Origin of the sequence: Pseudomonas sp. DSP3-2-3, assembly GCF_049898225.1 — a bacterium.
Taxonomy (GTDB): domain Bacteria; phylum Pseudomonadota; class Gammaproteobacteria; order Pseudomonadales; family Pseudomonadaceae; genus Aquipseudomonas.
Genome location: NZ_JAFCXH010000034.1, coordinates 1 through 50,251, shown reverse-complemented (window position 1 = coordinate 50,251; position 50,251 = coordinate 1). Strand labels below are relative to the sequence as shown.

General features: G+C 59.7%; 44 protein-coding genes. 27 read left to right on the top strand and 17 right to left on the bottom strand.

Annotated features, from left to right (window positions below):
• Window positions 1–133: 133 nt before the first annotated feature.
• Window positions 134–982, bottom strand: a complete 849-nt coding sequence (locus tag ACP7E4_RS26550; RefSeq protein WP_426118745.1) for an SDR family oxidoreductase — start codon at window positions 980–982, stop codon at window positions 134–136.
• Window positions 983–1,197: 215 nt separating this feature from the next.
• Between ACP7E4_RS26550 and exbB the strand changes: the two genes are divergently transcribed.
• From exbB to ACP7E4_RS26520, 6 genes are all read left to right on the top strand, one after another.
• Window positions 1,198–2,151, top strand: a complete 954-nt coding sequence (gene exbB, locus ACP7E4_RS26545; protein WP_426118743.1) for a tonB-system energizer ExbB — start codon at window positions 1,198–1,200, stop codon at window positions 2,149–2,151.
• A 3-nt stretch (window positions 2,152–2,154) separates the two neighbouring features.
• Complete coding sequence (gene exbD, locus ACP7E4_RS26540) at window positions 2,155–2,580, top strand: TonB system transport protein ExbD (RefSeq protein ID WP_426118741.1); 426 nt, start codon at window positions 2,155–2,157, stop codon at window positions 2,578–2,580.
• Window positions 2,577–3,329 (top strand): energy transducer TonB, encoded by a 753-nt coding sequence (locus ACP7E4_RS26535; RefSeq protein ID WP_426118740.1) that lies wholly within the window; start codon window positions 2,577–2,579, stop codon window positions 3,327–3,329. The genes exbD and ACP7E4_RS26535 overlap by 4 nt, the downstream gene beginning before the upstream one ends.
• 92 nt (window positions 3,330–3,421) lie before the next feature.
• On the top strand, window positions 3,422–4,345 hold the full coding sequence (locus ACP7E4_RS26530; RefSeq protein ID WP_426118738.1) for a hydrogen peroxide-inducible genes activator: 924 nt from the start codon (window positions 3,422–3,424) through the stop codon (window positions 4,343–4,345).
• 8 nt (window positions 4,346–4,353) lie between these two features.
• On the top strand, window positions 4,354–6,429 hold the full coding sequence (recG, locus tag ACP7E4_RS26525) for an ATP-dependent DNA helicase RecG (RefSeq protein WP_426118737.1): 2,076 nt from the start codon (window positions 4,354–4,356) through the stop codon (window positions 6,427–6,429).
• Window positions 6,430–6,515: 86 nt separating this feature from the next.
• On the top strand, window positions 6,516–7,916 hold the full coding sequence (locus tag ACP7E4_RS26520) for an HDOD domain-containing protein (RefSeq protein WP_426118735.1): 1,401 nt from the start codon (window positions 6,516–6,518) through the stop codon (window positions 7,914–7,916).
• A gap of 190 nt (window positions 7,917–8,106) precedes the next feature.
• Here ACP7E4_RS26520 and ACP7E4_RS26515 read toward each other — a convergent pair whose 3' ends face one another.
• On the bottom strand, window positions 8,107–8,508 hold the full coding sequence (locus ACP7E4_RS26515; protein WP_426118734.1) for a GFA family protein: 402 nt from the start codon (window positions 8,506–8,508) through the stop codon (window positions 8,107–8,109).
• Between the two features lie 332 nt (window positions 8,509–8,840).
• On the opposite strand from ACP7E4_RS26515, the gene ACP7E4_RS26510 reads away from it, so the two are divergent.
• The 9 genes from ACP7E4_RS26510 (at window position 8,841) to ACP7E4_RS26470 (ending at window position 19,386) form a co-directional block, all read left to right on the top strand.
• The gene (locus ACP7E4_RS26510) at window positions 8,841–10,148 is read left to right on the top strand and encodes a CitMHS family transporter (protein WP_426118733.1); all 1,308 of its coding nucleotides are present in this window, start codon (window positions 8,841–8,843) and stop codon (window positions 10,146–10,148) included.
• A 68-nt stretch (window positions 10,149–10,216) separates the two neighbouring features.
• Window positions 10,217–10,984: a TerC family protein gene (locus ACP7E4_RS26505; protein ID WP_426118730.1), complete on the top strand. Its 768-nt coding sequence runs from the start codon at window positions 10,217–10,219 to the stop codon at window positions 10,982–10,984.
• A gap of 221 nt (window positions 10,985–11,205) precedes the next feature.
• Window positions 11,206–12,858 carry a Na/Pi cotransporter family protein gene (locus ACP7E4_RS26500; protein ID WP_426118729.1) on the top strand — a complete coding sequence of 551 codons (1,653 nt, stop codon included), beginning with the start codon at window positions 11,206–11,208 and terminating at the stop codon, window positions 12,856–12,858.
• 72 nt (window positions 12,859–12,930) lie between these two features.
• On the top strand, window positions 12,931–14,313 hold the full coding sequence (locus ACP7E4_RS26495; RefSeq protein ID WP_426118727.1) for a M16 family metallopeptidase: 1,383 nt from the start codon (window positions 12,931–12,933) through the stop codon (window positions 14,311–14,313).
• A 199-nt stretch (window positions 14,314–14,512) separates the two neighbouring features.
• Entirely contained in the window at window positions 14,513–15,700 is a 1,188-nt protein-coding gene (locus ACP7E4_RS26490; protein ID WP_426118726.1) for a DUF5924 family protein, read from the top strand.
• Between the two features lie 11 nt (window positions 15,701–15,711).
• Window positions 15,712–16,899, top strand: coding sequence for an MlaE family ABC transporter permease (locus tag ACP7E4_RS26485; RefSeq protein ID WP_426118724.1), 1,188 nt, complete (start codon window positions 15,712–15,714; stop codon window positions 16,897–16,899).
• 5 nt (window positions 16,900–16,904) lie between these two features.
• Entirely contained in the window at window positions 16,905–17,693 is a 789-nt protein-coding gene (locus tag ACP7E4_RS26480) for an ABC transporter ATP-binding protein (protein ID WP_020293341.1), read from the top strand.
• 2 nt (window positions 17,694–17,695) lie between these two features.
• On the top strand, window positions 17,696–18,634 hold the full coding sequence (locus ACP7E4_RS26475) for an MlaD family protein (RefSeq protein ID WP_065832124.1): 939 nt from the start codon (window positions 17,696–17,698) through the stop codon (window positions 18,632–18,634).
• Window positions 18,635–18,714: 80 nt separating this feature from the next.
• Window positions 18,715–19,386: an ABC-type transport auxiliary lipoprotein family protein gene (locus ACP7E4_RS26470; protein ID WP_426118721.1), complete on the top strand. Its 672-nt coding sequence runs from the start codon at window positions 18,715–18,717 to the stop codon at window positions 19,384–19,386.
• Here the strand turns inward: ACP7E4_RS26470 and ACP7E4_RS26465 are convergent.
• The 6 genes from ACP7E4_RS26465 to ACP7E4_RS26440 all read right to left on the bottom strand — a co-directional run bounded on the left by ACP7E4_RS26465 (window position 19,356) and on the right by ACP7E4_RS26440 (window position 24,895).
• Window positions 19,356–20,597, bottom strand: a complete 1,242-nt coding sequence (locus ACP7E4_RS26465; protein WP_426118720.1) for a nucleoside recognition domain-containing protein — start codon at window positions 20,595–20,597, stop codon at window positions 19,356–19,358. The genes ACP7E4_RS26470 and ACP7E4_RS26465 overlap by 31 nt on opposite strands.
• A gap of 226 nt (window positions 20,598–20,823) precedes the next feature.
• Window positions 20,824–22,155, bottom strand: a complete 1,332-nt coding sequence (gene gltP, locus ACP7E4_RS26460) for a glutamate/aspartate:proton symporter GltP (protein ID WP_426118719.1) — start codon at window positions 22,153–22,155, stop codon at window positions 20,824–20,826.
• A 665-nt stretch (window positions 22,156–22,820) separates the two neighbouring features.
• A complete protein-coding gene (locus tag ACP7E4_RS26455) occupies window positions 22,821–23,288 on the bottom strand; it encodes an inhibitor of vertebrate lysozyme family protein (RefSeq protein WP_426118717.1) in 468 nt (155 codons plus the stop codon).
• Window positions 23,289–23,291: 3 nt separating this feature from the next.
• A complete protein-coding gene (locus ACP7E4_RS26450; RefSeq protein WP_002555679.1) occupies window positions 23,292–23,456 on the bottom strand; it encodes a DUF1328 domain-containing protein in 165 nt (54 codons plus the stop codon).
• Window positions 23,457–23,518: 62 nt separating this feature from the next.
• Window positions 23,519–23,800, bottom strand: a complete 282-nt coding sequence (locus ACP7E4_RS26445) for a hypothetical protein (RefSeq protein WP_426118715.1) — start codon at window positions 23,798–23,800, stop codon at window positions 23,519–23,521.
• Between the two features lie 246 nt (window positions 23,801–24,046).
• Complete coding sequence (locus tag ACP7E4_RS26440) at window positions 24,047–24,895, bottom strand: BON domain-containing protein (protein ID WP_426118714.1); 849 nt, start codon at window positions 24,893–24,895, stop codon at window positions 24,047–24,049.
• A 243-nt stretch (window positions 24,896–25,138) separates the two neighbouring features.
• On the opposite strand from ACP7E4_RS26440, the gene algB reads away from it, so the two are divergent.
• Both algB and ACP7E4_RS26430 read left to right on the top strand, forming a co-directional pair.
• Window positions 25,139–26,485: a sigma-54-dependent response regulator transcription factor AlgB gene (gene algB / locus ACP7E4_RS26435; RefSeq protein WP_426118713.1), complete on the top strand. Its 1,347-nt coding sequence runs from the start codon at window positions 25,139–25,141 to the stop codon at window positions 26,483–26,485.
• A gap of 10 nt (window positions 26,486–26,495) precedes the next feature.
• Window positions 26,496–28,283 carry a KinB sensor domain-containing domain gene (locus ACP7E4_RS26430; RefSeq protein WP_426118711.1) on the top strand — a complete coding sequence of 596 codons (1,788 nt, stop codon included), beginning with the start codon at window positions 26,496–26,498 and terminating at the stop codon, window positions 28,281–28,283.
• A 154-nt stretch (window positions 28,284–28,437) separates the two neighbouring features.
• Here ACP7E4_RS26430 and ACP7E4_RS26425 read toward each other — a convergent pair whose 3' ends face one another.
• The 6 genes from ACP7E4_RS26425 to ACP7E4_RS26400 form a co-directional block, all read right to left on the bottom strand.
• Window positions 28,438–30,057, bottom strand: coding sequence for an EAL domain-containing protein (locus ACP7E4_RS26425; protein ID WP_426118709.1), 1,620 nt, complete (start codon window positions 30,055–30,057; stop codon window positions 28,438–28,440).
• 83 nt (window positions 30,058–30,140) lie between these two features.
• Entirely contained in the window at window positions 30,141–30,917 is a 777-nt protein-coding gene (locus ACP7E4_RS26420) for an N-acetylmuramoyl-L-alanine amidase (protein ID WP_426118747.1), read from the bottom strand.
• A 77-nt stretch (window positions 30,918–30,994) separates the two neighbouring features.
• Complete coding sequence (locus tag ACP7E4_RS26415; RefSeq protein WP_426118707.1) at window positions 30,995–33,064, bottom strand: diguanylate cyclase; 2,070 nt, start codon at window positions 33,062–33,064, stop codon at window positions 30,995–30,997.
• Window positions 33,061–33,939, bottom strand: coding sequence for an endonuclease/exonuclease/phosphatase family protein (locus tag ACP7E4_RS26410; RefSeq protein ID WP_426118705.1), 879 nt, complete (start codon window positions 33,937–33,939; stop codon window positions 33,061–33,063). Before ACP7E4_RS26410 ends, ACP7E4_RS26415 begins: the two co-directional genes overlap by 4 nt.
• 12 nt (window positions 33,940–33,951) lie before the next feature.
• The gene (locus ACP7E4_RS26405) at window positions 33,952–34,584 is read right to left on the bottom strand and encodes a thiol:disulfide interchange protein DsbA/DsbL (protein WP_426118704.1); all 633 of its coding nucleotides are present in this window, start codon (window positions 34,582–34,584) and stop codon (window positions 33,952–33,954) included.
• Between the two features lie 377 nt (window positions 34,585–34,961).
• The gene (locus ACP7E4_RS26400; RefSeq protein ID WP_426118703.1) at window positions 34,962–35,576 is read right to left on the bottom strand and encodes a c-type cytochrome; all 615 of its coding nucleotides are present in this window, start codon (window positions 35,574–35,576) and stop codon (window positions 34,962–34,964) included.
• A 355-nt stretch (window positions 35,577–35,931) separates the two neighbouring features.
• On the opposite strand from ACP7E4_RS26400, the gene yihA reads away from it, so the two are divergent.
• Window positions 35,932–36,576 carry a ribosome biogenesis GTP-binding protein YihA/YsxC gene (gene yihA / locus ACP7E4_RS26395; protein WP_331149897.1) on the top strand — a complete coding sequence of 215 codons (645 nt, stop codon included), beginning with the start codon at window positions 35,932–35,934 and terminating at the stop codon, window positions 36,574–36,576.
• Window positions 36,577–36,831: 255 nt separating this feature from the next.
• Here yihA and polA read toward each other — a convergent pair whose 3' ends face one another.
• Entirely contained in the window at window positions 36,832–39,594 is a 2,763-nt protein-coding gene (gene polA / locus ACP7E4_RS26390) for a DNA polymerase I (RefSeq protein WP_426118702.1), read from the bottom strand.
• A gap of 74 nt (window positions 39,595–39,668) precedes the next feature.
• On the opposite strand from polA, the gene ACP7E4_RS26385 reads away from it, so the two are divergent.
• A complete protein-coding gene (locus tag ACP7E4_RS26385) occupies window positions 39,669–39,956 on the top strand; it encodes a DUF2782 domain-containing protein (RefSeq protein WP_020293359.1) in 288 nt (95 codons plus the stop codon).
• A 36-nt stretch (window positions 39,957–39,992) separates the two neighbouring features.
• A complete protein-coding gene (locus ACP7E4_RS26380; protein ID WP_426118701.1) occupies window positions 39,993–40,943 on the top strand; it encodes a homoserine kinase in 951 nt (316 codons plus the stop codon).
• 129 nt (window positions 40,944–41,072) lie between these two features.
• On the opposite strand, the gene ACP7E4_RS26375 is transcribed toward ACP7E4_RS26380, so the two are convergent.
• Window positions 41,073–41,996 carry a zinc ABC transporter substrate-binding protein gene (locus tag ACP7E4_RS26375; RefSeq protein WP_426118699.1) on the bottom strand — a complete coding sequence of 308 codons (924 nt, stop codon included), beginning with the start codon at window positions 41,994–41,996 and terminating at the stop codon, window positions 41,073–41,075.
• Window positions 41,997–42,063: 67 nt separating this feature from the next.
• Between ACP7E4_RS26375 and ACP7E4_RS26370 the strand changes: the two genes are divergently transcribed.
• The 4 genes from ACP7E4_RS26370 to ACP7E4_RS26355 are packed head-to-tail and all read left to right on the top strand — an operon-like array spanning window position 42,064 to window position 44,878.
• On the top strand, window positions 42,064–42,546 hold the full coding sequence (locus ACP7E4_RS26370; RefSeq protein WP_426118698.1) for a Fur family transcriptional regulator: 483 nt from the start codon (window positions 42,064–42,066) through the stop codon (window positions 42,544–42,546).
• A complete protein-coding gene (gene znuC, locus ACP7E4_RS26365; RefSeq protein WP_426118696.1) occupies window positions 42,546–43,343 on the top strand; it encodes a zinc ABC transporter ATP-binding protein ZnuC in 798 nt (265 codons plus the stop codon). Before ACP7E4_RS26370 ends, znuC begins: the two co-directional genes overlap by 1 nt.
• Window positions 43,336–44,124, top strand: coding sequence for a zinc ABC transporter permease subunit ZnuB (znuB, locus tag ACP7E4_RS26360; protein WP_426118695.1), 789 nt, complete (start codon window positions 43,336–43,338; stop codon window positions 44,122–44,124). The genes znuC and znuB overlap by 8 nt, the downstream gene beginning before the upstream one ends.
• 37 nt (window positions 44,125–44,161) lie before the next feature.
• Window positions 44,162–44,878: a PA5502 family lipoprotein gene (locus tag ACP7E4_RS26355; RefSeq protein ID WP_426118694.1), complete on the top strand. Its 717-nt coding sequence runs from the start codon at window positions 44,162–44,164 to the stop codon at window positions 44,876–44,878.
• Window positions 44,879–44,992: 114 nt separating this feature from the next.
• Here the strand turns inward: ACP7E4_RS26355 and katE are convergent, their stop codons facing one another.
• Window positions 44,993–47,140 carry a catalase HPII gene (katE, locus tag ACP7E4_RS26350; protein WP_426118693.1) on the bottom strand — a complete coding sequence of 716 codons (2,148 nt, stop codon included), beginning with the start codon at window positions 47,138–47,140 and terminating at the stop codon, window positions 44,993–44,995.
• Between the two features lie 372 nt (window positions 47,141–47,512).
• Here katE and ACP7E4_RS26345 point away from each other — a divergent pair, with 372 nt between their 5' ends.
• The 3 genes from ACP7E4_RS26345 (at window position 47,513) to ACP7E4_RS26335 (ending at window position 50,033) form a co-directional block, all read left to right on the top strand.
• Window positions 47,513–48,520 carry a methionine ABC transporter ATP-binding protein gene (locus ACP7E4_RS26345; RefSeq protein ID WP_426118692.1) on the top strand — a complete coding sequence of 336 codons (1,008 nt, stop codon included), beginning with the start codon at window positions 47,513–47,515 and terminating at the stop codon, window positions 48,518–48,520.
• The gene (locus ACP7E4_RS26340) at window positions 48,520–49,194 is read left to right on the top strand and encodes a methionine ABC transporter permease (RefSeq protein WP_426118691.1); all 675 of its coding nucleotides are present in this window, start codon (window positions 48,520–48,522) and stop codon (window positions 49,192–49,194) included. Before ACP7E4_RS26345 ends, ACP7E4_RS26340 begins: the two co-directional genes overlap by 1 nt.
• A gap of 65 nt (window positions 49,195–49,259) precedes the next feature.
• Window positions 49,260–50,033 (top strand): MetQ/NlpA family ABC transporter substrate-binding protein, encoded by a 774-nt coding sequence (locus tag ACP7E4_RS26335; RefSeq protein ID WP_331149907.1) that lies wholly within the window; start codon window positions 49,260–49,262, stop codon window positions 50,031–50,033.
• Window positions 50,034–50,251: the final 218 nt, after the last annotated feature.

Here is a 50,251-nt window from a genome sequence, read left to right as displayed (position 1 = left end):
AGGGAGTTACTTTTGGTCGTATGCTTTTTCATGGACTCGCCCTCGCTGTCGTTGGCTTCTTAAGAATGCCACCGTGGCGCTACAGACGCCTCGGCTTGGGCGAGTCCATCCAATTACAGTCCGATGTTGTCCTTTAACCAAGCATCGCCTTATACCCTTCCCGATACGTCGCATAACGCGGCACCCAGCCCAGCGCTTTGGCGCGGGCGTTGCTGCAGCGTTTGCTGCCGGAACGGCGCAGTGCCGAGTTTTCCGCCCATTCGGTGACGCCCAGGTAGTCGCGCATCCAGTCGACCACTTCCGCCAGCGGCGCGGGCGCGTCGTCGACGCCGATGTAGCACTCTTCCAGCGCAATTCCCCGGGAATCCGCCTCAAGCAGATACGCCAACAGCCCCGCTGCATCATCGGCGTGAATGCGGTTGGCATATAAAGGTGGCTCGACGGCCACGCTGTAACCCTGACGAACCCGGTTGGCCAAATCGCTGCGTCCCGGCCCATAAATCCCGGTCAAACGCACCACGCTGGCCGGGAAACCGCTCTGCAACGCGACTTGCTCAGCTTCCAGCATGACCTTGCCGGAAAAACCGCTGGCGTCGGTCGGCGAGGTTTCGTCGACCCATTCACCGTGCTGTTGACCATAAACGCTGCTGCTGGAGACGAAAATAATGCGTTTGGGTTGCTGGCCATGTTGCTTGAGCCAGGCCAGCACGTGCTGCAAGCCTTCTATATAAGCTGCGCGATAACCGGCTTCGTCGCGTTCGCTCGGGGTGGCGCAATACACCAGGTAATCGAGGTCAGCTGCCGGCCAGTCGGCGGGGGGCTGGGGTTGAAACAGATCGCCTGCAACCCCGATAACGCCGACGGGCAGATGAGCGATTGTGCGGCGCAGTCCGTAGACGGTCCATTGCTGCGGCAGCAGCTGGTTAGCCAGACGGCTGCCGATATCGCCACAGCCAGCGATCAAAACTGAGGGGGCGGACATGTCGAATCTCCACAACAAATGGCGTGTTAAAGCAGCTGGCACGGGGGTGAAAGCCGATCAACCAACTGCGATTGATAGAAAAAAAGATACTGTATTACTTTTGTTAACAAGAATTACTTGCAATAATGACGGCCCGTTTGTTCTCCTTCCTGCGTCGAACGCATCGCGCGACGTAGCAGAACGACCCACCTTTTCTTTTCTCAGGTCCGGCCAGCATGACACGTATCAACTCTTCCGCTTCGCCTACCAAACTCCCCAGCCTGCCGCGCGCATGGCGGGCAATCGCAGCGTTGCTGCTGAGCCTGATGATTGCCCCTGCTGTGTTCGCCGATCAAACCGCGCCAACGATACCCGGCACGCCAGCGACTTCCGCTGCTCCGGCCCCGGCCGCAACGCCGGTTTTGCAGGAGAACACCGCGCCAGTTGAAGGCCCGGCAGTTGTTGAAGAAGATAACAGCCTGGGCATGGCGCATGACCTGTCGCCGTGGGGCATGTACCAAAATGCCGACATTATCGTCAAAGCGGTGATGATCGGCCTGGCCATTGCCTCGATCATTACCTGGACCATCTGGATCGCCAAGGGTTTCGAATTGCTGGGCGCCAAACGCCGTCTGCGCACTGAAATCGTCAACCTGAAAAAGGCGCGCACCCTGACCGAAGCCAGCGAAACCGCCGCCAAACAAGGCACGCTGGCGAATCTGCTGGTCCACGACGCCCTGGAAGAAATGCGTCTGTCGGTCAACAGCCGTGAACGTGAAGGCATCAAGGAGCGCGTCAGCTTCCGTCTTGAGCGTCTGGTTGCAGCCTGTGGCCGCAACATGAGCATGGGCACCGGCGTGCTCGCGACCATCGGTTCCACGGCGCCGTTCGTAGGCTTGTTCGGTACCGTCTGGGGCATCATGAACAGCTTCATCGGCATTGCCAAAACCCAGACCACCAACCTCGCCGTGGTTGCGCCGGGTATCGCCGAAGCCCTGCTGGCGACCGCGTTGGGCCTGGTTGCCGCGATTCCTGCGGTGGTCATCTACAACGTCTTCGCCCGTTCCATTGCCGGTTACAAGGCACAAGTGTCCGACGCATCGGCTCAAGTCCTGCTGCTGGTCAGCCGTGACCTCGACCACCAGCCGAACGAACGCTCCCAGTCGCCGCACATGGTCAAGGTGGGCTAAACCTTGGGCATGCATCTGAAGGAAGGCGACGACGATCTCGCCGAAAACCACGAAATCAACGTAACGCCGTTCATCGACGTGATGTTGGTCCTGCTGATCATCTTCATGGTGGCCGCGCCATTGGCAACGGTCGATATCAAAGTCGACCTGCCGGCTTCGACCGCCAAGCCGCAACCAAGGCCCGAGAAGCCGATCTTCCTCAGCGTCAAGGCTGATCAGAGCCTGTTCCTGGGGGATGACAAGGTCTCCCGTGAACAGCTCGGCCAGATCCTCGATGCCAAGACCAAAGGCAAGAAGGACACGACGATCTTCTTCCAGGCCGATAAAGGCGTGGATTACGGCGATCTGATGGAAGTCATGAACGCCCTGCGCGGTGCGGGCTACCTGAAAGTCGGTCTGGTCGGTCTAGAGACGGTTGGTAAGAAATGATCAATTCGCGCCAAAAACTGACGCGCTATGGCGGTAGTCTGTTGTTGGTGCTTGCCGTGCATGCCATCGCAATCGTTGTTGCGCTGCGCTGGCCGGCATCCCAGGCAATCGAGCTACCACCGGCGGCAATGATGGTCGAGCTGGCTCCGGAACCTGTTCCGGCGCCGCCGCCTCCGCCTGCCGTGGTGCAGCCACCGCCGCCACCAGAGCCCGAGGAAGAGCTTCCCGAGCCGAAAGTGGCTGAAGCGCCAAAGCCGGAAATCGCCATACAGAAACCGGTGGAGAAGCCCAAGCCCAAGCCAAAACCGCAGCCGCCCAAGCCGATCAAGAAACCTGAGCCGCCTCAGGAAAAACCGGTCGAAGAAAAGCCGATGGACACGCCGCCGACGACCGCCAAGGTCGAGAAATCTGCTGCGCCGACCCCACCGAGCCCGCCTTCGCCGCCGAGTACGGCGTTGCCAAGCTGGCAAGGCGATTTGCTGCGCCACCTGGCCAAGTTCAAGAAGTATCCCGAGGACGCACGTCGTCGCGGCATGCAGGGCGTCAGTCGCCTGCGTTTTGTGGTCGATGCCGAAGGCAACGTCTTGTCTTATTCGATTGCCAGCAGCTCAGGCAGTCCGGCACTGGATCGGGCCACGATGGAAATGATCCGTCGCGCCCAGCCGTTGCCCAAGCCGCCAGCGGAAACCTTGAACAATGGCACTATCGAGATCCTGGCGCCGTTCGTTTATTCGCTGGATAAACGCTGAAGCGCAGTTTTGATACACAGGAGTGGCCTTGATAACGTGCGTCTATCGATTGCAGCCGCTATGCTGGGACCGCAACTTCATGGACGCACGCTATGACCCTCACAGAATTGCGCTACATCGTTACTCTTGCCCAGGAACAGCATTTCGGCCACGCCGCTGAGCGTTGCCACGTCAGCCAGCCGACATTGTCGGTGGGCGTCAAGAAGCTGGAAGACGAACTGGGTGTGCTGATCTTCGAACGCAGCAAGAGCGCCGTGCGCCTGACGCCGGTTGGCGAAGGCATCGTCGCTCAGGCGCAGAAGGTTCTTGAGCAGGCCCAAGGCATCCGCGAACTGGCGCAAGCCGGCAAGAATCAGCTGACTGCCCCGCTCAAGGTCGGCGCGATCTATACCGTCGGACCTTACCTGTTCCCGCATCTGATTCCGCAGCTGCATCGCGTTGCGCCGCAAATGCCGTTGTACATCGAAGAAAACTTCACCCATATCCTGCGCGACAAACTGCGCAACGGTGAACTGGACGCGATCATCATTGCGCTGCCGTTCAACGAAGCCGATGTACTGACGCTGCCGCTGTACGACGAACCGTTCTACGTCTTGATGCCCGCCGACCATCCGTGGACCAAGAAAGACTCCATCGATGCCTCGGCGCTCAACGACAAGAGCCTGCTGTTGCTTGGCGAGGGTCACTGCTTCCGGGATCAGGTGCTTGAAGCCTGCCCGACGCTGGCCAAAGGCAGCGAAGGCGCGAGGCACACCACGGTGGAATCCAGCTCGCTGGAAACCATCCGGCACATGGTCGCGTCGGGCCTGGGCATTTCCATCCTGCCAATGTCCGCTGTCGACAGCCATCACTATGCTCCCGGCGTGATAGAGGTTCGTCCGCTGACGCCACCAGTGCCGTTTCGTACCGTTGCCATCGCCTGGCGCGCAAGTTTTCCACGGCCCAAGGCGATTGAAATCCTCGCTGACTCCGTGCGCTTGTGTTCCGTCGCGCGTCCGAAAGCCGAAGCGAGCTAAGTCGGGCCATGGGCGAGCTTTCCACGGTTTCGGTCACGGCGCTTAAAGGCGTCGGCGCGGCCATGGCTGAAAAACTGGCCAAGGTCGGTCTGGAAAACCTGCAGGATGTGCTGTTTCACCTGCCCTTGCGTTATCAGGACCGCACCCGTGTCGTGCCCATCGGTCAATTGCGACCCGGACAGGACGCGGTGATCGAAGGTGTGGTCAGCGGCGCCGATGTGGTCATGGGCAAGCGGCGCAGCCTGCTGGTGCGTCTGGGCGATGGCACTGGCACCTTGAGCCTGCGCTTCTACCACTTCAGCAATGCGCAGAAGGAAGGCATGAAGCGCGGCACGCATTTGCGGTGTTTTGGTGAAGCCCGCCCCGGCGCGTCCGGACTGGAAATCTATCACCCGGAATACCGCGCCCTGACCGGCGATGAACCCGCCCCGGTCGAGCAAACACTGACACCGATCTATCCGACCACCGAAGGCCTGACCCAGCAACGTCTGCGTCAGTTGTCGCAGCAGACATTGGCGATGCTCGGTCCGAAAAGCCTGCCTGACTGGCTGCCTGAAGAGCTGGCGCGGGACTATCAACTGGCGCCGCTGGACGACGCGATTCGTTACCTGCATCACCCGCCGGCCGACGCCGATGTCGAAGAGTTGGCTATCGGACACCATTGGGCGCAACACCGCCTGGCCTTCGAAGAGCTGCTGACCCATCAACTCTCGCAGCAGCGCTTGCGTGAAAGTCTGCGTTCCCAGCGCGCCCCGGCGTTGCCGCTGGCGAAGAAGCTGCCGAAGCAATTCCTCGAAAACCTTGGATTTCCGCCCACGGGTGCTCAACAGCGCGTCGGTAATGAAGTTGCCTATGACCTGAGCCAGCCCGAACCGATGCTGCGCCTGATTCAGGGTGATGTCGGCGCCGGGAAAACCGTGGTTGCAGCGCTGGCGGCATTACAGGCGCTGGAAGCGGGTTACCAGGTGGCGCTGATGGCGCCGACGGAAATCCTCGCCGAACAGCACTTCATCAATTTCCAGCGCTGGCTTGAGCCGCTGGGCATCGAAGTCGCGTGGCTGGCGGGCAAGCTCAAGGGCAAGGCGCGGGTTGCGTCGCTGGCGCAGATCGCGGCCGGCACGCCGATGGTCGTGGGCACGCATGCGTTGTTTCAGGACGAAGTGCAGTTCAAGAATCTGGCGCTGGTGATCATCGACGAGCAACATCGCTTCGGCGTGCAGCAACGTCTGGCCCTGCGCAAAAAAGGCGTCGGCGGCCTGATGTGCCCGCATCAGTTGATCATGACCGCAACGCCCATCCCGCGAACCCTGGCCATGAGCGCTTACGCTGATCTCGATACCTCGATCCTCGACGAGCTGCCGCCGGGCCGGACTCCGGTCAATACAGTGCTGGTGGTCGACACGCGGCGCATCGAAGTGATCGAGCGGGTACGCGCGGCCTGCGCCGAAGGGCGGCAGGCTTATTGGGTCTGCACCTTGATTGAAGAATCCGAAGAACTGACCTGCCAGGCTGCCGAAACATCATTTGAAGACCTGACCAGCGCCCTGGGCGAACTGCGGGTTGGCTTGATCCACGGACGCATGAAGCCCGCCGAGAAAGCCGCGGTAATGGCTGAGTTTAAACAAGGCGCGCTGCAATTGCTGGTGGCGACCACCGTCATCGAGGTCGGTGTCGATGTGCCCAACGCAAGCCTGATGATTATCGAAAACCCCGAGCGTCTGGGGCTCGCGCAACTGCACCAATTGCGTGGCCGTGTCGGTCGCGGCAGCGCAGCCAGTCATTGCGTCCTGCTTTACCACCCGCCATTGTCACAGATCGGCCGTCAGCGCCTGGGCATCATGCGCGAGACCAACGACGGTTTTGTCATTGCGGAGAAAGACCTTGAACTGCGCGGGCCCGGCGAAATGCTTGGCACTCGGCAAACCGGTTTGCTGCAGTTCAAGGTGGCTGACCTCATGCGCGATGCAGACCTGCTGCCCGCCGTGCGCGACGCTGCTCAAGCGTTGCTCGAACGCTGGCCGCAACACGTCAGTCCGCTGCTGGAGCGCTGGCTGCGACACGGCCAGCAATACGGTCAGGTGTGATGCGGGTCAGGCTTTGATGAGTGCTTCATACTCTCAATAACGAAGCTGGTTATACTTCAGCCATTGTAGGAACTTGGATACAGACCATGACAGAAGTCGCCCACGTTGATGACGCTCCCCATGCGCCGACCGTTATTCGTCAATTGCTTGGCAAATTAGCGATCAGCTACAGCGAAGTTCTTGACGACACCCGCCTGCCTGCCGCGCGCAAAGTGCAGGCGGTGTTGGTCGAGGACGCTGTCGGTGCGCTTCTGATTCTGTTTCCGCAAAATCAGTTGCTGGATCTGAACCGAATTACCGAGCTGACCGGACGCAAGCTGACGGCGGTCCCTCATGATCGCTTGCTGCGCATGCTGGCCAAACACAGCCTGCACACGCTGCCGGGCATCCCGGCGCTGACCAGCTCACCGTGCCTGTATGAAGAACGCCTGCTGCAAGAGTCGACCGTGCTGGTCGGTTCCGGCGAGCCGGGCATTCTGTTGGAAATCAGCAGTGAAGACTTCAAGACCATGCTCAACAAAGCCAGCGCCGCGCATTTTGGCGAGCTGTTGAGCGCGATTCACCCCAACCTGGATCGTCCTGACGACGACCGCGAAGAAATCACCCAGGCCATGCAGGCCTTCACGGCGCGGCGTATCCAGCAGCGCCTGGAAGCGACCCTGGAAATCCCGCCTCTGGCCGAAACGGCGCAGCGCATCATCAAACTGCGCGTCGATCCTGATGCCACTATCGATGACATTACCGGCGTGGTCGAAACCGATCCGGCGCTGGCGGCTCAGGTGGTGAGTTGGGCGGCGTCGCCGTATTACGCGTCGACCGGCAAGATTCGCTCGGTGGAAGACGCGATTGTGCGAGTCCTGGGTTTCGATCTGGTGATCAATCTGGCGCTGGGCCTGGCGCTGGGCAAAACCCTCAGCTTGCCCAAGGATCATCCGCAACAGACCACGCCTTACTGGCAGCAGTCGATCTACACCGCTGCGGTCATCGAGGGCCTGACCCGCGCGATGCCTCGCGCCCAGCGGCCCGAAGCCGGCCTGACTTACCTGGGCGGTCTGCTGCACAATTTCGGTTATCTGCTGCTGGCCCACGTATTCCCGCCGCATTTCTCGCTGATCTGCCGCCAGCTTGAAGTCAATCCGCACCTGCATCACAGCTATGTCGAGCAGCATTTGCTGGGCATCAGCCGCGAACAGATCGGCTCCTGGCTGATGCGTTACTGGGACATGCCGGACGAACTGGCCACTGCGCTGCGCTTTCAGCACGACCCCACGTATGACGGCGTTCACTGTGAGTACGCCAATCTGGTGTATCTGTCCGTGCGTCTGCTGCGCCAGAACGGCATCGGTTCCGGCCCCAAAGAAGATATCCCCGAAGAGCTGTTCGGCCGCCTGGGCCTGAGCCGCGAAAAAGCCGAAGACTCGGTGCGCAAAGTCCTGGAAGCCGAAGTGTTGCTGCGTGAACTGGCTTCGCAGTTTGCGCCGCAGTAAAACCGGCGTTTGACGCTTTTGTGGGACCGGATTTATCCGGGAATGCGGTATTTCTGACGCCGAAATGCAGTGAATGAACCGGCCTTTTCCCGGATAAATCCGGTCCCACGGTTTCCTCGTCGGGCAGATGCTTATGCGGTGTTTGATGAGCGGGTTAAACGGGCGGGCGCCCGAAGGGATGAAGTCGCCCTTACAGCGTCTCCCCCGGCTCGCCCGGCAAATGCTCGTCCAGATGCAGCCACGGCAAGCGGTTGTCGGTCCAGATGTGGCGGTCGGCGGGTGCTTGTTCCGGGTGATCGAGGGTAGCGATGGTCACGTCCATCTCTTCGGGGCTGTTGCGGGAAAACAACGCCAGCTGCGCGCCACAGTTGCCACAGAAGTACCGCACGCACGTCGGTCCGGAGTCGTAGCTGACCGGGCTACCTTCCGTCCATTTGAATGACGACAACGGCACCGTTATCCAGGTCATGACAATGCCGCCCGAGGTCCGTCGGCAGATCGAACAATGGCAATGGGCGATGTCCTGCAAGGGCGCATCGAACTCATAACGCAGGCTGCCGCAATGGCAACTGCCGGAATGTATCTGGCTCATATCCCCTCCTCTTTGCTGTCAGCACCGACACAGTCTGTGACAGCCGCTGCCGGTAATTGTCTTAGCGCCAAATGATCAGTGGTTCGGGCGGCGAAAGCTGGATGAAAGCTTGGCCCATTAGGATCCTCTCACCGCCGGCAACAGACCGGTCAGCCAAACGAGTGTTTTTCTCGCACTCAACGGCCCAGTCAACAACAACAATGGTGAACCTGATGCCCTGCACTACCCTCCTGCACGCCCTGACTCCGTTCCGACTCCACGCGCCGCTCCTGTTGAGCTGATTCGTCGCCTTCGCCTTTTCCCAAGTCGCGTTACGCCTGGAGTAATTCCCTATGTTGACCTTCCTCGGCTTTGCCATGGTTGTCGCCTTCATGTACCTGATCATGAGCAAACGCCTGTCGGCGTTGATTGCCCTGATTCTGGTACCGATCGTGTTTGCCCTGTTCGGCGGCTTCGCGTCCGACATCGGCCCGATGATGCTGACCGGCATTACCAAACTTGCGCCAACCGGCGTGATGTTGATGTTCGCCATCCTCTATTTCGCGCTGATGATCGACTCGGGCCTGTTTGACCCGGCGGTGCGCAAGATCCTGCAGCTGGTCAAAGGCGACCCGGTGAAAGTCTCCGTGGGCACCGCCGTGCTTGCGCTGGTGGTTTCCCTGGACGGTGACGGCGCAACCACTTACATGATCTGCGTCGCGGCCATGCTGCCGCTGTACAGCCGCATCGGCATGAGCCCGCGAATCATGGCGGGCCTGATCATCCTGGCCGGCGGCGTGATGAACATGACGCCTTGGGGTGGCCCGACTGCACGCGCCGCCAGCGCCCTGCACGTGGACCCTTCCGACATTTTCGTCCCGATGATCCCGGCCATGGCCGCCGGGGTGATTGCGATTCTGGTGATTGCCTACTTCTACGGCAAACGCGAGCGTGCTCGTCTGGGCGAACTGCATCTGGTGGATGACGAAGTCGATCACAGCGAAATCAGTGTTTCCCAGTTCCCTGGCGCACGTCGTCCGAAACTGATCTGGTTCAACGGTCTGCTCACCCTGGCGCTAATGGTCGCGCTGATCATGGGTCTGCTGCCGTTGCCGGTGTTGTTCATGATCGCCTTCAGTGTCGCGATGATCGTCAACTACCCGAACCTGCAGGATCAGAAGGATCGCATCGCCGCCCACGCAGGCAGCGTGCTGGCAGTGGTCGGACTGATCTTCGCGGCCGGTATTTTCACCGGTATCCTGTCCGGCACCGGCATGGTCGACGCCATGTCCAAGAGCCTGCTGGCAGTGATTCCGGAGGCGCTCGGCCCTTATCTTGCAGTGATTACTGCGCTGGTCAGCATGCCGTTCACGTTCTTCATGTCCAATGACGCCTTCTACTATGGCGTGTTGCCAGTGTTGACCGAAGCCGCTGCTCACTACGGCATCAGCCCGGTGGAAATGGCCCGCGCCTCGATCGTCGGTCAGCCGGTTCACTTGCTCAGCCCGCTGGTTCCGTCGACTTACCTGCTGGTGGCATTGGCCGGTATCGAGTTCGGGGATCACCAGCGCTTCACCTTGAAGTGGGCAGTTCTGGTTTGCCTGTGCATAATGTTTGCCGCCTTGCTGATGGGGATTTTCCCTCTGTACAGCAGTCTGTAAAGTCGGATCACTTACCTCAAGGCCTGCCATTGCAGGCCATGAGAGTTTAACCGCTCAAAGGAATACCTATGGAATGGCTGACCAATCCTGAAATCTGGATTGCTTTCTTTACCCTGACTGCCCTGGAAATCGTCCTGGGCATCGACAACATCATCATGATTTCGATCCTGGTCAGCCGCATGCCCAAGCATATGCAGCCGCGCACCCGGATCTTCGGCCTGGCGCTGGCCATGGTCACGCGAATTCTGTTGCTGCTGTCGATCACCTGGGTCATGCGCCTTACGGACGAACTGTTCTCGATCATGGACAAGGGCTTCTCCGGCCGCGACCTGATCCTGTTCTTCGGTGGCCTGTTCCTGCTCTGGAAAAGCTCGCAAGAGATCTACCACGGCCTGGAAGGCGAAGAAGAAACCATCGACGAGCCCAAAGGCAAGGGTGGCCAGTTCATCTACACCATCATCCAGATCGCGATCATCGACATCGTGTTCTCGCTGGATTCGGTGATTACCGCAGTCGGCATGGTTTCCCACGTGCCGGTCATGATTGCCGCCATTGTCGTTGCCGTGCTGGTGATGATGGTTTGCGCGGGCGCCATCAGCAGCTTCATCGACAAACATCCATCGTTGAAGATGCTTGCCCTGTCGTTCCTGATTGTCGTCGGTACGGTGCTGATCGCCGATTCGTTCGGTGTGCATGTGCCAAAAGGCTATGTGTACTTCGCCATGGCGTTCTCGCTGGCGGTGGAAGCCATCAATATCAAGATGCGCATGGCCACGGCCAAAAAACGGGCCCAGAGCGACCCGGTGAAACTGCGTAAGGATGTGCCCGGCCAATAAGCCGTTACACTCTAGGAAGCGGGGCTCCATGCGAGCCCCGTTTTTCATTGTGCGAAGGCTAGAACACTGATTTATGACAGATTTGTTTCAATCGATCCGAAGCCTATGCGATGCTTGCAGGCCATTGGCCCTAGTCAAGCGCTGCCCATAAACGCTTCGCTCGCTACACGCTGCACCTTCACTCTTTTGCCCGGTTGGGCAAACCTCAGGGGGCTTTTTGTATGCTGACCCTGCTCGATTTGCTGTCAGCGGTCGCCCTGTTGATCTGGGGCACACACATCGTGCGGACCGGCATCCTTCGGGTGTACGGCTCGCAACTGCGCCAAGTCATTAGCCAGAACATGGCCAAGCGGCCGCTGGCATTCATTGCTGGCATTCTGGTCACTGCGCTGGTGCAAAGCAGCAACGCCACGGCCATGCTGGTCACCTCGTTCGTCGGTCAGGGCCTGATGGCGCTGACTCCGGCCCTGGCGATCATGCTCGGCGCCGACGTCGGCACCGCGCTGATGTCGCGAATCCTCACGTTCGACCTGTCATGGCTGTCGCCGCTGCTGATCTTCCTCGGGGTGATTTTCTTCCTGTCGCGCAAGCAGACGCGCGTCGGCCAGCTCGGGCGTGTCGGTATCGGCCTGGGGCTGATCGTGCTGGCGCTGCAATTGATCGTCACCGCTGCCGCGCCGATTACCCAGAACGCCGGGGTCAAGGTGCTGTTCGCCTCGTTAACCGGGGATTTGCTGCTCGATGCGCTTGTCGGTGCGATGTTCGCGCTGATTTCTTATTCCAGCCTGGCCGCCGTGCTGCTGACAGCGACCCTGGCTGGCGCTGAAATCATCAGCCTGCCGGTAGCCATCGGTCTGGTGATCGGCGCCAACATTGGCAGCGGCCTGCTGGCGTTCCTCAGCACCAGCATGCAGAACGTGGCCGGGCGGCAAGTTGCGCTGGGCAGCCTGCTGTACAAATTATTCGGCTTGCTGCTGATCATTCCGGTGCTCGATCCGCTGGTGCGCTGGATGGACACCCTGGGTTTCAGCCCGCAAGACATGGTCATCGGCTTCCACCTGACCTACAACACCGCGCGCTGCCTGCTGATGCTGCCCACGGTCGGTCCGATGGCGCGGCTATGCTCGGCGATTCTGCCGGAGCGGCCTGAAGTCAACGGCCTGGCCAAGCCGCGCCATCTGGACCTGACGGCGCTGTCGACACCCAGTCTGGCGTTGGCCAACGCGGTGCGCGAAACCCTGCGCATGGGCGACCTGATAGAAGGCATGCTCAGCTCGATGCTCGAAGTGCTGCGCGGCACGCAAACAGCGGTCACCCAGGAAATACGCCGCCTCAATGATGACGTCGAGGCGCTGTACAGCGCGATCAAACTGTATCTGGCGCAGATGCCTCGGGAAGATCTCAGTGAGCAGGACAACCGACGCTGGGCGGAAATCATCGAGCTGACGATCAATCTGGAGCTGGCGGCCGGGCTGATCGAGCGCATGTTGCGCAAGATCCAGCAGCAAAAAACCTCGCAGCGACGTTCCTTTTCCGAAGTCGGCCTCGAAGAACTGGCCGGGCTGCAGACACAGCTGTTGTCGAATCTGCGCCTGGGCTTATCGGTGTTTCTCAGCGGCGATCCGGAAAGCGCACGTCAGTTGCTGCGCGAAAAGCGTCGCTTCCGTGCGCAGGAGCGGCGCCTGGCCCACGCTCACGTCAGTCGTCTGCAACGTAAAGTGGTGCAGAGCCTCGAAACCAGCTCGCTGCACCTGGAGCTGATTGCCGACATGAAGCGCCTGAATTCGCTGTTCTGCAGCAGCGCCTACGCGGTGCTGGAAACGGCCGATACCGGCGCGTTGTCCAGTGAAAGCCAGCCGGACCCGTCGGCGTAAACCGACTTGGGGTGAACGTACCGGGCGCATCGAAGTCTGTTAAACATACTGGCCCGCAAGGAAGCACGTTTTATGCGTTGCCTGCTGTTCGCTTGTCTGTTTCTGCTTTCATCGGTGTCACATGCGCTCGACCGCTTTCAGGTCGAGGGTTATCTGCTGCCCAACGGTTTGCAATTGCTGCTCAAGCCCGGCTACGAAAAGGGCCATGTGGCGATTCGCCTGGTAGTCGGCATCGGTTTTGATGATTTCAGCTGCGCAGACAAGGAACTGCCGCATTTGCTCGAGCATTTGCTGTTCAGCGGCATTGATGACAGCGGCGAAGGCGGCCTGGAAGAACGCATGCAGGCGCTCGGCGGCGACTGGAACGCGTTCACCAGCAACACCGACACGACGTTCGTCATCGAGGCTCCGGCGCAGAATCAGCGCAAGGTGCTCGACCTATTGCTGGCTGTGCTGACCAAAACCCATCTGGATCAACCTGCGCTGGACACCGTTAAGCGCATCGTCGAGCGTGAAGACGGCGGTCATTATTCACACCTGCAACGCTGGCTGGATCGCAAGGATCTGGGCCACAGCGCCAGCAGTCAGCTGGCCGTCGAGCTGGGTTTGAAGTGTGCCGAGCGTCCGGAAGTGGACCATCTGACGCTGGAGCAGATCGAGGACGTCTACAAAAGCTGGTATGCGCCCAATAACATGACGCTGATCGTGGTCGGCGATCTGGATCGATTGCTGCCCAGCTATCTGGAGCGCACTTATGGCGAACTCGATGCTGTTGACCCCATCGATCATCCGCCGCTGGACCAGGCGCGCAACACGGCCCAGGCCGAGCGCACACTGATTCGCGGCGGTATTGGTGAAGGTGCGCGGTTGCACTTGATCCTGCCGGAGCCGCAGCTGGACGATCAGCCCGATGAAACCATGGAGCTGGTCAAGGCGTATCTGGACTGGACGCTGTACAGCGATTTGCGCCTCAAGCACGGTTTGTCTTACGGCCCGTCGATTGAGCGCGAGGTATTTGGTGACAGCGGCTTTATGAGTCTGAACGCCGATGTCGAACGTGACGACATCGATGAGGCCCAGGACGTTATCCGCGCAGCGCTCACGCGTCTGCAAAAAGATGGCTTCGACCCGGCGACCTTCGCCCGCCTGCAACAGACCGCCATCGCCAAGCAGGCCTGGGCGGTGCAGGGCAACAGCGCGCTGGCTGACTATTACTGGGGCGCGCTGAACGACTACGAGAAAGGCCGCTTCGCCGACCCGTCCAAGCGCCTCAAGTCCGTCAGCCTGGACAACGCCAATAGAGCGATGCGCGTATTGCTGGACCAGCCGGGTTACTGGCGAATCGAGCAGCCGTTGCTGACGTACACCGGTTTGTATTGGCTGGGGGCGGCGCTGGTCGGGATTCTGGTATTGATTGTGTGGTTGGCCTATCGCCGAACCCACACCCGCCGATAGACCGTAGGAGTTATGTAGGTGGGAGCGAGCTTGCTCGCGAAAACGATAGTGAATCCCCCGAATATTTTTCGGATGTTCCTGCCTCTTCGCGAGCAAGCTCGCTCCCACAGTGATCACAGCACACCCAAACAACGATTTCCCCGGCAGCGCTGTTATCCTTCAGCCGCTTTTTTCCGTGACACCAAAGCAGATCGCTCAAATGCCTGAATGGAGTTCCTACATCACGCGTATCACCAATCTGATGAAGCGCTATCCTGGCCTTATCGCGGCGGGTGGTTTCATTTCGGGGATTGGCAGCTTCATTCTGGTGGATCGTCAGGAAGGCCTGGCGACCTGGATCGCGGTGATCATGCTGATCAGCTGGGTGTGGCTGATGATCGAAAGCAGCGCCGTGGTGCTATTCGCCAAGGTGTTCAAGCGCGAAATCCCCACCGGCCTGCTGCGCTACGGCACGCAGATGATCCACCAGGAAAGCCTGTTCTTCGTGCTGCCGTTTTTCTTCGTCACCACGACCTGGAACAGCGGCCAGTCGATTTTCACCGCTGTCCTCGGCGCGGCGGGACTGGTCTCGATCATCGATCCGCTCTACTACAAATGGCTGGCGACGCGCCGCTGGCTGTTCATGGCCTTCCACACGCTGACGTTGTTTGCGGCATTGTTGACCGCCTTGCCGATCATCGTGCACCTGACCACGGCTCAGAGTTACAAATTGGCGCTAATTATCGCCATCGTCCTGTCGTTTCCCAGTTTGATCTCTGCCCTGCCGATGACCACCTGGCGGCGGGGCGTGGCGCTGGTTCTGGCGGTTTTGCTGATGGGCGGCGCGGGCTGGTTGCTGCGCTCGTGGGTACCGCCGGCAACGCTCTGGTTGACCGAAGTCGCGGTCAGCACGGATTTTGATAACAAAAACCGCGCGCCCGGCGATAGCATCAGGCAGGTCAGCGCCAGCCAGGTCCGTAATGGCGGTCTCTATGCTTACACGGCCATCAACGCGCCTCGTGGTCTGGACGAGCGGATTTATCACGTCTGGCGCCATAACGGCAAAGAAGTGGATCGCATCGCCCTGGATATTCGTGGCGGGCGTAAAGAAGGTTATCGTGCGTGGACGCACAAGCAGAATTTCCCAGCCGATGCAGTCGGCAAATGGCAGGTTCGGGTGTTGACCGAGGACGGGCAGATGATTGGCGTATTGCGCTTTGAGGTCACCGGCACCGATCAGCCAGCGGTCATTCGCCCTGTCGGGAAAATCACCCGTTTGAAACCGGGTGGTGATGGCGGTGCGGCGGATGAAGAGCCGCCAGCGCCCAAAACCGAGGAGGCGAAACCCGCCACCGATGCGCCGAGTGCGCCGGCAGCTCCAGATCAGCCGGCGGTTCCAGATAACTGACAGGCCCGACCATGACCACGCGTACGCTGGCCACACCCACCGCAGTCAGCCCCGCCAGTGCCACGGCGCTGGCGGGCACGGCGCTGCTGGACACGACAACCAGCCCGGCCCAGTTGCGGATTGCCGGTGACTGGACGCTGGCGCACTACCGAACGCTGAAACAGCAGACCGACACGCTGGGCGGCAATTACGACGCCAGCGTCCCGGTGGACATGACGCGCCTGCACGCCCTGGATACCGCAGGCGCCTCGTTGCTGGTGGAATTGCTGGGTACCGAGCGCCTGGCCAAACTGTCGGTACAGGCCCCGGATCTGCCGCTGTCCAGCCGCGCCTTGCTGCAAACCATCCAGTCCGCACTGTGCGACTACTGCGCGCCAGTCAAGGATCCGGAAATCGCCGTCGGCATGCAGTTGTTGTCGCGAATTGGCTGCGCAGTCGACAAGGTGTGGACCGACACCCTGCAATTGCTGGGTTTCATCGGGCTGATCCTGGAAACCATCGTCTTCAATGCGTTGCGTCCGCGCCGCTGGCGCATGACGTCGGTGTTCGTTCATATCGAACAGACCGGCCTCGACGCCGCGCCCATCGTGGCGTTGCTGACGTTTCTGGTGGGCGCGGTGGTGGCTTTTCTGGGCGCTACGGTGCTCAAGATCTTCGGCGCGACGGTGTTCACGGTGGACCTTGTGGCGTTTTCGTTCCTGCGCGAATTTGGCGTGTTGCTGACGGCCATTCTGCTGGCCGGGCGCACCGCCAGCGCCTTTACTGCGCAAATCGGCTCGATGCAGGCCAACGAAGAAATCGACGCGATCCGCACGCTGGGCCTGAGCCCGGTGGAGCTGCTGGTGGTGCCGCGCGTACTGGCGTTGCTGGTTTCGCTGCCGATTCTGACCTTTGTGGCGATGCTCTCCGGGATCATCGGCGGCGGGGTGGTGTGCGCGATTTCCCTGGATATTTCCCCGGCGATGTTCCTGTCACTGCTGCAAGCTGATATCGGTGTGCAGCACTTTGTGGTGGGCATGGTCAAAGCGCCGATCTTCGCTTTCCTGATCGCTGCCATCGGTTGCCTTGAAGGCTTCAAAGTCAGCGGCAGCGCCGAATCCGTGGGCGCGCACACCACTTCAAGCGTCGTGCAGTCGATTTTCGTGGTGATTGTGCTCGATGCCATGGCTGCGTTGTTTTTCATGGAGATGGGCTGGTGAGGACGATGCCGAAAACGCGTGACCCGGTGATTGAAGTGCGCGGCCTGTGCAATCGCTTTGGCAGCCAGAGCGTGCACGAGAACCTCGATCTGGACCTCTATCGCGGGGAAATCCTCGCGGTGGTGGGCGGTTCGGGCAGCGGCAAGTCGGTACTGCTGCGCAGCATTGTTGGCCTGCGCCGTCCCGATGCGGGCAGTGTTCGGGTGTTTGGCCAGGACCTGCAAGGCGCGTCGGATCAGGAGCGCTCGTTGGTGGAGCGACGCTTTGGCGTGCTGTTTCAGAAGGGCGCTTTGTTCTCTTCGCTGACCCTCACGGAAAACGTCGCGTTGCCGCTGATCGAACATGCGGGCCTCAATCGCGACGAGGCCGAGCATCTGGCGGGGGTGAAGCTGGCGTTGGCCGGGTTGCCGTTGTCCTCGGCGCACAAATACCCGGCGTCGCTGTCCGGCGGCATGATCAAGCGCGCCGCACTGGCCCGCGCCTTGGCACTGGACCCGGATATTCTGTTTCTCGACGAACCGACGGCGGGTCTTGATCCGATTGGCGCGGCGGCGTTCGACCAACTGATTCTGACCCTGCGCGACGCTTTGGGCCTGAGCGTGTTTCTGGTCACCCATGATCTGGACACGCTGTACACGATCACCGACCGGGTCGCCGTTTTGTCGCAGAAGCGCGTGCTGGTGGCGGATCAGATCGACAAGGTCTCGGCCACCAACGACGCCTGGATCCACGAATACTTCCATGGCCCGCGCGGCCGCGCGGCATACTCCGCTTCCTTGCCTAAAGAGGTCTGACGATGGAAACCCGTGCCCATCATGTATTGATTGGCCTGTTCACCGTGCTGGTGGTGGCTGCCGCGCTGCTGTTCGGGCTGTGGCTGGCCAAGTCCAGCGTCGACAGCGCGTTCAAGGATTACGAAGTGGTGTTCAACGAAGCCGTCACCGGTTTGTCCCAGGGCAGCGCGGTGCAATACAGCGGGATCAAGATCGGTGACGTGATCACCCTGCGCCTGGACCCGAAAGACCCGCGCCGGGTGCTGGCGCAAATCCGCGTCACTGGCGAGACGCCCATCAAGCAGGATACTCAAGCCAAGCTCGCGCTGACCGGCATTACCGGCACTTCGATCATCCAGCTCAGTGGCGGCACGCCGCAGAGTCCGGAACTGGTCGGGCATGACGGCAAACTGCCGATCATCATAGCCTCGCCATCGCCGATTTCGCGGTTGCTCAACGACAGCAGCGACCTCATGAGCAGCGTCAATCAGCTGCTGCAGAACGCCAATCTGATGTTCTCGGCGGATAACGTGAAGAGCCTGAGTCGCACGCTGGACCATCTTGAGCAAACCACGGGCGCGATTGCCGATCAGCGCGACGATATTCGCCAGACCCTCAAGCAGCTCGCTCAGGTCGGTAAACAGGCCAGTGCGACCATGGAACAAACGGCAGCGCTGATGCGCAACGCCAACGGCATGCTCAACAGTGACGGCAAACAGATCTTCAACAGCGCTGAACAGGCGATGAAGTCGCTGCAACAAAGCAGCGCGACCATCAATCGCCTGCTCAACGGCAACCAGCAATCGCTGGACAGCGGCATGCAGGGTTTGGGCGAACTCGGTCCGGCAGTACGTGAACTGCGCGACACCATGAGCTCACTGCGCGCGATTTCCCGTCGCCTGGAAGCCAATCCCAGCGGTTACCTGCTGGGCAGCGACAAGAACAAGGAGTTTGAGCCATGAGGTTGTCCAAGACTGACGCTGAACCTGTGGGAGCAAGCTTGCTTGCGAAGGCATTAGGTCAGGTTCAAAAAATACGCTGGATGCTGCGCCCCCTTCGCGAGCAAGCTCGCTCCCACAGCCGTTACATTTCAACTGGCGTCCTGCTCGGCACCTTCCTGCTGACCAGCGCCTGTTCGATCCTGCCTAAATCCGAGCCAGCTGACGTTTACCGTTTGCCGATCAATTCGACGGCGGGCAAACCCACCAGCGCCCAGCCGATGAATTGGTCATTGCGCCTGGCGCGGCCCAAGGCCAGTGAAACCCTGGACAGCCCGCGCATCGCCGTGGTGCCGCAGGGCGATTTGATCAGCAGTTACAAAGGCGCGCGCTGGAGTGATCCGGCACCGGTACTGTGGCGCAATCGCCTGCTGGACGCGTTCGCTCGTGACGGCCGCGTGCCGCTGCTCAGCACCGATGACAGTAACTTGCAGGCCGACTTTGAAGTCGGTGGGGAGTTGCAGGCGTTCCAGAGCGAATACCACGGCGAGGCCGTCGACGTGGTGATCCGTCTGGATGCGCGGCTGGTCAGCGACAACCAACGCATTGTCGCCACGCGCCGCTTCGAGGTGCGCCAGCCGCTCAACGACAAGCAGCTACCCGCCGTGGTGGCGGGCTTTGGCAAGGCGGCTGATGTGTTGGCCGCGCAGGTCTTGCAGTGGACGGTCGAGCAGGGCCAGCGTCATTACGCAGCGGTCGCGCCGAAGAACCAGTAGCAGACGAAAATCGCCGCAATCACGCCGGCCAGTTCCGCCAGCAGCGCGCAACCCACGGCGTGGCGCGCCCGCTGGATGCCGACCGCGCCGAAATACACCGCCAGCACGTAGAAGGTGGTTTCGGTGCTGCCTTGAATGGTCGCGGCCACCAGCGCCGGGAAGCTGTCCACGCCTTGGGTCTGCATGGTTTCGATGAGCATTGCCCGGGCCGCGCTGCCGGAGAACGGCTTGACCAGCGCGGTCGGCAGCGCTTCGACGAAGCGCGTGTCCAGGCCGAACCAGGTAACCACATGGCGAATGCCTTCCAGGCCGAAGTCCAAAGCCCCGGAAGCGCGCAGCACACCCACCGCACACAGCATCGCCACCAGATACGGCAGCAAACTCTTGGCGACGTCAAAACCTTCCTTTGCACCTTCGACAAACGCTTCGTAGACCTTGACCTTGCGTAACGCGCCGATGATCAGGAACAGCATGATCAGGCCGAACAGCGTCAGGTTGCCAAGGATCGACGACAAACCCGCCAACGCCGCCGCCGACATGGTCGCCAGCAAGGCCATGAAACCGCCGAGAATCAGCGCGCCGGGGATCAGATACGCCAACACCACCGGGTCCCACAAGCGCAGGCGTTGCATGAACGCCACCGACAGCAGGCCAACCAGGGTTGAAGCGCTGGTCGCCAGCAGAATCGGCAGGAATACCAGGGTCGGGTCCACAGCGCCTTGCTGGGCGCGATACATGAAGATCGTGACCGGCAGCAACGTGAGTGACGAGGCGTTGAGTACCAGAAACAGGATTTGTGCGTTGCTGGCGATGGTCTGGCTGGGGTTGAGTTCTTGCAGCGAGCGCATGGCCTTCAGGCCGATGGGCGTGGCGGCGTTGTCCAGACCCAGCGCGTTGGCGGCGAAGTTGAGGGTAATCAGGCCGATGGCAGGGTGCCCGGCCGGGACTTCCGGCATCAGGCGCAGGAACAGCGGACCAAGCGCTTTGGCCAACCATTCAACGATCCCGGCTTTTTCGGCAATCCGCAAAAAGCCCAGCCAGAGGGTGAGGGTGCCGAACAGCAGGACCATCACTTCGACGGAGAGCTTGGCCATGGCGAAAATGCTTTCCACCATCGCCGCGAAAATCCCCGCGTTACCGCCAATCAGCCACTGCGCCAATGCAGACACGGCCGCCACGACAAAAAAACCAAGCCATAGGCCATTGAGCATCAGTAAGTCCCCCCGAGATGCGGCGATGATAGCGGTGGGGGGATAAACAACAAAGCCCCACGCCAGGCGCGGGGCTTTTGTATTACCGTGGGACCGGATTTATCCGGGAAGACATCGGTTCAGCCAGCGCAACATTCGGAGCCTGTCCCGGCCGCTTCCCGGATAAATCCGGTCCCACAAAATCGCGCCGATTTCGAAATTGTGGGAGATTCTGCGGCTCTCAGTCTCAGTCAGACACCGTCTCACCCGCTGGCAACGGCTCCTTGCTGCGCCAGTGTGGCAGGGAGTTCCAGTAGCGTTGGCCTTTGGCGTCGTCGTACATGCCTTCCCAGCGGGAGATGACCAATACGGCCAGGGCATTGCCGATCACGTTCAACGCGGTGCGCGCCATGTCCATGATGCGGTCCACGCCAGCAATGAACGCCAGACCTTCCAGCGGAATGCCCGCGCTGCCTAGTGTCGCCAGCAAAACCACGAACGAAACGCCCGGAACCCCGGCGATGCCCTTGGAGGTGACCATCAAAGTCAGGACCAGCATCAATTGCGCGCCGATCGACAGATCAATGCCATACAGCTGAGCGATGAAAATCGCCGCGATGCTTTGATACAGCGTCGAGCCGTCGAGGTTGAACGAGTAACCGGTCGGGACCACAAAGCTGCAGATTGCCTTTGGCGCGCCGTAGGCTTCCATCTTCTCGATGACGCGCGGCAACACGGTTTCCGAGCTGGCGGTGGAGTAAGCCAGAACCAGTTCGTCCTTGAAGATACGCATCAGCTTCAGGACCGAGAAGCCGAACATTCTCGCAATCAGCCCCAGCACCACGAAGGCGAAGAAGGCGATGGCCACGTAAACCAGGATCACCAGCTTGGCCAGCGGCAGCAGCGAAGCAAAACCGAAGTTCGCCACGGTCACGGCAATCAGGGCAAATACGCCAATCGGCGCGTAGTTCATGATCATGTGGGTGACCTTGAACATGGTTTCCGAAACGCCCTGGAAAACCCGAACCAGCGGATCACGCACTTCGGCTTGCAGGCTGGACAAGCCCAATCCGAACAACACCGAGAAGAAGATGATCGGCAGCATGTCGCCACGGGCGATGGCCGCGAAGATATTCGACGGGATCAGGTTGAGGATCGTCGCGATGAACGCGTGATCGTGCTGAACCTCGGCGGTGGTCTTCTGATACTGCGAGATATCCACAGTGCCCAGCGTGCTCATGTCGATGCCGGAGCCCGGCTGGAACAGATTGGCCAGCACCAGCCCGACCAGAATGGCGACGGTGGTGACGATTTCGAAGTAAATGATGGTCTTCAGACCGATGCGACCCAGCTTCTTGGCGTCGCCCACGCCAGCGATGCCCACCACCAGGGAAGAAACCACAATCGGGATGACGATCATCTTGATCAAGCGAATAAAGATGTCGCCCGCAGGTTGCAGGATATTGCTGATCCACCACGCTTTCTCAGCGCTGAAATGATTAAGCAGTGCTCCCAGCGCAATCCCGAGAACCAGACCGATGAGAATCTGCCAGGCCAGGCTCAGCTTTGCCTTCTTCATGTCGTTACCTTTTTCAAGTGGCTAGGACATCTCTAAAACCGACGCGCTCGACGTTGCTCTTTCCACAGCAGCTACGAGGGCATGGATGCCTTTAGAGCTGTCCTGAGAAGGTCGCCGCAAACGAGCATCCTGGCTCTGTAGCGGGCGAAAAAAGGCGCAACTATTGGCACCGGAAGGCGCACCGTCTAATGCCGAAAACGACTACCCTATACCGAATCGGCATAATGTCGTTTTAGCCTGAAAGTGTCGCAAAGCGTCGGATAGATACCGCTATTCGGCTGGGAAGTGGCTAATACGTCGTCTGTGGCGTGATATGCCGACAACGGGATGAGGAATTTTCAGTGCGACACGGGGGATTGAGCGAGGATATTTCCTACAGATTTTGACTGACATGCGGCGATGTGACGCGCGGGCAGAACACCCCGGAAATGGTAAAGCGCAACGCAGGTCCCGGAACGACACTCGACGCTATTCGAGGAGCCAGTCATGGACTTGCGCTGCGGTTTTTCCTGACCCGGCCCTTGCGGAAGTACTCCCTGTACTCCTAGGTCACTTCGATCCGAACAATCAAAGCGTCCCGGCCCCCTGGTCATGCGCCAGTCGTCATCGGACTGCGCAGCTCTCAGAAGAGCAGCCCTCAAGAGGGCCGCTCTTCTGTCTATAAATCAGTACCAGTTCGGATCCTTGCGCAGCTGCTCCTGCAACAACGCCTGCATACCTTCGTCCGGCTTACCCAGGAAGCGGTAAGTGGCATGACGCGTCGGCGATTTGTCGGCGGGTAAACCCGCAGGCACATCAACCAGCATCGCGTAGGCATCCGTCTTGTCGAGGCTGTAGGCCACGATCAAGCGCTTGCTGCGGCATGAGTCAGCTGTTTCGCAGAGCGGCCCGACTATATAAGGCTTGCCGTCTTCCGTAACGGCATTCATCTGTTGCTCAGAAACACCAGAAAGATTGATCACCCAGTCGGGCAAGCGCTCTTCCTTCTTCACGACGCCCATCCATGTCTGCCGATACTCGGGGGCGGAACTCAACAGTTCGTTGACCCGAGTCTGTCCATCATTGGCCGCCATTGCCATGGCGCTACCGCCCATGAGCAGGGCGGCGGCCAGAGAGTGGAGAGAAGCACGCATGTGTCAGCCTCGGCCGCGACGGCCAAAGAAGAAGGACACAACGAACATGACCAGGAACACGACGAACAGGATCTTGGCGATACCTGTAGCGGTGCCCGCGATACCGCCGAAGCCCAGAACTGCAGCGACGATGGCGATGATTAGAAACGTGATTGCCCAACTCAACATGGTGATTCTCCTTAACTACTGTTTTAAATAATGTGGTGTGCTGCATTCACTGCAAGGCGGGTTTAGAAAACCCAGGTTTGCCTCTGCGGCATTTCACTGACTTCCACGTTGCCATCTACCGGCATCAAGCTCAGGGCAGTGTCCTTGACCATCGGCACGCTGACCGTGGAATAGGACTGGCTGTAAGTGAACTGCTGTTTGATCTGGGTCGCTTCGTGAGCGCTGCTCCAGTGTTGATACTGTTGAATCGAAAGCAATGTGACCAAGAGTGCCAAGGTGGCGAACAAGCCTTGCTGGATGTGCAGAGGCGAAATACGCAATTGTGCAAGACGCTGGCTGTTCATCCGAGTGCTCCTTCCACCGTGGTGGACCTTCAATCTTGATCTGTGAGCCGGTAAATTCACGGCTTGGGTTGAGAGGTATATTGCAGACTGCATGCCAGCTTTTGATTCTTTGTAAAGCATATATAAATCAAGGGTTTACAAAGGATATTCGCGGCGACTGAGTAGCATCCTGCACGATTGACCCTTTGCCATCGTGCGTTCTGCACGAACGCACGATGTCCGCATGCGGCCAGGACGCCGCGCAGGTCATCCCGCCGTGCGCGCCATGACCTTCAATGCATCGGCATTCACGCCTTTGACGCCGCGAATATTGCGCGCTGTTTCCACGGCCAATTCTTTCTCGGCGAAGTTGGCGACGATGCCGTTCAGGGTCACCAAACCTTCCTTGGTCTCCACTTTGATATTCAGGCCGTCGAGGTTGCGGCTGTAGATCAGACTGGATTTCACCTTGCTGGTAATCCAGGCATCGCTGAGCTGTTCCACAGGATTGCTGGACGGCGGCTGGACTTTGGCAGCAATCGAGTCCTGGGCGCTCAGGCTGATCAGATTGTTGACGCTGGTCACGCCATTGGTGTTGCTCGCCAGGCTGCCGGCCAGCTCCTTGGCTTCCGGACTGGTGGCACGACCTTTCAGTGTGACGACGCCATCTTTGCTGTTCACATCAATGTTCAGCGCTTCCGTGACGCTGTTCCAAAGCAGCTTGGATTTCACGGTGGCAGTCAGCGTGGCGTCTTCGAAGCTTTGCGCCAGATTGGCCTTGGTGCCGGGTTCTGCGGCGACGTTGGCGTCGATTTCCAGCTGGTTATCAACCTTGTCGATACCACTGACGTCCAGAGCGATCCGCTCGGCCAGCTCCCGATCCACCTCATTCTCGACTTTGCCTTTGAGAATGGCAGTGCCCTGCTCGACGTTGACGTCGATCTTGAACGGGCTCAAGTGACGATTGAGCGCGAAGGCGGTCCAGATGGAACCTTCCTGTCGCGCTTCGGCCAATTGGCTGGGTAAATCTTGCTGGGCGGCGCTGGCGAGCAGCGGATTGAGCCCCAGCACAGTGACTGTTGCGGTGGCCAGAGCGAGCTTTTTCAGCGGGTGCATGGCGCATCTCCATCAATTGCGGTACGTAAATTTCATTTCATCGCTTGAGGCGAAAAGCTAAAGAAACCCGCAAGGCGCATGCCAGAGAATTTTCCTACTGAATTTTCAACAAATTCAGCGTCTTACTGTTTAAGGTGGCAGACAGTTACCATGCAGCACGCCGAATCAATCAGAATTAACCATGCAACTTGCCCGATTATTCTGAGACTAACCCAAGACAATTCACTTAGGAGCGTAGGAAAAATGGAAGCAGCCACTGAGAATCAGGGCCGTATTCTGCTTGTGGATGACGAATCCGCGATCCTTCGCACGTTCCGCTATTGCCTGGAAGATGAGGGCTACAGCGTCGCGACCGCCAACAGCGCAGCGCAGGCGGAGACGTTGCTGCAACGTCAGGTGTTCGACCTGTGCTTTCTGGATTTGCGACTCGGCGAAGACAACGGTCTGGATGTTCTGGCGCAAATGCGTATCCAGGCGCCGTGGATGCGGGTTGTGATCGTCACGGCGCACTCGGCCGTCGATACCGCGGTTGATGCCATTCAGGCGGGGGCCGCCGATTATCTGGTCAAGCCATGCAGTCCCGACCAATTGCGCCTGGCCACCGCCAAGCAGCTGGAAGTCCGCCAATTGTCGGCGCGGCTCGAAGCGCTGGAAGGTGAAGTGCGCAAACCCAAGGACGGTCTGGACTCCCATAGCCCGGCGATGATGGCAATTCTGGAAACCGCGCGGCAAGTGGCCAATACCGACGCCAACATCCTGATTCTCGGCGAGTCCGGCACAGGTAAAGGCGAGCTGGCCCGGGCCATTCACGGCTGGAGCAAACGCGCCAGGAAGTCCTGCGTGACCATCAACTGCCCGTCGCTGACGGCGGAACTCATGGAAAGCGAGCTGTTCGGTCACAGTCGTGGCGCGTTTACCGGGGCTAGCGAGAGCACGTTGGGTCGCGTCAATCAGGCCGACGGCGGCACGCTGTTTCTCGACGAGATCGGCGATTTTCCGCTCACTTTGCAACCCAAGTTGCTGCGTTTCATTCAGGACAAGGAATATGAGCGGGTGGGTGACCCGGTCACGCGTCGCGCCGATGTGCGCATCCTCGCCGCGACCAACCTGAATCTGGAAGACATGGTGCGCAGCGGGCGTTTCCGTGAGGACTTGCTGTACCGCCTGAACGTGATCACTTTGCATTTGCCGCCACTGCGCGAACGCAGCGAAGACATCCTGACCCTGGCCGATCGCTTCCTGGCGCGTTTCGTCAAGGAATACGCGCGGCCGGCTCGCGGTTTCAGCGAAGACGCGCGGGCCGCGCTGCTCAACTACCGCTGGCCGGGCAACATTCGCGAGTTGCGTAACGTCATCGAGCGCGCCAGCATCATTTGCCCGCAAGAGCGTGTTGAAATCAGTCACTTGGGCATGGCCGAACAGCCCACCAGCAATGCTCCGCGCGTTGGCGCAGCGCTGAGTCTGGACGAGCTGGAAAAGGCCCACATCGGCGCAGTGCTGGCGACCAGCGAAACTCTGGACGCAGCGGCCAAGACGCTGGGCATCGATGCCTCGACGCTTTACCGAAAACGCAAGCAGTACAACTTATGAATCGCCGACCATGAAATTGGCGATGAAGTTGCGTACTCGACTGTTCCTCAGCATTTCTGCCTTGATAACGGTCGCGTTATTGGGGCTGATGCTGGGACTGGTCAGCGTCATGCAGATGGCCAAGTCGCAGGAATCGTTGATTCAGCAGAACTTCGTGACCCTGGATATCGGGCTGAAACTGCGGCAGAACCTCGGCGATCAGTTGGTCATGATGCTCAACGAGAGCCCCGAGCCCACAGCCCTCAAGGCCACTCAGGATCAGTTTCGCGAGTTGCTGGTGCAGGGCATCCAGCACGATGAGCAGTACGAAACGAACAATGGTTTCAAGGACGCCAGCGCTGATTTTCAGAAATTCCTCGACGCCTACGCTCAGACCCGCAACAACCCCCGGGCGCTACGCGACAACACCGAGCTGAGTCAGCGCTTCAACACACTGCGCAACAACCTGCTGGCTGCCCATCGCCACTCGTTGAGCAATATCAGCGATGCCGAGACCCAATCCCGGGAGCGGGCATTATGGGTGGCCGGGCTGCTGGGGCTGGTGGGCATCGCGGTGCTGATCATAGGTTTTGTCACTGCCCACGGCATCGCGCGACGCTTTGGCGCGCCAATCGAAGCATTGGCCAAGGCCGCCGATAAAATCGGCCAAGGCAATTTCGAGGTCACGCTGCCGATTTCGTCAGCCGCGGAAATGAACCTGCTGACCCGCCGTTTTGGCGTCATGGCTGAAGCGTTGCGCCAGCATCAGGCGACCAATGTCGACGAATTGCTCGCCGGTCAGCAACGCTTGCAGGCGGTGCTGGACAGCATCGATGACGGCTTGTTGATGATCGACCGCCAGGGCCGCCTGGAACACCTCAACCCGGTTGCCCAGCGCCAGCTCGGCTGGGACGAGGAAAGGCTGGGCCAAGGTCTTGGCGAAGCATTGCAGCGCCCCGAGCTGGATGAACAGCTGTATCTGACCCTGCGCGGCGGCACCCTGGAGCGCGCGCCGGAAGATTTGTCCATTGATATCGACGGCGAAACCCGCTTGCTGACGTACAGCCTGACACCGGTAAGCCATACCAAGGGCCACATTCTGGGCGCGGTGATGGTGCTGCACGACGTCACCGAACAGCGCGCTTTCGAGCGCGTGCGCAGCGAGTTTGTCCTGCGCGCTTCCCACGAACTGCGCACACCGGTGACCGGTATGCACATGGCGTTCGGCCTGCTTCAGGAGCGGGTGCATTTTGCCGAGGATTCCCGCGAAGCGGACCTGTTCAACACCGTCAATGAAGAAATGCAGCGCCTGATGCAACTGATCAACGACCTGCTGAATTTTTCCCGTTATCAGAATGGCCTGCAAAAGCTGACGCTGGAGCCATGTTCGGTCGAGGAAATGCTCGAACAGGCGCGCTTGCGCTTTGAAGAGCGGGCCGGGGAGCAAGACATCGTGCTGACCGTGGAAGTCGAAGATCAACTGCCAGAGTTGCATGCTGATCGCGCGCAGTTGGAGCGGGTGCTGGATAACCTGCTCGACAACGCCATCCGCCACACCCCGGAGAAAGGCCTGATCCGTCTCCAGGCAAGGCGGCACGGCGAGCGCGTGATCATCAGCGTCGAGGACAATGGCGAAGGTATTGCCTACGGCCAGCAGGGGCGCATTTTCGAACCCTTCGTCCAGGTCGGCCGCAAGAAAGGCGGCGCCGGACTTGGCTTGGCGCTGTGCAAGGAAATCGTGCAACTGCACGGCGGCCGCATGGGCGTTTACTCACGACCGGGGCAGGGTACGCAGTTTTATATGGCGTTGCCGCTTTAGTCGGACGCCCGGATAAATCCGGTCCCCGGGATGACCGCATTTCACCTGTGGGAGCGAGCTTGCTCGCGAAGAGGCTCGCACTACCGGCACTTGTTCGGAACCTGCAACACCGTCTTCGCGAGCAAGCTCGCTCCCACGCAATCCCACATGCTTTCTACGCCACATCCTCCGCCCTACGCCCTGCGCTGCGCCGTCCTCCTGTGACCAGTTCAGTAAACTTGCTGGCGGTCAGCGGTCGGGCGAAGAGCCAGCCCTGGCCATAAATCACGCCTTCGCTCTGCAGCAGTTGCGCCTGGGATTCAAATTCGATGCCTTCGGCAATTACCCGCAATTGCAGTGCATGAGCCATGCGAATGATGTGCGGAGCAACGCCGCTGCTGGCCGCGTCATGGCCGAGGGCGTCGATGAAGGCCTTGTCGATTTTCAGGCAATCCACCGGAAGGGTTTGCAGATAGGCAAGGCTGCAATAGCCAGTGCCGAAATCGTCGATCAACACCTGATGGCCTTTGTCGCGCAGCCCTTGCAGGTGATTGCGCGCCACCACCACATCGATCAGCCCGCGTTCTGTGACTTCAAAGGCAATCTGCCGCGCGGCGACCCGGTGCTGGGCCAGCAGCCGAGCGGTCACTCGCCCGATTCGTGGCGCCATGACATCGCACGCCGCCAGGTTCACGGAAATATACAGCTGCGGGTTCGCGCGTAGCAGCGGGCCGAGTTGTTCGAGCAGTTGTTGCAGGACAAAGTCGGTGATCTGCCGGATCTGACCGGTGTTTTCCGCCAGCGGTATGAACAAGTCCGGACTGGTCAACGTGCCGTCGGGCCTGCGCCAGCGCACCAGGGCTTCGGCACCGACACAGAGGCGGGTATTGAGATCGAAGATCGGCTGAAATAATACCTTCAGTTCGCTGCGCCGCAGCGCGCCTTGCAATTCGCCGCCCAACGACTGGCGCTGGCGAGCCAGTTGCAATACCAGCAGGCCGATGCAGAGGGAAACCAACAGGCTGGCTGGGGCCAGCAGCCACCAGGCTCCGGCGATTTTTTCCTGCAGCCCGCTGCGTGGCGTGGTCAGCACCAGCTGGTATTCGGGGCTCTGCGTCGGCATTCGGTAAATCAGGCGCGAAGGCGTGGTGAGCAGCGTTTCATCCGTGGCGGAAGACCAGTTTTTCGCGGGCGGCCAGGATTGCTCCGGGCCGAGGACGGTGACTGCTTTGCTGCCGTGGTTGAGCACGACCAGCAAACTGCCGCCCGCTGGCAGATCGACCACGTCAGTGAGATGCCCGCGAGATGTGGTAACCCTGAAATCGCCGCGGCCCATCATCAGGGCCGCAAGGTTATCGTCCGGCTGGGCCGAGGTATTGAGCCAGTAATCGTAAGTGGGGCCGCGAATGTCCGGTTCACGCGGCGTGCCAAGCTTGCTGTTGAGCGGCCAGCTGGAGCACAGACTTTTGTCCCCGACGAACCCCGCTTCATAGATGAAGCGGTAGCTGGAGATAACCTGGCGCAGACGATCAACCATTTGCGGTGTGCAGTGGCGCAAAGGCTGTGCTTCAAGTTGGTCAAGACCGGTACGCAACTGGCCGAACAGCTGTTCAAGGCGGACCAGAAACCGCTCACCCTGAGCTTTCATTTGTTCGCTTTCATTCTGCCGGGCCTGATGAATCGCCAGGGCAAAACTTCCGCATAGCAGCAAGACCGCACTCAAAAGGGCTGCAAGCAATGCCATCAGCCAAGGGCGGTAAAGGTTCAAACGAAAGGGTATTGCCGCATCAAGCATCGGTGGGTATCCGGATGAATACCCTTCAGGTTAGCAACAAGCCAGAAAATCGCCCGATTAAATCGGCAGCCAAACGAAAATTATCATTTGGACCGGTTGAGTACCTTGAGCAGCGCGGCGGTGCGGGCGTCCGGATCACCCGTGAAGCGTTCGGGGCGATAGTGCATCTGAAAGGCCGCGAGGACGTGACGCGTGGCGACGTCCAGCTCGCCGGTCTGCGGGGTTTCATATCCCAGGCGCGCCAGTTGTTGCTGAAACCAGGAAATGCTCGGCAAAGTGTCCATCAGCGATGCCTGTTCCTGGGCAACCAGCCTTTCGTCTGGCCAGATACCCAGGCCTTCTGCAGCCAGTCGCTTCCAAGGGAACAACGGGCCTGGATCGAGCTTGCGCAGCGGCGCGATATCGCTGTGGCCGATGATGTGCCGGGGATCGATGTGATTGCGTTTGACGATATCCTTGAGGAGCACGATCAGCGCCTGAACCTGGCCTTCGGTGTAGGGGTACCAGGCGCGTCCGGTGGGTGTGTCGCTGAAACCGGGATTGACGATTTCAATGCCGATCGAGCTTGAATTGAGCCAGGTTCGGCCTTCCCACTCGCTTTCTCCAGCATGCCAGGCTCGGGCAGATTCATCGACCAGCTTGTAAATAGTCGGCGGCGTATCACCGATCAGGTAATGACTGCTGACTTCGCCATGGGTCAACAGGGACAGCGAACGCTCAAGGTTGGCGGAGGTGTAATGCACCACCACGAATTGCACGCGATTGTCGAAATTCACCGAGGCATGACTGGTGTCGAGGCGCGGCCCGCTGGTGCAGGCCGTCAGCGCGAGGAGTAACAGGGCGGGGAAAAACAGCTTCATGAACATCGGCACACGCTGGCAGTAAAAGGGTGAGCATAACGTACTGCGGCGATAACGCTTGTCGCAGTCACAATCGGTCACCCTTGTTCGATCCGGTTGCGGCCGTTTTCCTTGGCTCGATACAGCGCCTGATCGGCACGCTTGAGCGCTACATCGCTACGCTCGCCCGCGCGAAATGCGGTGACACCCATTGAAACAGTGACGGTCACCGGCTCGCCCTTGAAGTGAAACGGGCAAAGCTCGACCGCGGCGCGCAGCTCGTCGAGCAGGGTTAGCCCGGCACCGACCGCCGTTGCGGGTAGTAGCAAGACAAATTCCTCGCCGCCGAAGCGCGCAATGAAGTCGCTGCTGCGCAGGCGTTTTTTCAACACCGTCGCAATGATCTTCAGCACCCGGTCGCCCGCCAGATGGCCAAAGCCATCATTGATGCGCTTGAAGTGATCGAGGTCGAGCATGCACACCAGCAGACTGTTTTTGTTCTGCTGCCATGTGGCCATTTCCTGCTCAAGACGTTCGCCCCAGGCGGCACGGTTGGGCAGGCTGGTAAGCGGGTCGACCAGTGCTTTCTGGCGTTGTTCTTCAAGATGGCCACGGAAACCCAGGGCTTCCTGTTCCATGGTGGCAACACGGGTTGCCAGGCTTTGCAGGCGCTCGGCGACTTCCTGCTCGCGCGCATCGCGTTGCACCTGATGTTGATCCATCGTGCTCAACAGGCCTTCGAGCCGGTTCTCAAGCACGCGCTTGAGGCTGGTCAGGTCCGGGGCGTCCTGCACGCTGCTTTGCAGGCCATCGACTTGCTCGCGAAGCTGGCTGTTGAGGTCGCGGGAAGCCGACTGGTTATCGGCATAGCCCGCGCTTGCCGCCTGAAGGTTGCTTTGAAACGACTCCAGGCGCTCGTTGAGCTGCTTGAGATAGATTTCGAACTCATGCTGACCGGTATCAGTAATGGCCAGCATCAAGACGGCAAGATCATCGAGGATCGGCAGCAGTTCGTACCAGTTCAGGCCATGTTCAAGACGTTTGCGCATCGCCTCGGCCTGGGGCCGATGGTGTTCCGGAAGCGTCAGATCATTGAGCAGCCCCAGCAGCGTCTGTTCGATGTGAACGGCCACCGAGCTGTAACTGGGTTCGGGCGAGGCGGGGAGCGCAAAGCCAGCATCTTCCCCGTCAAGCACTTGCTCATCGCTGTCGCTGTCTTCTTCCTCCGGCGGCGCTTCACCCACAGCTTCAACCACAACTTCAGGCAACTGCTCGAAAGGCACAGAGGGCGTGGGCGTAAGCAGATCCTCGATCACCAGCGCCTCGACCGCTACCGCAGCGACGAGGATTGGCGGCTCACTGAGTGGCTGCGGCGCATCGAGCTGTACTGGCTGCACTGGTGATTCAGGAGCCGGTTCAAAGACTTCGGCCGCTACGGGCGATGGCGTTTCGTCAATCGGCGCTTGCGGCGTGTCAGCGGTTTCGTCTCGCTGAGCCTGAGCCGGCACAACGACAGGCGCCAATTCAGGGGCGTGATCGGGTGCGGCAACCGGTTCTACCTGATGGTTTTGCTCAGGCTGATAATGCTCTGCGGCGGGACGTTGTATGTGTTCAGCGTCAGGGATGGCGGCGTCAGTCGGGGTTTCATGGCTGCCAAACAAGCGCTGCAACAATCCGGGGCGCGACGCCTCTTCGGGCTTGTCCATCATGGTCAGCGCCTGACCTTGCAGCCCGCTCAATTCCCCCAGCAGCAGCGGCAGCTCCCGCGATTGGGAGGCGCGCTCTTCGAGATCCTTGGCGAATTTCTTCAGCGGTTTACGCACATCCTTGGGCAGCGGCAATGATTGCAATTGCGTAACCAAGGCAGTCAAAGCGCTGCTGATCTGGCTGGCGCGGACTTCCCGGCGTTGCTCGGAGTCCAGCACGGCTTTTTCAAGGCGCGGGATAAGCGCGGCCAGGCCGGCGTCCATGTCGTCCTTGCGGACGATTTCGCGCATTTCCTTCATGCACTGGTCGACCGCGCGATCCGAGCCTTCCGCCGCCAGACTGCTGCGCACCAGACCGCGTCGCAGGAGGTCGAGGCGAGCTTCCCAACGTCTTTCGAGCTTGTCTTGTTGCTCGATGCCCGTCAGGTACTTTTCTTTCCAGCGCTCCGCTTCATCGCTCATGCAATGGGCTCGCTACTGGCCGTGCTGGGTACCGGTAATGAATCCTGGGTCATGGATGCGGGCAGACGAATTTCCACGGCAACGGGAAGGTGGTCCGAGATCGGTTGAGCCAGGACCTGAACCCGTTCCAGCGTCAGGGTCGGGCTGAGCAGAATGTGATCAAGGCAACGCTGCGGTCGCCAGCTGGGGAACGTCGCTTCGATCTGCGGTGCGAGCAGGCCTAGGTCGCGCAGCGGCGAGTTTTCCAGCAAGTCCAACGCGTGAGTGTTCATGTCACCCATCAGGACTTGATGGCGATAGTCGCCGATCAACTCGCGGATATAAGCCAACTGACGGGTTCGGGTGCGTGCGCCGAGGGCCAGATGCATCATGACCACGATCAACGCATCCGCACCTTCGCCGAAACGCACCAGAATCGCGCCACGCCCGGCCGGACCCGGCAGCGGGTGATCTTCGATGGCTGTCGGTCGCAAACGGCTGAGCACGCCATTGCTGTGCTGGCCGAAGCGTCCGAGGTTGCGATTGAGCTGCTGATACCAGTAAGGGAAGGCACCGAGCTGGGCCAGGTGCTCCACTTGATTGACGTAGCCGGAGCGCAGACTGCCGCCATCGGCTTCCTGCAAGGCGACCAGATCGAAGTCGCCCAGCAGATCGCCGATTTTCTGCAGATTGCCGGCGCGGCCACCATGAGGCAGCAAATGCTGCCAGCCTCGCGTCAGGTAATGACCATAACGCTCAGTGCTGATGCCGACCTGAATGTTGAAGCTGAGCAAGCGCAGCCGACCATCGGCCGGCAAGCCGCTTTCCAGCACATGGTGTTCGTTGACCCTGGGGTCGTGTCGGCCAACGATCCGTTCCGTTCTCCAGCGCCGCATGGCAGGCGCCGCTTACCTGGCCGCTCGCTCTTTGGCGATGAGCTGATCGGCGACCTGCAGGGTTTGCTCTGCACCACCTGCGGAACCCAGGTCAAAACGGTATTTGCCGTTGACGATCATGGTCGGTACGCCAGTAACTTCGTACTTCTTGGCCAGTTCTTTGTACTGGGCGATCTTGCCCTTCACTGCGAATGAGTCGAAAGAGCTCAGGAACTTGTCCTTGTCTACGCCTTGAGTGGCCAGGAAGTCAGCCATGTCGTTTTTGTCGGTCAGACGCTTGCCGCCCTTCTGGATCGCTTCGAATACTGCGGCGTGAACCTTTTGCTCTACACCCATGGTTTCCAGGGTAATGAACAGTTGACCGTGTGCGTCCCAAGGGCCGCCGAACATCGCAGGAATGCGCACGAAGTGCACGTCAGCAGGCAGTTTTTCAACCCACGGGTTGATCGTCGGTTCAAATGCGTAGCAATGCGGGCAGCCATACCAGAACAGTTCCACGACTTCGATCTTGCCTGGCTCGGAAACCGGGACGGCGCTGCTCAGCTCGACGTACTGCTTACCTGCTTCGATAGGCTCGGCTGCTTGCGCCGTGATACCAAACAAACTGGCGGCAACCAGAGCGGCGCTGAGGATCAAATTACGCATGCTTTACTCCTGAGACAGATTTGAGTCGCCTTCAAACGACCGGCTTTGGACCGGACGGGTTGGCGCGAGTTCGCTAGTGTAACGCTGGCGACTATAAAAAAGGGCAGCCGAAGCTGCCCTTTTTCAGTTGAAAACCCGTTGGAGCGATGCTCGCCCGCAAAGAACGGTAACGCGGTGTGTCAGGCTTGCCGCATTGGTCGACTGCATTTCCCTGTGGGAGAGGACTTGTCCTCGATGGCTGCAACTTCAGCGCTGCATGTGGGTCAGGCGGATCAGGGGCGTCGGGGCTGGCTATCGAGGACAAGTCCTCTCCCACAAAGGCCCCTCACACATAGCCAGACATCCGGACCATAGAATCTCCTAAAGGATCTGCGTGCTTAATGCAGGCCCTGGATATATTGCGACAGCGCATCGATATCCTTGTTGCTCAGCTTGGCGGCGATGGAGCGCATGACCATGGTGTCGCCGTCGTTGGTACGGTCGCCTTCGCGGAAAGCGATCAGCTGTTTCTTGATGTAGTCCGCATGCTGGCCACCCAGATGAGGGAAGCCGGCCTGCGCGTTGCCGACACCGTTAGGCGAGTGGCAACCGGTGCAGGCGGGCATGCCTTGATCGAGCTTGCCGCCACGAAACAGTGCTTCACCCTGGGCAACCAGTTTTGGATCGGCAGCGCCGACACTGCCTTTCTGACTGGCGAAATAAGCCGCGATGTCGGCCAGATCCTGATCGTTGAGGGCGGTCAGCAGACCGGTCATTTCCAGGACGACGCGCTTGCCGTCCTTGATTTCGTGCAGCTGCTTGAGCAGATAACGATCACCCTGGCCTGCCAGCTTGGGGAAATTCGGGGCCATGCTGTTGCCGTCCGGGCCATGACAGGCGCCACACATGGCGGCTTTGGTCTGGCCAGCGGCAGGATTTCCAACCTCACCAGCAGCCTGCGCCGCACCGCAGATGCCCAAGGTCAACAGCAGACTCACGAGTATTTTGTTCATCAGGTAATCCAAATCGGCTAAAGGTGAAAAGTTATGTAGGAGATGACTCGCTCATCCGAAGATGAAGGTTCGCAAATCCTCGCTACTGCTGTCCTTGCACAATCCACGCGGCGGCATCGCTTTGAACTACCGGACACAGGCAACTCCAAAGCCTTCATACTTCACGAAACCTTTTCAGGTTCAAAGCGGACTGCGTTCTAATGCGCATCTTTATGTCTCGCTCAGGTTGTGATCTTGGCCCTGTTCTCAGGACAAAGCACACACAAAATCTGCGGCATTATATACTGGCGCTACTGAAACGGAAACGACACCTCTTGCCGCACCCCTTGCAGGCACCGCCCTCACCGGAAATCACATGCAACTCAAGAACCCCATCCTCGGCCTGTGCCAACAGTCCACCTTCATGCTCAGTGCTGCCAAAGTCGATCAGTGCCCTGACGACGAGGGCTTTGAAGTCGCCTTCGCCGGGCGGTCCAACGCGGGCAAATCGAGCGCGCTCAATACCCTGACTCATGCCAGTCTAGCTCGTACTTCAAAAACCCCCGGCCGAACTCAGCTGCTGAACTTCTTCAAGCTGGACGATGAGCGTCGTCTGGTCGACTTGCCGGGTTACGGCTACGCCAAGGTGCCGATCCCGCTCAAGCTGCACTGGCAGCGCCACCTGGAAGCCTATCTGGGTAGCCGCGAAAGTCTCAAGGGTCTGATTCTGATGATGGACATCCGTCATCCAATGACCGACTTCGACCTGCTGATGCTGGACTGGTCGATTGCCAGCCACATGCCGATGCACATCCTGCTGACCAAGGCCGACAAACTGACCTACGGCGCCGCGAAGAACGTGCTGCTCAAGGTTCAGGCCGACATCCGCAAGGGTTGGGGCGATGCGGTCAGTATCCAGTTGTTCTCGGCCCCCAAGCGCATGGGCCTGGAAGACGCCTATACCGTGCTGGCCGGCTGGATGGAACTGGAAGACAAGGCGCCGGCCGAGTCTGCCCAGTAAAAAACGCAGGCAAAAAAAACCCCGGACTTCGTATGGGGAGGGGAAGTCTGGGGTCTAAGTTTTCAGACCTTTAGGGTGGGGTCTGAATATCTGCCAACACTTAACACAACTAGGAGCATTGATCGGCTTCGCTGCCAATCGAGAACTCTGACTCGATTTTCACGGCTTAAGTTCCTGGCCCGCTGAAATTCTCCAGAATCGACAAGCCCCGAGCGTGCGACGCCATGTCGCACGCTTGCGGTTGCTGTTTCGATATCAGTGCGCCTCGTCCCAGTTGTTGCCGACACCTACTTCAACCAGCAGCGGCACATCCAGTTGCGCCGCACCGCTCATGTGCGGACGAATCTGCTCGCTGATCTGATCCACCAGATCCTCGCGAACCTCCAGAACCAGTTCGTCGTGCACTTGCAGGATGACCCGCGCATCCAGGCCCGACTCTTCCAGCCAGCCGTTCACCGCGACCATGGCTTTCTTGATGATGTCGGCGGCGGTGCCCTGCATCGGCGCGTTGATCGCCATGCGTTCGGCGCCTTTGCGCAGGGCCTGGTTCTTGGCGTTGATGTCCGGCAGATACAGTCGGCGGCCGAAGATGGTTTCGACGAAACCTTGCTCGGCGGCCTGGGTACGCGTGCGTTCCATGTAAGCCAGCACGCCGGGATAACGGGCGAAATAGCGGTCCACATAGGCTTGCGACTGCTTGCGGTCGACGCCGATCTGCTTGGCCAGGCCAAACGCGCTCATGCCGTAGATCAGACCGAAGTTGATCGCCTTGGCGCTGCGGCGCATGTCCGTCGTGACGCCTTCAAGCTCGACGCCGAAGACCTCGGCAGCCGTCGCCCGGTGCACATCGAGGTTGTTGCGGAACGCATGCAGCAGCCCTTCATCCTTGGCCAGGTGCGCCATGATGCGCAGTTCAATTTGCGAATAGTCCGCCGCCAGCAGCTTGTAACCTTTGGGCGCGACGAAGGCCTGACGAATCCGGCGGCCTTCGGCGGTGCGGATCGGGATGTTCTGCAGGTTTGGATCGCTGGAAGACAAGCGCCCGGTCACCGCCACCGCTTGATGGTAAGACGTGTGAATACGCCCGGTGCGCGGGTTGATCTGCTCCGGCAGGCGATCGGTGTAAGTGCTTTTCAGCTTGCTCATGGAGCGGTACTGCATCAGCACGGTCGGCAGCGGAAAACCCTGCTCGGCCAGTTCCGCCAGCACGGCTTCGGCCGTGGACGCCTGACCTTTGGCGGTTTTGCTGAGGATCGGCATGCCGAGTTTTTCGTAAAGAATCACCCCCAACTGCTTGGGCGAACCGAGGTTGAATTCTTCCCCGGCGATCTCGAATGCTTCACGCTCAAGGGCAACCATCTTGTCGCCCAGCTCCACGCTCTGGATGCCGAGTAATTTCGCATCGACCAGCGCGCCTTGGCGTTCGATACCCGCCAGAACCGGCACCAACGGCATTTCGATTTCATTAAGCACCGGCAGCAGGCTTGGAATTGCGTTGAGCTTTTCCTGCAATGCCTGATGCAGGCGCAAGGTTACGTCGGCTTCTTCTGCGGCGTATTGCGCCGCCAGTTCCAGGGAAATCTGGTCGAAGGTCAGCTGCTTCACACCCTTGCCGGCGATGGCCTGCATATTGGTGGTGGTATGGCCGAGGTATTTCAGCGCCAGGCTTTCCCGGTCATGCCGCGTCGCGGTTGAGTCCAGCACATAGGATTCGAGCATGGTGTCGTACACCAGGCCGCGCACGGTAATGCCCTGGCTCTGCTCGCCGTCGATGGCGCAGTTGGCCAGAATGTTGATGTCGAACTTGGCGTGCTGACCGACCTTGATTTTGCTCGGGTCTTCCAGCAGCGGCTTGAGCTGCTTGAGCACATGGTCGCGATCCAGCTGCTGCGGCACGCCCATGTAAGAGTGCGTCAGCGGAATATAAGCGGCTTCGTTGGACTGCACCGCGAACGACAGGCCGACCAACTGCGCACGCTGTGCATCCAGGCCGTTGCTCTGGGTGACGAAGGCGACCAGCTGGGCGGCATTGAGTTTTTTCAGCCAGCTGTCGAGCTGATCCTGTTCGAGGATGGTTTCGTATTGGGTTTCGCTCGTCGGCGGCGCTTCGGCGATGGCGACTTCCAGGCCGGCACGCTGCGCATCGCGATGCAGGTCTTCGATCCAGCTTTTGAATTCCAGCTCGGCGTACAGCTCCAGCAAGGCTTCGCGGTCCGGCTCGCCGCAGTGCAGCGCGTCGAGTTCGATGTCCAGCGGCACATCGATCTTGATGGTCGCCAGTTCGTAGGACAGGAAGGCCATAGCGCGATGCTCTTCGAGCTTGGCCGCCAGGTTTTTCGCCCCGCGAATCGGCAACGTTGCTACCACGTCAAGGTTTTCGTACAGCTCTTTCAGGCCGCCGCCGATACCCACCAGCAAGCCCACGGCAGTTTTTTCGCCAACGCCAGGAACGCCGGGAATGTTGTCGACTTTGTCACCCATCAGTGCCAGATAATCGATGATGTGCTCGGGACCGACACCGAACTTCTCCTTCACGCCAGCCACGTCCTGCACGCTACCGGTCATGGTATTGACCAAGGTAATGTGCCCGTCGACCAGCTGCGCCATGTCCTTGTCGCCGGTGGAGATAATCACCGGGCGATCTGCCGCCGCGCTGCTGCGCGCCAGCGTGCCGATCACATCGTCCGCTTCGACGCCATCGACACACAGTAATGGGTAGCCCAGGCCTTTGACGCAGGCGTGCAGCAGATCGATTTGCACCCGCAAATCATCCGGCATGCTTGGGCGATTGGCTTTGTATTCGGCGTAGAGATCGTCGCGAAATGTGCCGCCTTTGGCGTCGAAAACTACCGCGAAAGGGCTTTCCGGATATTGCCGGCGCAGGCTTTTGAGCATGTTCAGCACGCCTTTGACCGCGCCGGTGGGCAGGCCTTTGGACGTAGCAAGCGGTGGCAGCGCGTGAAAGGCGCGATACAAGTATGAAGAACCGTCCACCAGGACGAGGGGAGCTTGGCTCATGAGCAGAATCAACCTTTTCGGCGGGGTCGGCGCTAGAATGCGCGGACCATTGACGACAAAGGGACAAGGTTATCATGCGCACGACAAATCGCTTGTTGCTGGCTGGCCTGTTTGCATTCTGCCCGCTGATTGCTGTTGCTGCGGACGATGCACCGTCGGCAGATCCAGATGTAACAATCCGCACCGAAGGCGACAAGACCATCCAGGAGTACCGCCAGAACGGATTTCTGTATGCAATCAAGATTACGCCCAAGGGCGGCAAGCCTTATTTTCTGGTGCGTGCCGACGGCACTGACGCCAATTTCATTCGTTCAGACCAGCCGGATATGCTGATTCCTTCGTGGAAAATATTCGAGTGGTAACGTCCCACATTCACTTTTATTGCTGGCAGTCCTGATATGTCCGTGTTCACCCCTCTGGCTCGGCCCGAGCTGGAAACTTTTCTCGCCCCTTACGGGCTTGGCCGTCTGCGCGATTTTCAAGGCATCGCCGCCGGCAGCGAGAACACCAACTACTTCATCAGCCTGGAGCAGGGCGAATTCGTCCTGACTCTGGTCGAGCGCGGGCCGGTTCAGGATTTGCCGTTCTTCATTGAATTGCTGGATGTGCTGCACGAAGCGGACCTGCCGGTGCCTTACGCGCTGCGCACCACGGACGGCAGCGCGCTGCGCGAACTGGCGGGCAAACCGGCGCTGTTGCAGCCGCGCCTGCCGGGCAAGCACATCAGCGAGCCGAACACGCAGCATTGCGTGCAGATTGGTGAGCTGTTGGGCCATCTGCACCTGGCGACCCGCGAACACGTGCTGGAGCGCAAGACTGATCGCGGGCTGGACTGGATGCTGACTGAAGGGGCCGAACTGGTTTCCCACCTTGACCCGGCGTCGGGTCAGTTGCTGAAAGCCGCGCTGGACGAAATCGAGCGGCTCAAGCCGGGAATCATGGCGCTGCCGCGTTCAAATCTGCATGCGGATCTGTTTCGCGACAACGCGCTGTTCGAAGGCACGCACCTGACCGGGCTGATCGATTTCTATAACGCGTGTTCCGGGCCGATGCTGTATGACCTGGCTATCGCGCTGAACGACTGGTGCTCGCGGGAAGACGGTCAGATCGACCCACAACGCGCCCGCGCCATGCTCGGTGCCTACGCTACGCTGCGCCCCTTTAACTCAAGCGAAGCCGAGCTGTGGCCGACCATGTTGCGCGTCGGTTGCGTCAGGTTCTGGTTGTCGCGCCTGATTGCCGCCGAATCCAATGCCGGACAAGACGTGCTGATCCATGACCCGATGGAATTCCAGAAACGCCTGGAACAACGCCAGGAAACGCATATTCCGCTGCCGTTTGCGTTGTAGGTGACAGTGGAGGAGCGAGGCTTGCCCGCGAAATCAGACGCCTCGGTGAGCCAGATACACCGGGTTATCGTTCTTCGCGAGCAAGCTCGGCTCCAACAGGTTCAGTGATTCGCTCCAACTATGCCTGGATCAAAGCGACTCCAGGCACCCAACCAGATCATCCCCAAGTGTGCTCAGCAACAGCTCATAGCCCTGGGCGTTGATCGGGGTGTCGCTGCCCAGTGCGTCGAGTTCCGCCAGTTTAGCTGGCAGGCCTGCGGTCAGGGTTTCGGCCAGGCGTGGGCGCAAGGGCGGTTCGCTGAAGACGCAGGTCTTGCCCATTTCGGTCAGCCGCTTGCGCATGGCCGCGACGTGCTGGGCGCCCGGCTGGACTTCGGCGGCGACGCTGAACACGCCGGCATGCTTGAGGCCGTAGGCATCTTCGAAATAATCGAACGCTTCGTGAAACACGAAATACGGCTTGCCGGAAATTCCCGCGACGCGAGCCTTGATCCGCGTATCCAGCGCGTCCAGTCGCGTGCTGAAGGCCTTGGCATTGCTGCTGTAACGCGCAGCATTGGCCGGGTCCGCAGCGCTCAGGTCGCCGGCCATCTTCGCGGCGATCACCCGGGCATTGAGCGATGACAGCCACAAATGCGCGTCCAGGCTGCCGGGACGGTGATCGTGGTCGTGCTCGTCCGGGTCTTCTTCCTCATGGGAAGCACTGTCGGCGGCAAAGTGGCGTAGGCGCATGCCGGGCAGCGACTGGACATCGACAGTAGGCAACGTGCGATTTTTCAGCACGCGCGGCAGGAAGCTTTCCATGTCCGGGCCTATCCAATAGAGCAGATCCGAGTCGCGAACGCGCCGCACGTCGGATGGCCGCAAGGCGTAGTTATGCGGCGACGCTCCCGGCGGCAGCAGCACCTGCGGCGAACCAACGCCGTCCTGCACAGCGGCGGCAATCAGCTGCAATGGCTTGATGCTGGTGAGGACGCGAACCTCGGCCTGGGCCGGGGCATTTGCCAGGAAACTGGCCGATAAAGCGATAAAAAGGGCAAAAAGACGGTGCACGTGGGCCACTCATTGACGGCGGGAACAGGTAACATAATAACGTCTCTCACAAATATCGTCGCCGCTCATGCCTAAAACACCGCTGGCCAGTCGTCCCCATGATCACTCCCACTGCGTGCACACCGCGCTCGCCGAAGCCGATACGCTTTGCGCCGAGAAAGGCCTGCGTCTGACCGCATTGCGTCGTCGCGTCCTGGAATTGGTCTGGCACAGTCATAAACCCTTGGGTGCCTACGACATCCTTGCGGTCCTCAGCGAAGAAGACGGCCGCCGCGCCGCGCCGCCGACGGTTTACCGGGCGCTGGATTTCCTGCTGGAAAACGGTCTGGTGCATCGCATTGCGTCGCTTAACGCCTTCACCGGCTGCAACCACCCGACCCACGCGCATCAGGGTCAGTTCCTGATTTGCCGGGAATGCCACGCCGCCATCGAGCTGCAGCATCCGGCCATCAGTGATGCCGTCATTGCCGCCGCTGCCGAAGTCGGCTTCGCGGTGGAAGGCCAGACCGTGGAAATCGTCGGTATCTGTTCCGGCTGCAAGGCAGCCTGATGAGCAATGCACTGATCACCCTTGAGCAGGTGCGCGTCACGCTGTCCGGGCAGAATGTGCTGGAAAACATCCAGCTGAGCGTCAAACCGGGTGAAATCGTCACCCTGATCGGCCCCAATGGCGCGGGCAAGACCACCCTGGTGCGCGCAGTTCTTGGCTTGCTCACCCCGGATTCCGGCACGGTCTGGCGCAAACCGAAACTGCGCGTCGGCTACATGCCGCAAAAGTTGCACATCGACGCGACATTACCGCTGTCGGTGCTGCGCTTCTTGCGCCTGGTGCCGGGTGTGGATCGCGCGGCAGCCCTTGCCGCGTTGGCCGAAGTCGGTGCCGAAAAAGTCATCGACAGCCCATTGCAGAGTGTTTCCGGCGGGGAAATGCAGCGCGTGCTGCTCGCCCGGGCGTTGTTGCGCGAGCCGGAATTGCTGGTGCTGGACGAGCCGGTGCAAGGCGTCGACGTTGCCGGCCAGGCCGAGCTCTACAGCCTGATTACCCGATTGCGGGATCGTCACGGCTGCGGCGTGTTGATGGTTTCCCACGATCTGCATCTGGTGATGAGCACCACCGATCAAGTGGTGTGCCTGAATCGCCACGTGTGCTGCTCCGGCCATCCGGAGCAAGTCAGTCATGACCCGGCGTTCGTCGAGCTGTTCGGCAAAAACGCTCAGAGTCTGGCGATTTATCACCACCATCACGACCACGCCCATGATCTACATGGCGAAGTCGTGGCGGAAGCTGCCGATCCTGCGACTCATACCCATAACCATGTCCATGGAGATAGCTGCAAGCATGGCTGATTTTCTACTGTATGCCTTGCTTGCCGGTCTGGCGCTGGCGCTGGTGGCCGGGCCTTTGGGCTCGTTCGTAGTCTGGCGGCGCATGGCTTATTTTGGCGATACGTTGTCCCACGCGGCATTGCTGGGCGTTGCCTTGGGCTTTCTGCTGGATGTCAGCCCGACCATCGCAGTGACTGTCGGCTGTCTGCTGCTGGCAATCTTGCTGGTGACCCTGCAACAGCGTCAGCCGCTGGCGTCGGACACGCTGCTGGGCATTCTGGCGCCAAGTACGTTGTCGCTGGGCCTGGTGGTGCTGAGCTTCATGCACGACGTGCGCATCGATCTGATGGCTTATCTGTTCGGCGATCTGCTGGCGATCAGCCCGACGGATCTGGCCTGGATTCTTGGCGGCGCGGCGGCGGTGCTGGTGTTGATCATCGCGCTGTGGCGGCCGTTGCTGGCAATTACCGTGCATGAAGAGCTGGCCAAAGTCGAAGGTTTGCCCGTGGCGGCGCTGCGCATGACCTTGATGCTGCTGATTGCGGTGGTCATTGCCGTGGCAATGAAGATTGTCGGTGTGTTGCTCATCACTTCACTGCTGATCATTCCGGCCGCTGCGGCACAGCGTCACGCCCGCTCGCCGGAGCAGATGGCACTGGGCGCAAGCGTGCTGGGCGTGGCTGCGGTGTGTATTGGATTGTCCATGTCATGGTTCAAGGACACCCCCGCCGGACCCTCGATTGTGGTGTCGGCAGCAGCGCTGTTTCTGCTGAGTTTTGTTCTACCCAAGCGGGCGGTGTAGACTTGCTCGTTTTTTGCGCAATTAGAGAATCGCAGGAATGAAGCCGTTTGCATCCCGTTATCTGCTGCTTGCCGCATTTTCCATCCTGTTGGGTGCCTGTCAGAGTGCGCCCACGGTTGAGGTGCCCGCGCCCGCGACACCTCCCGACGCCTTTGCGCAGCTGGAGCAAAGCATCGCCGGCAATGAATTGGCGACCGCCGAAGATCAGCTGGCTGCGCTGCAGACTGCGGCGCCCACGGATATCCGTCTGGAGCAGTTTCAGCGGCGTCTGGCCGAGGCTTATCTGAGCCGCAGCCAGATCGTGCTGCAAAAGGGTGACGTCAATGCTGCCGCAACGGCGCTAAGCCGCGCACGTGCGCTGATGCCCAAGGCTCCGGCGCTGACCAGTGGCGTCAACGGCGCCATTGCTCACGCGCGTAAAGCCGAGCTCGATAAAGCCGAAGCCGATCTGAAAGCAGCCGAAGCCAAGCGCATTGCCAAGCTCGTTGACCCGACCGCCGAAAGCACGACCATCGCATTGAAAATTGACGATATGGTGCAACTGCGTCGCCAACTGGATGCCATCGCCGCTGATACAGTCGCTTTCAATTGTGATGTGGTGCTGCAAGTACCGCGCACCGAAGACTACCCATGGCTGGCCACGTTGCTGACCAAACGGGTAAACAAGATCAATCCGGATTTCGAGCTGGATCTGCGCCGCGTGATCGAGCGCAATGAGAAGGCTCAGATCGTGCTCAAGCCTGCTCAGTTGTAAAGAACGACAAATAAGTGGGAGCGAGCTTGCTCGCGAAGGTGTATCAGCCAGTAGATAGCCGGCGGATGTACAGATGCCTTCGCGATCAAGCTCGCTCCCACAATACTTACAGCCTTAAGCCGGAATTGCCTTGGCCTTAGGCTCGCGAGCCCAGACCCGATGCTGGGCAATCGCGTCAAAGAACGTCTTGAACGACGCGCTATCCGTGACTTCCAGCAAACCGGCATCCAGATCCAGATGCAGCAATGTCACCAATTCCTTGGCTTCGCCGCTGAACGAAATGGCCTTGAGGTGCTTGTAGGCTTCCAGTACGTAGTGCAGCGCCACGCCGTCGCCGCTCAGTGCCTTGACCGAAGCGGCACCGCCCGGAATGAACACCGCGTCAAACGCAACCGAAGGCAGACCTTCCATTGACGCGTCCACGGCCAGAGTCGCGCCGCCAGCGGTTTTCACCGGCGCCGAAGTCGGGCCCAGCACTTTGCAATGTGCACCTTGCGCTTCCAGCGCGGCCTTCATCGCAGCCACCGCTTTGTCGTCGACGCCATTGGCGACCAGAATTGCCACTTTGCGCGAAACAATGTCCCCGGAAAGCAGGTTGGCCTGGCTCAGCAGCGGCGATTCCTTGATGGAAGTCGATTTGGCGGGCACGGTTCCGGCTTTCGGTGCTGGCAGGCCCAGATTCGCGGCAACGCGGCTGGCCAGTTCCAGATCGATGTTGGCCAGGATTTCATTCACCTGACGCGCACGGATGTGTTCGCGCTCGACTTTGCCCAGCTCAAAGCTGTACGCGGCGATTATGTGCTCTTTCTCATGGTGGCTCATGCTGTTGAAAAACAGCGTTGCCTGAGAGAAGTGATCGCCGAACGATTCGCTGCGCTCACGTACTTTGTGCGCTTCAACACGCTCGTGATACGTCTCGAAGCCGCCATCTACCGGGCCAGCCGGGGTTTCTTTCGGCCAGCCGCCGTCAATCGAATTCGGCTCGTAAGCTGCGCGGCCTTTGTCGATCGTCGTGCGGTGCTGCGCATCACGTTGACCATTGTGATTGGGTGCAACCGGACGGTTGATCGGGATTTCGTGGAAGTTCGGCCCGCCGAGACGGCTGATCTGCGTGTCGGTGTAGGAAAACAGGCGACCTTGCAGCAGCGGATCGTTGGAGAAGTCGATGCCGGGCACGATGTGGCCTGGGCAGAACGCGACTTGCTCGGTTTCTGCAAAGAAGTTGTCGGGGTTGCGGTTGAGCACCATTTTGCCCAGCGGCGTGACCGGTACCAGCTCTTCAGGGATGATTTTGGTCGGATCCAGCAGGTCGACGTCGAACTTGTGCTCGTCTTCCTCGGCCACGATCTGCACGCCCAGCTCCCATTCAGGGTAATCACCGGTTTCGATGGATTCCCACAGGTCGCGGCGGTGGAAATCCGTGTCCTTGCCGGCGAGTTTCTGCGCTTCGTCCCAGACCAGCGAACAGGTGCCGAACTTCGGTTTCCAGTGGAACTTGACGAAGCTCGACTTGCCGTCGGCGTTGATCATGCGGAACGTGTGTACACCGAAGCCTTGCATGGTGCGCAGGCTTTTCGGGATGGCGCGGTCGGACATGGTCCAGAGCACCATGTGCGCGGATTCCGGCACCAGCGAAACAAAATCCCAGAACGTGTCGTGAGCAGAACCGCCGGTGGGGATTTCGTTATGCGGCTCGGGTTTCACGGCGTGAACAAAGTCCGGAAACTTGATCGCGTCCTGAATGAAAAACACCGGCATGTTGTTGCCGACCAGATCGTAGTTGCCTTCGCCGGTATAGAACTTGACTGAGAAACCACGCACGTCACGGACCGTATCGCCTGAACCGCGCGGGCCTTGTACGGTAGAGAAGCGTGCGAATACCGGGGTTTTCTTGCCCGGATCGCGCAGAAATTCGGCCTTGCTCAGCGCTGAGTGATTTTCATAGGTCTGGAAATAACCGTGAGCGCCGGTACCACGAGCATGGACGATACGCTCCGGGATGCGCTCGTGGTCGAAGTGGGTGATCTTCTCGCGCATGATGAAATCTTCAAGCAGCGATGGACCACGCGCGCCCACTTTCAGCGTGTTCTGGTTATCGGAAACTTTCACGCCCTGATTGGTGCGCAGTGCCTGATTGGTGGCGTCGGAGCGAAACTGTTCGAGGCTCTCGAGCTTTTCGTTGGTATTGCCCCGGTCGAGCGTGTCGGTGCCGGCCAGGTCACTTTTGGTGCTGGGTGCAATGGGTGTCTTGTTAGTAGCCATCAGGCAAAAACTCCTCGGTTCAGAATGGCCCGTATGCTCGATTCGGCAGGGCTCAAACAAGCGGCACTCCCCCGCACGGTTCAGGGGGAAGTCGCGGTGCTCATTTAGTGACCGGGGAGAAAATCAGCCGTTCCGTGAATTTTTCAATCTTCGGTTGGCCGGTATCGAGTGGGTCGCGCTCCAGCCGCGCCGTTTTTACGAAACCATTGATCGCCTTATTCCAATTTGGCAGGGTGCTTATGAAATAAATGCTAAATACCTCCCGGCGGACAGGCTAAAATGCGCGCCCGGCTTATCCAGCCGCTGCGAAGCAGCCCGTGCGCGTCCTGCCACTGCGCTGATTTTTTACCGCGCCCCCACAAGGTTCGCTACGTGATCGAGTTTCATAACGTCCACAAAACCTATCGGGTGGCAGGCAAGGAAATTCCGGCCCTGCACCCCACCAGCCTGCGCGTCGAAGACGGCCAGGTGTTCGGCCTCATCGGCCATTCCGGCGCGGGCAAAAGCACCTTGCTGCGCCTGATCAATCGCCTGGAAACCCCGAGCGGCGGGCAGATCATTGTCGATGACGAAGACGTCACGGCACTGGATGCCAACGGCTTGCGACGCTTTCGTCAGCAGGTCGGGATGATCTTCCAGCACTTCAACCTGCTGGCGTCCAAGACCGTGGCCGACAACGTTGCCATGCCGCTGACGCTGGCGGGCGACATGTCCCGCAGCCAGATCAACCAGCGCGTGGCCGAATTGCTGGAGCGCGTCGGCTTGTCCGATCACGCGAAGAAATATCCGTCGCAGCTGTCCGGCGGCCAGAAACAACGCGTCGGCATCGCCCGCGCCCTGGCCACCAAGCCGAAAATCCTGCTCTGTGACGAAGCCACCAGTGCGCTGGACCCGCAAACCACGGCGTCGGTCCTGCAACTGCTGGCGGAGATCAATCGCGAGTTGAAGCTGACCATCGTCCTGATCACCCACGAGATGGATGTGATTCGTCGCGTCTGCGATCACGTGGCGGTGATGGATGCCGGTGTGATCGTCGAGCAAGGCACCGTTGCTGATGTGTTCCTGCATCCACAGCACGCGACTACCAAGCGCTTTGTTCAGGAACATGAGCAGATCGACGAAAGCGAACAGCGCGATGACTTCGCCCACGTCGAAGGCCGCATCGTGCGCCTGACGTTCCAGGGCCAGGCGACTTATGCGCCGCTGCTGGGCACTGTCGCCCGGGAAACCGGCGTCGACTACAGCATCCTCGCCGGTCGTATCGACCGCATCAAAGACACCCCTTACGGGCAACTGACGCTGGCGATTACTGGCGGCGACATGGACGCCGCATTCGCGCGCTTCACCGCTGCGGATGTCGACATGGAGGTGCTGCGCTGATGCAAGCTTTCATCGAACTGTTTTCCAACGTTGACTGGCAGGAAATCTGGATTGCCACCGGCGATACCTTGAACATGCTGTTGGTTTCGCTGGGCTTCACGGTGCTGTTCGGCCTGCCGCTGGGCGTGCTGCTGTTCCTCACTTCGCCGCGTCAGTTGCTGGAAAACAAGCCGCTGTATTCGGTGCTGTCGGTGGTGGTCAATCTGCTGCGCGCCTTGCCGTTCATCATTCTGCTGATCGTCATGATGCCGCTGACGCAAATCATCACCGGCACTTCACTGGGAATCCTCGGCACCTTGCCGCCGCTGATCGCCGGAGCCACGCCGTTCTTTGCGCGACTGGTCGAGACTGCGCTGCGTGAAGTCGACAAAGGCATCATTGAAGCGACCCAGGCCATGGGCGCCACCACGCGGCAGATCATCGTCAAGGCGCTGCTGCCTGAAGCGCGCCCCGGCATTCTTGCGGCGATTACTGTGACCGCGATTGCGTTGGTATCGTTTACTGCAATGGCCGGTGCCGTGGGCGCTGGCGGCTTGGGTGATCTGGCGATTCGCTACGGTTACCAGCGTTTCCAGAACGATGTGATGTTCGTGACGGTCGTATTGCTGTTGGTGCTGGTGCAGATCCTGCAAACCATCGGCGACAAACTGGTCGCGCACTACACACACCGCTAATTGAATTGGCTGGTTTTTAACCAGCAAAGGCCCGCCACACGGCGGGCACTCAAGGGAGTTGATCCATGAAAAAGCTGTTGGCCGTATTTGCCGCTGTTGCCGCGTTGTCCGCGCACGCCGATGAAACCCTGACCGTCGCCGCCAGTGCCGTGCCCCACGCCGAGATTCTCGAGTTCGTGAAACCGACGCTGGCCAAAGAAGGCGTGGACCTGCAGATCAAGGTCTTCAACGATTATGTGCAGCCCAACCTGCAGGTTGCGGAAAAGCGCATGGACGCCAACTTCTTCCAGCACCAGCCGTATCTGGATGAGTTCAACAAAGGCAAAGGCACTGATCTGGTCAGCGTCGGCAAGGTTCACGTCGAACCGTTCGGTGCGTACTCGGACAAACTCAAATCCCTGGCCGAGCTGCCGGATGGCGCCAACGTCGCGATTCCCAACGATGCCACCAACGAAGGCCGTGCGTTCCTGCTGTTGGCCAAGGCTGGCCTGATCACGTTGAAGGACCCGACCAGCATTCTGGCGACGCCGAAAGACGTGCTGCAAAACCCGAAAAACCTCAAGTTTCGCGAACTGGAAGCGGCAACCCTGCCTCGGGTGCTGACTCAGGTTGACCTGGCGTTGATCAACACCAACTACGCGCTGTCGGCCAAGCTTGATCCAACCAAGGACGCGTTGATCATCGAAGGTGCCGAATCGCCTTACGCCAACATCCTGGTGACCCGCACCGAGAACAAGGACGCCGACGCAGTCAAGAAACTCGTCGCCGCCTTGCAGAGCCCGGAAGTGAAAGCGTTCATTCTTGAGAAGTACAAAGGCGCTGTGGTTCCAGCGTTCTGATTTGAATCCAGCAGACACGTGGGACCGGCTTTAGCCGGGAAGGCGTTATTGGGCTCTACCCAAGAACATCATCCTCGCGGCTAAAGCCGCTCCTAAAGCCGCTCCTATGTATGGACTCGCCCACACTTTCAACCTGCTTTTGAACACTGCTACCCGGTTGCATCTATGTATAAGGCCTATTCGAGGAAGCATCATCGGCTTCTGGCCAACATTGGGTG

Coding starts and splice junctions, on each gene's coding strand:
- ACP7E4_RS26515 (WP_426118734.1), bottom strand. CDS start 8,508: ATGAGCCAGATACATTCCGGCAGTTGCCATTGCGGCAGCCTGCGTTAT.
- ACP7E4_RS26450 (WP_002555679.1), bottom strand. CDS start 23,456: ATGTTGAGTTGGGCAATCACGTTTCTAATCATCGCCATCGTCGCTGCA.
- ACP7E4_RS26340 (WP_426118691.1), top strand. CDS start 48,520: ATGCAAGCTTTCATCGAACTGTTTTCCAACGTTGACTGGCAGGAAATC.
- ACP7E4_RS26550 (WP_426118745.1), bottom strand. CDS start 982: ATGTCCGCCCCCTCAGTTTTGATCGCTGGCTGTGGCGATATCGGCAGC.
- ACP7E4_RS26425 (WP_426118709.1), bottom strand. CDS start 30,057: ATGCTTGATGCGGCAATACCCTTTCGTTTGAACCTTTACCGCCCTTGG.
- znuC (WP_426118696.1), top strand. CDS start 42,546: ATGAGCAATGCACTGATCACCCTTGAGCAGGTGCGCGTCACGCTGTCC.
- ACP7E4_RS26410 (WP_426118705.1), bottom strand. CDS start 33,939: ATGCGGCGCTGGAGAACGGAACGGATCGTTGGCCGACACGACCCCAGG.
- exbB (WP_426118743.1), top strand. CDS start 1,198: ATGACACGTATCAACTCTTCCGCTTCGCCTACCAAACTCCCCAGCCTG.
- ACP7E4_RS26480 (WP_020293341.1), top strand. CDS start 16,905: ATGCCGAAAACGCGTGACCCGGTGATTGAAGTGCGCGGCCTGTGCAAT.
- ACP7E4_RS26380 (WP_426118701.1), top strand. CDS start 39,993: ATGTCCGTGTTCACCCCTCTGGCTCGGCCCGAGCTGGAAACTTTTCTC.
- ACP7E4_RS26430 (WP_426118711.1), top strand. CDS start 26,496: ATGAAATTGGCGATGAAGTTGCGTACTCGACTGTTCCTCAGCATTTCT.
- ACP7E4_RS26370 (WP_426118698.1), top strand. CDS start 42,064: ATGCCTAAAACACCGCTGGCCAGTCGTCCCCATGATCACTCCCACTGC.
- recG (WP_426118737.1), top strand. CDS start 4,354: ATGGGCGAGCTTTCCACGGTTTCGGTCACGGCGCTTAAAGGCGTCGGC.
- algB (WP_426118713.1), top strand. CDS start 25,139: ATGGAAGCAGCCACTGAGAATCAGGGCCGTATTCTGCTTGTGGATGAC.
- yihA (WP_331149897.1), top strand. CDS start 35,932: ATGCAACTCAAGAACCCCATCCTCGGCCTGTGCCAACAGTCCACCTTC.
- ACP7E4_RS26415 (WP_426118707.1), bottom strand. CDS start 33,064: ATGAGCGATGAAGCGGAGCGCTGGAAAGAAAAGTACCTGACGGGCATC.
- ACP7E4_RS26530 (WP_426118738.1), top strand. CDS start 3,422: ATGACCCTCACAGAATTGCGCTACATCGTTACTCTTGCCCAGGAACAG.
- gltP (WP_426118719.1), bottom strand. CDS start 22,155: ATGAAGAAGGCAAAGCTGAGCCTGGCCTGGCAGATTCTCATCGGTCTG.
- ACP7E4_RS26420 (WP_426118747.1), bottom strand. CDS start 30,917: ATGAAGCTGTTTTTCCCCGCCCTGTTACTCCTCGCGCTGACGGCCTGC.
- ACP7E4_RS26385 (WP_020293359.1), top strand. CDS start 39,669: ATGCGCACGACAAATCGCTTGTTGCTGGCTGGCCTGTTTGCATTCTGC.
- ACP7E4_RS26485 (WP_426118724.1), top strand. CDS start 15,712: ATGACCACGCGTACGCTGGCCACACCCACCGCAGTCAGCCCCGCCAGT.
- katE (WP_426118693.1), bottom strand. CDS start 47,140: ATGGCTACTAACAAGACACCCATTGCACCCAGCACCAAAAGTGACCTG.
- ACP7E4_RS26455 (WP_426118717.1), bottom strand. CDS start 23,288: ATGCGTGCTTCTCTCCACTCTCTGGCCGCCGCCCTGCTCATGGGCGGT.
- ACP7E4_RS26505 (WP_426118730.1), top strand. CDS start 10,217: ATGGAATGGCTGACCAATCCTGAAATCTGGATTGCTTTCTTTACCCTG.
- ACP7E4_RS26500 (WP_426118729.1), top strand. CDS start 11,206: ATGCTGACCCTGCTCGATTTGCTGTCAGCGGTCGCCCTGTTGATCTGG.
- ACP7E4_RS26465 (WP_426118720.1), bottom strand. CDS start 20,597: ATGCTCAATGGCCTATGGCTTGGTTTTTTTGTCGTGGCGGCCGTGTCT.
- ACP7E4_RS26535 (WP_426118740.1), top strand. CDS start 2,577: ATGATCAATTCGCGCCAAAAACTGACGCGCTATGGCGGTAGTCTGTTG.
- ACP7E4_RS26470 (WP_426118721.1), top strand. CDS start 18,715: ATGCTGCGCCCCCTTCGCGAGCAAGCTCGCTCCCACAGCCGTTACATT.
- ACP7E4_RS26445 (WP_426118715.1), bottom strand. CDS start 23,800: ATGAACAGCCAGCGTCTTGCACAATTGCGTATTTCGCCTCTGCACATC.
- ACP7E4_RS26355 (WP_426118694.1), top strand. CDS start 44,162: ATGAAGCCGTTTGCATCCCGTTATCTGCTGCTTGCCGCATTTTCCATC.
- ACP7E4_RS26440 (WP_426118714.1), bottom strand. CDS start 24,895: ATGCACCCGCTGAAAAAGCTCGCTCTGGCCACCGCAACAGTCACTGTG.
- ACP7E4_RS26490 (WP_426118726.1), top strand. CDS start 14,513: ATGCCTGAATGGAGTTCCTACATCACGCGTATCACCAATCTGATGAAG.
- ACP7E4_RS26475 (WP_065832124.1), top strand. CDS start 17,696: ATGGAAACCCGTGCCCATCATGTATTGATTGGCCTGTTCACCGTGCTG.
- znuB (WP_426118695.1), top strand. CDS start 43,336: ATGGCTGATTTTCTACTGTATGCCTTGCTTGCCGGTCTGGCGCTGGCG.
- ACP7E4_RS26335 (WP_331149907.1), top strand. CDS start 49,260: ATGAAAAAGCTGTTGGCCGTATTTGCCGCTGTTGCCGCGTTGTCCGCG.
- ACP7E4_RS26495 (WP_426118727.1), top strand. CDS start 12,931: ATGCGTTGCCTGCTGTTCGCTTGTCTGTTTCTGCTTTCATCGGTGTCA.
- ACP7E4_RS26400 (WP_426118703.1), bottom strand. CDS start 35,576: ATGAACAAAATACTCGTGAGTCTGCTGTTGACCTTGGGCATCTGCGGT.
- ACP7E4_RS26405 (WP_426118704.1), bottom strand. CDS start 34,584: ATGCGTAATTTGATCCTCAGCGCCGCTCTGGTTGCCGCCAGTTTGTTT.
- ACP7E4_RS26510 (WP_426118733.1), top strand. CDS start 8,841: ATGTTGACCTTCCTCGGCTTTGCCATGGTTGTCGCCTTCATGTACCTG.
- ACP7E4_RS26520 (WP_426118735.1), top strand. CDS start 6,516: ATGACAGAAGTCGCCCACGTTGATGACGCTCCCCATGCGCCGACCGTT.
- polA (WP_426118702.1), bottom strand. CDS start 39,594: ATGAGCCAAGCTCCCCTCGTCCTGGTGGACGGTTCTTCATACTTGTAT.